Annotated in this window: 53 protein-coding genes and 1 pseudogene (1 of these 54 cut by a window edge); 25 read left to right on the top strand and 29 right to left on the bottom strand. The window is 61.4% G+C overall.

Annotated elements, in window-relative coordinates; all coding sequences use genetic code 11:
* Positions 1–721: the 3' portion of a nickel/cobalt transporter gene (locus FHT71_RS27690; RefSeq protein ID WP_245505428.1), read on the top strand. The gene continues 299 nt to the left of window position 1, outside the view; only the last 721 of its 1020 coding nucleotides appear in the window; the start codon falls outside the window, past its left edge; it ends in the stop codon at positions 719–721.
* Between the two features lie 16 nt (positions 722–737).
* Here the strand turns inward: FHT71_RS27690 and FHT71_RS27685 are convergent, their stop codons facing one another.
* From FHT71_RS27685 to FHT71_RS27670, 4 genes are all read right to left on the bottom strand, one after another.
* Positions 738–953 (bottom strand): hypothetical protein, encoded by a 216-nt coding sequence (locus FHT71_RS27685; protein WP_007802896.1) that lies wholly within the window; start codon positions 951–953, stop codon positions 738–740.
* Complete coding sequence (locus FHT71_RS27680; protein WP_007802898.1) at positions 950–1645, bottom strand: GNAT family protein; 696 nt, start codon at positions 1643–1645, stop codon at positions 950–952. Before FHT71_RS27680 ends, FHT71_RS27685 begins: the two co-directional genes overlap by 4 nt.
* A gap of 70 nt (positions 1646–1715) precedes the next feature.
* Positions 1716–2426 (bottom strand): tellurite resistance TerB family protein, encoded by a 711-nt coding sequence (locus FHT71_RS27675; RefSeq protein ID WP_132589112.1) that lies wholly within the window; start codon positions 2424–2426, stop codon positions 1716–1718.
* A gap of 108 nt (positions 2427–2534) precedes the next feature.
* Positions 2535–3173 (bottom strand): 2-dehydro-3-deoxy-phosphogluconate aldolase, encoded by a 639-nt coding sequence (locus FHT71_RS27670; protein ID WP_007802903.1) that lies wholly within the window; start codon positions 3171–3173, stop codon positions 2535–2537.
* 155 nt (positions 3174–3328) lie between these two features.
* Here FHT71_RS27670 and FHT71_RS27665 point away from each other — a divergent pair, with 155 nt between their 5' ends.
* Genes FHT71_RS27665 through FHT71_RS27655 form a run of 3 tightly spaced genes read left to right on the top strand, consistent with a single transcriptional unit; the run spans position 3329 to position 5691 of the window.
* Complete coding sequence (locus FHT71_RS27665) at positions 3329–3817, top strand: CYTH domain-containing protein (RefSeq protein WP_132589111.1); 489 nt, start codon at positions 3329–3331, stop codon at positions 3815–3817.
* Complete coding sequence (locus tag FHT71_RS27660) at positions 3795–4703, top strand: CHAD domain-containing protein (RefSeq protein ID WP_183722918.1); 909 nt, start codon at positions 3795–3797, stop codon at positions 4701–4703. The genes FHT71_RS27665 and FHT71_RS27660 overlap by 23 nt, the downstream gene beginning before the upstream one ends.
* Positions 4704–4749: 46 nt before the next feature.
* Positions 4750–5691 (top strand): rhodanese-related sulfurtransferase, encoded by a 942-nt coding sequence (locus FHT71_RS27655; protein ID WP_132589109.1) that lies wholly within the window; start codon positions 4750–4752, stop codon positions 5689–5691.
* On the opposite strand, the gene FHT71_RS27650 is transcribed toward FHT71_RS27655, so the two are convergent.
* From FHT71_RS27650 to FHT71_RS27640, 3 genes are all read right to left on the bottom strand, one after another.
* Positions 5692–7902, bottom strand: a complete 2211-nt coding sequence (locus tag FHT71_RS27650) for an EAL domain-containing protein (RefSeq protein ID WP_132589108.1) — start codon at positions 7900–7902, stop codon at positions 5692–5694.
* A gap of 156 nt (positions 7903–8058) precedes the next feature.
* Positions 8059–8607 (bottom strand): NADPH-dependent FMN reductase, encoded by a 549-nt coding sequence (locus FHT71_RS27645; RefSeq protein ID WP_183722916.1) that lies wholly within the window; start codon positions 8605–8607, stop codon positions 8059–8061.
* Positions 8608–8650: 43 nt separating this feature from the next.
* A complete protein-coding gene (locus FHT71_RS27640; protein ID WP_183722914.1) occupies positions 8651–10024 on the bottom strand; it encodes a GH1 family beta-glucosidase in 1374 nt (457 codons plus the stop codon).
* A gap of 167 nt (positions 10025–10191) precedes the next feature.
* Here FHT71_RS27640 and FHT71_RS27635 point away from each other — a divergent pair, with 167 nt between their 5' ends.
* Together FHT71_RS27635 and FHT71_RS27630 are read left to right on the top strand one after the other, a co-directional pair.
* On the top strand, positions 10192–11157 hold the full coding sequence (locus FHT71_RS27635; RefSeq protein WP_132589105.1) for an acetylxylan esterase: 966 nt from the start codon (positions 10192–10194) through the stop codon (positions 11155–11157).
* Complete coding sequence (locus tag FHT71_RS27630) at positions 11154–11882, top strand: alpha/beta hydrolase-fold protein (protein ID WP_132589104.1); 729 nt, start codon at positions 11154–11156, stop codon at positions 11880–11882. Before FHT71_RS27635 ends, FHT71_RS27630 begins: the two co-directional genes overlap by 4 nt.
* Before the next feature lie 15 nt (positions 11883–11897).
* Here FHT71_RS27630 and FHT71_RS27625 read toward each other — a convergent pair whose 3' ends face one another.
* Positions 11898–13496, bottom strand: a complete 1599-nt coding sequence (locus tag FHT71_RS27625) for an ABC-F family ATP-binding cassette domain-containing protein (protein ID WP_183722912.1) — start codon at positions 13494–13496, stop codon at positions 11898–11900.
* Here FHT71_RS27625 and FHT71_RS27620 point away from each other — a divergent pair.
* Positions 13483–13800 carry a hypothetical protein gene (locus FHT71_RS27620; protein WP_165933070.1) on the top strand — a complete coding sequence of 106 codons (318 nt, stop codon included), beginning with the start codon at positions 13483–13485 and terminating at the stop codon, positions 13798–13800. The two genes, FHT71_RS27625 and FHT71_RS27620, sit on opposite strands and share 14 nt — an antisense overlap.
* On the opposite strand, the pseudogene FHT71_RS27615 reads toward FHT71_RS27620, so the two are convergent.
* The 4 genes and pseudogenes from FHT71_RS27615 to FHT71_RS27595 all read right to left on the bottom strand — a co-directional run.
* Positions 13790–14007 (bottom strand): annotated as a pseudogene (locus FHT71_RS27615) (transposase); the annotation flags it as partial. The gene FHT71_RS27620 and the pseudogene FHT71_RS27615 sit on opposite strands and share 11 nt — an antisense overlap.
* Positions 14008–14141: 134 nt before the next feature.
* Positions 14142–14525 carry a hypothetical protein gene (locus FHT71_RS27605; protein WP_132589102.1) on the bottom strand — a complete coding sequence of 128 codons (384 nt, stop codon included), beginning with the start codon at positions 14523–14525 and terminating at the stop codon, positions 14142–14144.
* A gap of 125 nt (positions 14526–14650) precedes the next feature.
* Positions 14651–15838 carry a Gfo/Idh/MocA family oxidoreductase gene (locus FHT71_RS27600; protein ID WP_183722910.1) on the bottom strand — a complete coding sequence of 396 codons (1188 nt, stop codon included), beginning with the start codon at positions 15836–15838 and terminating at the stop codon, positions 14651–14653.
* 115 nt (positions 15839–15953) lie between these two features.
* Positions 15954–17006, bottom strand: a complete 1053-nt coding sequence (locus tag FHT71_RS27595) for a sugar phosphate isomerase/epimerase (protein WP_183722908.1) — start codon at positions 17004–17006, stop codon at positions 15954–15956.
* Positions 17007–17297: 291 nt separating this feature from the next.
* Between FHT71_RS27595 and FHT71_RS27590 the strand changes: the two genes are divergently transcribed.
* Positions 17298–19073 carry a tetratricopeptide repeat protein gene (locus FHT71_RS27590; protein ID WP_183722906.1) on the top strand — a complete coding sequence of 592 codons (1776 nt, stop codon included), beginning with the start codon at positions 17298–17300 and terminating at the stop codon, positions 19071–19073.
* 64 nt (positions 19074–19137) lie between these two features.
* Here the strand turns inward: FHT71_RS27590 and FHT71_RS27585 are convergent, their stop codons facing one another.
* The 3 genes from FHT71_RS27585 to FHT71_RS27575 form a co-directional block, all read right to left on the bottom strand.
* On the bottom strand, positions 19138–20085 hold the full coding sequence (locus FHT71_RS27585) for a substrate-binding domain-containing protein (RefSeq protein ID WP_132589098.1): 948 nt from the start codon (positions 20083–20085) through the stop codon (positions 19138–19140).
* Positions 20086–20174: 89 nt separating this feature from the next.
* A complete protein-coding gene (locus FHT71_RS27580; RefSeq protein ID WP_132589097.1) occupies positions 20175–21179 on the bottom strand; it encodes an ABC transporter permease in 1005 nt (334 codons plus the stop codon).
* Positions 21180–21257: 78 nt separating this feature from the next.
* Entirely contained in the window at positions 21258–22781 is a 1524-nt protein-coding gene (locus FHT71_RS27575; RefSeq protein WP_183722904.1) for a sugar ABC transporter ATP-binding protein, read from the bottom strand.
* Between the two features lie 170 nt (positions 22782–22951).
* Here FHT71_RS27575 and FHT71_RS27570 point away from each other — a divergent pair, with 170 nt between their 5' ends.
* On the top strand, positions 22952–23983 hold the full coding sequence (locus tag FHT71_RS27570) for a LacI family DNA-binding transcriptional regulator (RefSeq protein WP_007802715.1): 1032 nt from the start codon (positions 22952–22954) through the stop codon (positions 23981–23983).
* A 90-nt stretch (positions 23984–24073) separates the two neighbouring features.
* On the opposite strand, the gene FHT71_RS27565 is transcribed toward FHT71_RS27570, so the two are convergent.
* The 8 genes from FHT71_RS27565 to FHT71_RS27530 form a co-directional block, all read right to left on the bottom strand.
* Complete coding sequence (locus tag FHT71_RS27565; RefSeq protein WP_132589095.1) at positions 24074–24544, bottom strand: cupin domain-containing protein; 471 nt, start codon at positions 24542–24544, stop codon at positions 24074–24076.
* Between the two features lie 128 nt (positions 24545–24672).
* Positions 24673–24891, bottom strand: coding sequence for a hypothetical protein (locus tag FHT71_RS27560; RefSeq protein WP_132589094.1), 219 nt, complete (start codon positions 24889–24891; stop codon positions 24673–24675).
* A 206-nt stretch (positions 24892–25097) separates the two neighbouring features.
* A complete protein-coding gene (locus tag FHT71_RS27555) occupies positions 25098–25874 on the bottom strand; it encodes a phosphodiester glycosidase family protein (protein ID WP_007802723.1) in 777 nt (258 codons plus the stop codon).
* Positions 25875–26044: 170 nt separating this feature from the next.
* Positions 26045–27355 (bottom strand): xylose isomerase, encoded by a 1311-nt coding sequence (gene xylA / locus FHT71_RS27550; protein ID WP_132589093.1) that lies wholly within the window; start codon positions 27353–27355, stop codon positions 26045–26047.
* 37 nt (positions 27356–27392) lie between these two features.
* A complete protein-coding gene (gene xylB, locus FHT71_RS27545; protein ID WP_132589092.1) occupies positions 27393–28847 on the bottom strand; it encodes a xylulokinase in 1455 nt (484 codons plus the stop codon).
* Between the two features lie 18 nt (positions 28848–28865).
* Positions 28866–29891 carry a LacI family DNA-binding transcriptional regulator gene (locus FHT71_RS27540; protein ID WP_132589091.1) on the bottom strand — a complete coding sequence of 342 codons (1026 nt, stop codon included), beginning with the start codon at positions 29889–29891 and terminating at the stop codon, positions 28866–28868.
* Positions 29892–30037: 146 nt separating this feature from the next.
* Positions 30038–31630, bottom strand: a complete 1593-nt coding sequence (locus FHT71_RS27535) for a DHA2 family efflux MFS transporter permease subunit (RefSeq protein ID WP_007802731.1) — start codon at positions 31628–31630, stop codon at positions 30038–30040.
* Between the two features lie 19 nt (positions 31631–31649).
* Positions 31650–32846, bottom strand: a complete 1197-nt coding sequence (locus FHT71_RS27530) for an HlyD family secretion protein (RefSeq protein ID WP_007802733.1) — start codon at positions 32844–32846, stop codon at positions 31650–31652.
* A gap of 153 nt (positions 32847–32999) precedes the next feature.
* On the opposite strand from FHT71_RS27530, the gene FHT71_RS27525 reads away from it, so the two are divergent.
* Entirely contained in the window at positions 33000–33671 is a 672-nt protein-coding gene (locus FHT71_RS27525; protein WP_007802735.1) for a TetR/AcrR family transcriptional regulator, read from the top strand.
* A 180-nt stretch (positions 33672–33851) separates the two neighbouring features.
* Positions 33852–34601 carry a TerC family protein gene (locus FHT71_RS27520; protein WP_132589089.1) on the top strand — a complete coding sequence of 250 codons (750 nt, stop codon included), beginning with the start codon at positions 33852–33854 and terminating at the stop codon, positions 34599–34601.
* Positions 34602–34759: 158 nt separating this feature from the next.
* On the opposite strand, the gene FHT71_RS27515 is transcribed toward FHT71_RS27520, so the two are convergent.
* Entirely contained in the window at positions 34760–35308 is a 549-nt protein-coding gene (locus FHT71_RS27515) for a glutathione peroxidase (RefSeq protein WP_165933069.1), read from the bottom strand.
* 135 nt (positions 35309–35443) lie between these two features.
* Here FHT71_RS27515 and FHT71_RS27510 point away from each other — a divergent pair, with 135 nt between their 5' ends.
* Positions 35444–36205 (top strand): DUF4239 domain-containing protein, encoded by a 762-nt coding sequence (locus FHT71_RS27510; protein ID WP_132589088.1) that lies wholly within the window; start codon positions 35444–35446, stop codon positions 36203–36205.
* A gap of 59 nt (positions 36206–36264) precedes the next feature.
* Here FHT71_RS27510 and FHT71_RS27505 read toward each other — a convergent pair whose 3' ends face one another.
* A complete protein-coding gene (locus tag FHT71_RS27505) occupies positions 36265–37305 on the bottom strand; it encodes an aldo/keto reductase (RefSeq protein ID WP_132589087.1) in 1041 nt (346 codons plus the stop codon).
* 99 nt (positions 37306–37404) lie between these two features.
* Between FHT71_RS27505 and FHT71_RS27500 the strand changes: the two genes are divergently transcribed.
* The 4 genes from FHT71_RS27500 to lysS all read left to right on the top strand — a co-directional run bounded on the left by FHT71_RS27500 (position 37405) and on the right by lysS (position 42997).
* On the top strand, positions 37405–37959 hold the full coding sequence (locus tag FHT71_RS27500; protein ID WP_007802747.1) for a TetR/AcrR family transcriptional regulator: 555 nt from the start codon (positions 37405–37407) through the stop codon (positions 37957–37959).
* 109 nt (positions 37960–38068) lie between these two features.
* Complete coding sequence (locus FHT71_RS27495; protein ID WP_132589086.1) at positions 38069–39838, top strand: SLC13 family permease; 1770 nt, start codon at positions 38069–38071, stop codon at positions 39836–39838.
* Positions 39839–40026: 188 nt separating this feature from the next.
* Positions 40027–41484 carry a glutamate--tRNA ligase gene (gltX, locus tag FHT71_RS27490; protein WP_132589085.1) on the top strand — a complete coding sequence of 486 codons (1458 nt, stop codon included), beginning with the start codon at positions 40027–40029 and terminating at the stop codon, positions 41482–41484.
* A gap of 13 nt (positions 41485–41497) precedes the next feature.
* Positions 41498–42997: a lysine--tRNA ligase gene (gene lysS, locus FHT71_RS27485; protein WP_183722928.1), complete on the top strand. Its 1500-nt coding sequence runs from the start codon at positions 41498–41500 to the stop codon at positions 42995–42997.
* A 65-nt stretch (positions 42998–43062) separates the two neighbouring features.
* Here the strand turns inward: lysS and FHT71_RS27480 are convergent, their stop codons facing one another.
* Complete coding sequence (locus FHT71_RS27480) at positions 43063–43767, bottom strand: hypothetical protein (protein ID WP_132589083.1); 705 nt, start codon at positions 43765–43767, stop codon at positions 43063–43065.
* Between the two features lie 181 nt (positions 43768–43948).
* Between FHT71_RS27480 and FHT71_RS27475 the strand changes: the two genes are divergently transcribed.
* The 8 genes from FHT71_RS27475 to FHT71_RS27440 all read left to right on the top strand — a co-directional run bounded on the left by FHT71_RS27475 (position 43949) and on the right by FHT71_RS27440 (position 52330).
* Entirely contained in the window at positions 43949–44857 is a 909-nt protein-coding gene (locus FHT71_RS27475; protein ID WP_132589082.1) for a LysR family transcriptional regulator, read from the top strand.
* Positions 44858–44989: 132 nt separating this feature from the next.
* The gene (locus tag FHT71_RS27470) at positions 44990–46150 is read left to right on the top strand and encodes an ABC transporter substrate-binding protein (protein ID WP_183722902.1); all 1161 of its coding nucleotides are present in this window, start codon (positions 44990–44992) and stop codon (positions 46148–46150) included.
* Positions 46151–46351: 201 nt separating this feature from the next.
* Positions 46352–47338, top strand: coding sequence for an ABC transporter ATP-binding protein (locus tag FHT71_RS27465; RefSeq protein WP_132589081.1), 987 nt, complete (start codon positions 46352–46354; stop codon positions 47336–47338).
* Positions 47335–48309 carry an ABC transporter permease gene (locus FHT71_RS27460; protein ID WP_132589080.1) on the top strand — a complete coding sequence of 325 codons (975 nt, stop codon included), beginning with the start codon at positions 47335–47337 and terminating at the stop codon, positions 48307–48309. The genes FHT71_RS27465 and FHT71_RS27460 overlap by 4 nt, the downstream gene beginning before the upstream one ends.
* The gene (locus FHT71_RS27455) at positions 48299–49114 is read left to right on the top strand and encodes an ABC transporter permease (protein WP_132589079.1); all 816 of its coding nucleotides are present in this window, start codon (positions 48299–48301) and stop codon (positions 49112–49114) included. The genes FHT71_RS27460 and FHT71_RS27455 overlap by 11 nt, the downstream gene beginning before the upstream one ends.
* A gap of 141 nt (positions 49115–49255) precedes the next feature.
* Entirely contained in the window at positions 49256–50323 is a 1068-nt protein-coding gene (locus FHT71_RS27450) for an IS110 family transposase (RefSeq protein ID WP_183722900.1), read from the top strand.
* Positions 50324–50593: 270 nt separating this feature from the next.
* Positions 50594–52021 carry a gamma-aminobutyraldehyde dehydrogenase gene (locus tag FHT71_RS27445; protein ID WP_132595267.1) on the top strand — a complete coding sequence of 476 codons (1428 nt, stop codon included), beginning with the start codon at positions 50594–50596 and terminating at the stop codon, positions 52019–52021.
* 135 nt (positions 52022–52156) lie between these two features.
* A complete protein-coding gene (locus FHT71_RS27440; RefSeq protein ID WP_183722898.1) occupies positions 52157–52330 on the top strand; it encodes a DUF1328 domain-containing protein in 174 nt (57 codons plus the stop codon).
* Here the strand turns inward: FHT71_RS27440 and FHT71_RS27435 are convergent.
* The 3 genes from FHT71_RS27435 to FHT71_RS27425 all read right to left on the bottom strand — a co-directional run bounded on the left by FHT71_RS27435 (position 52327) and on the right by FHT71_RS27425 (position 55078).
* The gene (locus tag FHT71_RS27435) at positions 52327–53535 is read right to left on the bottom strand and encodes an adenylate/guanylate cyclase domain-containing protein (RefSeq protein WP_183722896.1); all 1209 of its coding nucleotides are present in this window, start codon (positions 53533–53535) and stop codon (positions 52327–52329) included. The two genes, FHT71_RS27440 and FHT71_RS27435, sit on opposite strands and share 4 nt — an antisense overlap.
* Positions 53536–53606: 71 nt before the next feature.
* Positions 53607–54281 carry a DUF1345 domain-containing protein gene (locus FHT71_RS27430; RefSeq protein WP_183722894.1) on the bottom strand — a complete coding sequence of 225 codons (675 nt, stop codon included), beginning with the start codon at positions 54279–54281 and terminating at the stop codon, positions 53607–53609.
* Between the two features lie 65 nt (positions 54282–54346).
* Positions 54347–55078: an SDR family oxidoreductase gene (locus FHT71_RS27425; RefSeq protein ID WP_007802780.1), complete on the bottom strand. Its 732-nt coding sequence runs from the start codon at positions 55076–55078 to the stop codon at positions 54347–54349.
* 212 nt (positions 55079–55290) lie between these two features.
* Here FHT71_RS27425 and FHT71_RS27420 point away from each other — a divergent pair, with 212 nt between their 5' ends.
* Positions 55291–56127: an amidohydrolase gene (locus tag FHT71_RS27420; protein WP_183722892.1), complete on the top strand. Its 837-nt coding sequence runs from the start codon at positions 55291–55293 to the stop codon at positions 56125–56127.
* Positions 56128–56227: the final 100 nt, after the last annotated feature.

Raw genomic sequence — 56227 nt, 5'->3', positions numbered from 1 at the left:
CTCCTTCGTGTCCGCCTTCCTCCAGGGAGTGGTCGCAATCGCGCTGGTCGGCGGAGCGTGGTTGGTGCTGCGCGGCACCGGCGTTACCCTAACGGCAGCGACGCAGGCGATGGAGATCGCCAGCTTCATCATGGTCACCCTCTTCGGGTGCTGGCTGCTGTTTCGCAAACTGCGCGGGATCATCGGCGGCATGCCACGCCGCGAGGTTATGACAACCTCCTCCGGCCCCGTCAGCATGATGCTGGACTGGAAGGAGAATGAGGAACAAAAGCAGGGCTCGAGCTACGCCTTCGGCGAGGCAGACGCGCTCAAGGCCGGACACAAATTCATTGCAGGCATGGCCTGCGAGACCTGTGGCCAATCACACATGCCAGACCCCTCCCTACTTGGCGCGGAAAAGTTCAATATCCGGGAAGCCTGGTCGGCCATCATCGCGGTCGGCCTGCGCCCATGCTCCGGCGCGCTGCTGGTAATGACCTTCTCGCTGCTGAACGGCCTCTATCTCGGCGGGGTCCTGTCGGTGATCGCGATGTCGTTCGGCACCGCTGTAACAGTCGCACTCCTGGCAACGCTCGCCGTTGCCGCCAAGGGCACGGCGATGCGGCTCGCAGGCCGAGGCTCTGCCGCCTCGACCTGGATCGGCAATACGATAGAAATTCTAGGCGCCCTGCTGGTGATTGCCATGGGCGCGCTGCTGCTCGGCGCCTCGCTGCAGAGCTAGTCAAACGCCTGCAGCGCTACTTGCCGCGCCGGCGCTGATAGCGTGCTCTCAGCCAGAAGACAACGAAGAAGGCAAGGATCAGGCAGGCGCCGACGCCAGCCGCCAGATAAGGTGAGTAGCTGCCGAGTGCGAGCACAATGGTCGGCATGAAATAGAGGACCAGGCCAGCCGCCACGAGGATGATGGCCGCCGCAATCGCCTGCGAACGGCCTTCCGATTTCGGAGCCGTCATGCGGCTGATTCCTTGCTGATCTCGGCGCGGATCTCCTCCAGCCGGCGCTTCTGCTTGCCGTCCGGATCGAAATTGTCAGGCGACAGCCAGGCCTCGAACGCTGCGTTCAGGACGGGCCATTCGGAATCGATCATCGAAAACCACGCCGTATCGCGATTTCGGCCCTTGGAGATCATATGCTGGCGAAACACGCCTTCGAAGGTGAAACCGTAGCGGGCCGCCGTCGTTTTGCTCGCCTCGTTCAGATTATCGCACTTCCACTCGTAGCGCCGGTAGCCGAGTGCCTCGAAGATATGCTTGGCCATGAGATAGTGAACTTCCGTGGAGAGCGGCGAGCGCTTCATGTCGGGACCGTGCGCGACGCCGCCGACCTCGATCACGCCATTGGCCGGATCGGCCCGCATGTAGTTCGCCATGCCGACGATCTTGCCGGAGCTGTTGTCACGGAAGATGTGCGTCAGCCAGCCCGATTTGGAGTAGACCGAATGAAGCCAGTTGGCGAAATCATCCATCCCGGTGAAATCGGGCTGCGCAAAATAACGCAGCAGCGGGTTGATGCCCATGCCGCCGAGGCCATCCCACAGCGCTTGCAGATGCTGCTCGCGGACATAGGGTTCGACGGTGACAAAACGCCCCTTGAGGGTCACCGGCCGGGGTTCCGGGCAACCCTTGAAATTCGATAGATCGCGCATGCGCTCCTCCAGATAAGGAGACATGGCTTAGGCCAGCCGTCCGGGAAAGGCAACTGGCCGTTTGATACGCTTACAAACCAACCTTGGCAGAGGAAACCGTCGCCTCGATGTGGTCGACCAGCGCATCCGGAAGACCGAGGCGACCGGCCAGCAGATCGAGGTAGCCGCGCTCGGCGCGCGAATCCGGCTCGATGGTCAGCCGCGAGGCGGTGTAGAGCTCCACCCGTTGCTCCTCGGTGACGGCGGCTGCGACCAGCGCATCGATATCCGTCGGCTGCGACAGCTCCCGTTCGACGAAGATGGCAGCTTCACCACTGACATCCGCGGCCTTGACCTTGTCGAGAATGAGGGCGCGTTCGCCGTCGTCGATATGGCCGTCGGCCTTTGCCGCCGCGATCATGGCGCGGATGAGAACGAGCACGAATTCGTTGCTTTGCGCAGGCGAGGCCGCACCGAACCCCGACTCGGCGGGCGGCGGCAGCACAGCCGTCTTTGGCGGCGGCGCATCGGATGGCGTCGCCGGTGCCTGCCCTGCCTGATAGTTCTTGTAGGCCTGGTAGCCGAGACCCGCGATCGCGGCGAGACCGCCGATAGCAAGCGCATTGCCGGCCATGCTGCGGCCGGTCTTGGTCCCCAGAAGCACGGTTGCCAGCGCGCCTGCCTTCCACGGATTGTCCTTGGCCATCTGGACCGCGTCACCCGCCCGGTCCCGGACGGAACCGCCGACACCCGGCACCTGCGAACCCAAGAACTGCTCAAGAAGCTTCTTCGCGTCGAACATTCCTCATCATCTCCCTGTCTAGAGGCCAGAGGGGAGATAGGTATCGGCAGCGAAAATACCAAATGCAGGTGGAGCATCCGCCTGCATTGAACGCAGTTTTCTCCGAAATCAGCCCTTCAACGCTGCCGCTTCCGACGCGAGCTTGGTGATGCCGGCCCAATCGCCAGCGGCGATCAGTTCCTTCGGCGCAACCCAGGAGCCGCCGACGCAGATGACGTTCGGCAGCGACAGGTAGTCCATCGCGTTCTTCAGCGAGATGCCGCCCGTCGGGCAGAAAACGGTGCCGGCGAGCGGCGAGGACAGTGCCTTGAGATAGGCGGCGCCACCGGCCTGCTCTGCCGGGAAGAACTTCAGGACCTGATAGCCTTCTTCGCGCAGCGCCATGACTTCGCTGGCGGTCGCAGCACCCGGCAGCAGGGGAACGGACGAAGCGCTTGCGGCATCGAGCAGTTCCTGCGTCGCGCCGGGGCTGACGATGAACTTCGAGCCGGCAGCGACCGCGGCGTCCCAATGAGCGGCATTGAGGATGGTGCCGGCTCCGACCTCGGCGCCTTCGACCTCGTCGGCAACGGCGCGGACGGCATCGAGTGCGGCCGACGTGCGCATGGTGATCTCGATTGCCTTCAGACCGCCTGCGACAAGGGCACGCGCCAGCAAAACGGCGGACTTGACGTCGTCGACGATCAGGACCGGGACAACAGGCTGGAGTTTCAGGATGGAAAGGAGCTTTTCTGTCTTCTCGCCCATGGCCGCGTGATCCTTTTGAACCGATTGAATTCGGGACCGAAATAACCCTAAGGGTAAGCTTTGTCGAGCCGAAACCCTTCTTTGGAATAGAATGGGTACCCATGGCGATAAAATTGGGCTAGCGTAATAAAATCGTCACACAAGGTTCACCGGGAATGGCGAAAGAAATCGAGCGGAAGTTTCTGGTGCACAGCGATGCCTGGCGCTCTGGAGCGGAGACGAAATCCCTTTTAAAACAAGGCTATATCGCCTCGATGGATGATCGGTCCGTGCGCGTGCGCGTGCTCGACAACGTGAAGGCACGGTTGACGGTCAAGATCGGCCGCAGCACGATGACCCGCGAGGAATTCGAATACGATATCCCCGTCGCCGACGCCGAACAGTTGCTTGACGACGCGATCGGCATCATCATCGAGAAAACCCGTTATCGCGTCCCCCACGGCGGTTTTGTCTGGGAGGTTGACGTGTTTGCCGGACAGCACCGTGGCTTGGTGATCGCCGAAGTGGAGATGCGCTCGGAGAGCGACAACCCCGCGCTGCCTTCATGGATCGGCCGCGAGGTGACAGGAGATTTCCGCTATTCAAACCAGGCGCTTGCCACTGAATACGAGCACGATCGGCATGCCCTTTCGCATACGGCCTGACCACAGTTTCACTGCAGAGTTCAGGAAGGCCGCTGCCGGCCAGCTTTCTCATGCGATCCGTACGCTTGAAGAAAGACCAGAGGGCAAGCACGAGGCGATCCACGCTTTTCGCAAAAACCTGAAGCGTGTGCGCTCCCTTTATCGCCTGGTGGCCAGCGAAGTCTCGGCGTTTCGCGAACACGAGAACGCTCGGCTTCGTGATGTAGCGATGTCTCTTTCGGCGATCCGAGATGCGACAGCGCTGATCGAGACCGCCGCCTACCTGAAGAAAAACGCCCGCAACACAGGAGAGGCGAAAGCACTTGGCCGCATTGTCGCAGCACTGGAAAGCCGGCGCGACCACATGGCCGACGCCGAGGTGGATATCGACAGGAAGCTCACTAAAGCGCCGGAGGTGCTGAGGGACGCCATTGCAGCGCTGGAAGAGGTCCACTTCAACGGCGGCCCGCGTCGGAATGCACAGCTTGTCGCCAGGGGCTGGGGCAAGACAACGCTGAAGGCGAGGAAAGCCATCGAGCATTGCCAGGCCGAGGCCTCAGCGGAAGCCTTTCACACACTGCGCAAGCGGGCACAGGACTACCGGGCATACCATCGGCTGCTTCGGCCGCTTTGGCCGGCAGCGATGAAGGCGAAATACGAGGTGACGAGCAGCCTGATCGATCTGCTCGGTCATATCCATGACCTCGACGTGCTCTGCGCATTGGTGGAGGCCGAGCCGCAACATTTTCCCAATGCCGACGATCTCGCGCGCCTGCTCGATGCGGTCATCTTCCGCCAGCAGGAGGACCGACATGCGGCACTGGAACGGGCAGAGGACGCCTTCGCCGATGATCCGCAGGAGGAAGCGGACCGGATCGAATTGCTCTGGCGAGCTCAGGTGAGCTGAAACGCCCCAATTGCGCAGACGGCCCGAAAGCTGTATTTGCAGCCGCATGACAGACACGCTGACCCAATCGACGGCAGCGGCGAGCCCCTTCCTCGTCGCGGCACTTTATCATTTCGTTTCCGTGCCGCGCTTTGAAAGCTTGCGCGAGCCGCTGCAGGCGCTTTGCGAAGAAAACGGCGTGAAGGGGACGCTGCTTCTGGCGCATGAAGGGATCAACGGCACGATCGCCGGACCGGACGCGGGTATCAAGACAGTGCTCGCCTATCTGCGTGCGCAGCCGGAATTTGCCGCTCTCGAGCACAAGGAGAGCCGCGCATCGAAGATGCCCTTCCTGCGCATGAAGGTGAAGCTCAAGAAAGAGATCGTCACCATGGGCGTCGAGAACATCGACCCCAACAAGGTGGTCGGTACCTACGTGGCACCGCAGGACTGGAATGCGCTGATCTCCGATCCGGATACCATCGTCATCGACACGCGCAACGATTACGAGACGGCGATCGGCATTTTTCGCGGCGCGCTTGATCCGCAGACCAAGACCTTCCGCGAGTTTCCAGACTGGGTGCGCAACAATACAGGCCTCCGCAACAAGCCGAGGATTGCCATGTATTGCACCGGCGGCATCCGCTGCGAGAAGGCCACCGCCTTCATGAAGGAACGGGGCTTCGACGAGGTCTACCACCTCAAGGGCGGTATCCTGAAATATCTCGAGGAAATCCCGCAGGAAGAAAGCCTCTGGGACGGCGCCTGCTTCGTCTTCGACGAGCGCGTGTCGGTCGAGCACGGGCTGAAGGAGGGCGAGCACAAGCTTTGCCACGCCTGCCGCAATCCGATCACTGCTGAAGAGACTACTTCACCCCACTACGAGGAAGGCGTCTCCTGCAGCAACTGTTACAGCACGCGCAGTGAGGACGACCGCCTGCGCTACCGCCAAAGACAGCATCAGATCGCACTTGCCAAGAAGCGCGGTCAGAAGCACATCGGAACCTGATCAGGCTGCATTGGTGCGGCGCGTTGTGACCTTCGCCGCGCGCGCCTGCATCAGCCGCTCGGTGATCTGATCGGCCGGCATCGGCCGGCCAAAGAAGTAGCCTTGCAACGTGTCGCAGCCGAAGAGCCGCACCGCAATGCCCTGCTCCTCGGTCTCAATACCCTCGGCCGTGACCGGTATATCGAGCGAGCGGGCCAGCGCCACTGTTGCCTGCAGCATTTCGCGCTGGCTGTCGCTTTCCAGGATATCCATGACCAGCGAGCGGTCGATCTTGATCCGGTCAAAACCGAACTGGCGCAGATAACCGATGGACGAGAAGCCCGAACCGAAGTCATCAAGCGCAATTTTGACACCCAGCGCCTTTAGCCGCTCGATCGCTTGGCGTGTGCGCTGCGGGTTCTGGATCATATAGCCTTCGGTGACTTCCAGCGTCACCCGCTTGGCCTCGATCTCTGTCTGCTTCAAGACGTAGCGGACATAGTCGGCAAAGGCGGGGTTGCGGAATTGCCCCGGAGAAACGTTGACCGAGATACGCAGTTCCGGCCACTGCTTGGCGGTTTCGCAGGCCTTGCGCAGCACGAAAAGCCCTAGCGCCTCGATAAGCCCGCTGGTTTCCGCGACAGGAATGAAGACTTCAGGCGAGACCGGTCCGTGACCCGGTCGGTTCCACCGCACCAATGCCTCGACGCCGGTCATTTCATGGGTCGCCGCATCGATCAGCGGCTGATAGGCGATCTGCAAGTCGCCGCCTTCGATCGCCATGCGCAAATCGAGTTCCAGCGCATTGCGCTCTTCGCGATCGGCGTCCATGGCGGGGTCGTAAAGTGTCATGCGTGCACGGCCAGCTTCCTTGGCCTTATACATGGCAAGGTCGGCCCGGCGCACCAGCTCTTCACGGTCGATCGTGCCACCTTCCGACATCGCGATACCGATGCTCGCGCCGATGACGACGACGCGTCGACCGATCTCCAGCGGCTCGGCCAGGAAATCCAGTATCTGCTCGGAAAGCTGCAGGGCAACCGCCTGTTCGCTCTCGGAAACAAAAGCAATGGCAAACTCGTCGCCGCCGATACGGGCGAGAACGGCGTTCTCCGGAATGAGCACGTTAAGGCCAGCGGCGACCGCGCGGATCAGCTGGTCGCCGGTGCCATGGCCATAAGCGTCGTTGACTTCCTTGAAGCCATCGAGATCGAGATAGAGGATAAGCACGTTGCGACGTGTCTGTGCCGCCTCGTCAACGAAGGCGTCGATTGCCGTTCCAAGCCCGTCGCGGTTCAGCAGGCCACTCAACCGATCACGATTGGCTTCCTCGCGGGCATTGATTTCTTCCGCCTTGAGGCGCCGCAGCGCCAGCCAGCCGATGATGAGCAGAACGACGAAGAACAGGCCGACAAGCCCGAGCGCCTCGACGACCATTGGACGAACTTCGCCATAGCCGATATCGCCGGGAGCCCGCGACATCCAGATAAGCTTTCCAAGGGCAACCGATTGCGCGTCCGAGATTGTCACCGAATAGGGGGCTTCGAAGTTCGGAGCGACCAGTTTCAACCCACCGATAACATAAGTCGCACCAAGCTCGGCGACCTTGTCGGCACTAAGGTGCCGCACGAATATGAGGTAGCGATGTTTTCCGGCCGGCACGTCAAGCGCACCGGATTTCTCGCGAACGAGCGCCACACCGACTGCCGCGATACCGGCCTTGGTGCCAATGAAGCCCGTCGCTTCCGGATTGTTCTGTGGCCCCGCAGCCTTTGCCTTGTTGAAAAGCATCCAGAGCGATGGGGAGAAGAATTCGTCCAGCGAGCCGTCCATCGGCTTGCCTTCCCGGTACGCCATGATCGGTTTCTTCTCATCATCGATGACGATCGCCATGTCGAAGAGGGAGCTGTTGACCGACATTTCGCCGTAGTTGCTGATCGTCCAGGCCATACCATCGGCCGTATAGACGTTCACCGCGGCATCGTCCCAGGCCGCGTAGTCGTTGAGCGTCGCGCCCAACTGCATCTCGAAGGTCTTCAGTGCGCCGGATATGGTTTCCCACGAGCGCTCGTCGTCCAGCACATTCGATCGCTCCGCAACGCGTTCAAGCGCGCTGAGCACCATGACCGTGACAATCGCGACGACAATGGCAAAAGAAAAAAGCACGCCGGCAACGGTCGCATGACGACCGATGCCCGAAATTTTTCTGCCGCCCTCGAAAAATGCCCGCATTCACTGCTCCCCGATCAAGGAAGTCTGCCAGCGAATGGCTCAAAAAACGGTTAAAGGGCGATATAACGATTAATCGTCCACGATTTGGCAAAAGCGTGCGAATAACGCAGACATGCGCATATTTTCTCAATAGTTTCAAAAGCTTGAGAAAACAAGCTAGATCCCGGCGCGATTGATTGCAGCGCAGAATTTTACAAGCGCTGATACAAGAAGACCGTTTTGGACGCTCTCGGCGAGGACGGCGGCCTGTACGTCCTCCGATTTGCCGAGCAACGAGATCGGTAGAAAGGCCTCGTCGACAAGCCGAAACGACATTGTCTTCACGACCTCGGTCAGTTGGTCCAGCGCGAAATCGCCGCGATGCGAGGCATGCGCGATCATCGCGGGCTTGAACGGCACCTCGTCGCGGGAGACCAGCCAATCCAGTGCGTTCTTCAGTCCGCCCGGCAGGCCATGGGCATATTCCGGGCAGGCGATGACGATGCCATCGCACGCACGGACCTTGGCCGCGAATTCTTCAACAACGACAGGCGTGTTCTCGCCCTCGCGATCAGGGTTGAAGATCGGCAGCTCGCCGATGAGCTCGCTGATCTCAATCGAAACGCCTGCCGGCGCATTGTCGCGCAGCGCTTCGAGCAGCCGGCGATTGGTCGAAGCCTTTCGCTGGCTGCCGCAGAGCGCATAGAGGAAGAGCGGCTTTTCCATGCGCCCGGTTTAAGCCACGGCGCCGATTCGCGCCATGCGCTCGTCAGCTGCTCTTGTGGTTGCCCTTCGGGAACTGTGCGGCAAGTTCGCTGTACCACTTGCCACTCTTCTTCACGGTGCGGACCTGGGTGTCATAGTCGACATGCACGAGACCGAAGCGCATGCGATAGCCCTCTGCCCACTCGAAATTGTCCATCAGACTCCAGGCGAAGTAGCCGCGCATCGGATAGCCGTCCTTGATCAGGTCGGCGACGACATCGAGGTGCTCGCTATAGTAGTCGAGGCGCGGCTGGTCATCGACCTCACCGTTTACGACGCCCATGTCGTAGCAGGCGCCGTTCTCCGTGATGTAGCACTCCGGCAGCTCGTAGCGGCGATAGAGATCCTCGACGACGTTCCTCAGGCCGGGCGCGTAGACTTCCCAGCCGATATCGGTCTTCACGTCGCTGGCGCGCGGCGCCTCGACCGTCCAGGGGAAGTCGCCGTTCTTATCAGGATCGTCGGCAACGCGTAGCGGCGTGTAGTAGTTGAGACCCCACCAGTCGAGCTTCTGATTGATGATCCTGAGGTCGCTCTCTTGCACGACCGGCATGCGGTCGCCGAGCGCTTCCAGGAACTCTTTCGGATATTCGCCCATGAAGACCGGATCGAAGAAGGCGCCGTTATGGAACTGGTGCGCGCGTTCGCCCGCCGCCTTGTCGGCTGCGCAGTCAGAGCCCGGCATGACGGACATCGCATTGAGTACGAGCCCGACCGGCACGTTCGGCGCCTCGGCCCGGATCGCCTCGACGCCGAGGCCATGCGCGAGGTTCATATGGTGCATGGCGTGGAGCGCGGCTTGCATGTTGCGCTCGCCCGGCGCATGAATGCCGTAGAGGTGGCCGAGCCAGACGATGCACCACGGCTCGTTGAAGGTCGCGACGCTGTCGAGGCGGTCGCCAAGGCGGGCCATCACGGTCTTGGCGTAGCGCTGGAACGCGTAGGCCGTCGAGCGCGCCGTCCAGCCGCCGTCGCCGGCGAGAAGCAGCGGCAGATCCCAATGGTAGAGCGTTGCGAAGGTCTTGATGCCGCGCGCCTTGCAGCCATCGACGAGACGATCGTAGAAATCGAGCCCCGCCTCGTTCACCGGACCGGTGCCGTCAGGGATGATGCGTGGCCAGGCGATCGAGAAGCGATAGGCTTCGACGCCCATGGACTTGATGAGATCGAGATCCTGATCGAGCCGATTGTAATGATCGCAGGCGACATCGCCGTTGTCGCGGTTGAAGACGCGGCCCGGCATGTTGCAGAAGGCGTCCCAGATGGAAGGCTTGCGGCCGTCTGCCTTGGAAGCGCCCTCGATCTGGAACGCTGCCGTCGCAACGCCAAAGGTGAAATCGCCCGGGAAGCAGGCAGCAAGGGTCTTCGGATCGATCATGGAAATCCCATTCTTTTGGTTTCGAGGGCGGTTTAGCCAAGCGAGCGGGCGTTGTACAGGGTGGAAATGACAGCGCTGTAACGTTTCAGTCGCGCCCTTGCCGCCGTTCCGCGTGCTGCCGATGCCACTGCCTTGCATTACGCGTCTTTTCGCGAAACAACCCTCTCATGAGCATTCCCGCGACACATCCTTTCGCCTTCGACCCCACCTACGGCATGACGCCTGCCGACTTAAAGGCAATCGTCCCGCCGGAGGCGCCGGCGGGCTTCGACGGGTTCTGGCAGGCCCGATACGAAAAGGCGATCGCTACCGACCCGCAGCCGGTGCTCAGAAAGAGCAAGCTGACGCATCCTGACTGGCAGGTTGTCGACATCGCCTACACCTCCACCGGTGGCTTCGAGATCGGCGGCTGGTTGCTTTTGCCGCGCGAACGGCCGGTGCGCCGCGGGCTGGTGGTGGGCCACGGCTACGGCGGTCGCGACGCGCCGGATTTCGACCTGCCGGTCGAGGAGGCGGCCATTCTCTTCCCCTGCTCCCGCGGCCTGTCGCTTAGCGCCCGCCCGCCAATCCCGCTTGATGCGTCTGGCCACGTCCTGCAGGGCATAGACCGTCCGGACACCTACATCATCGGTGGCTGTGTCGATGATCTCTGGCTTGCCGTTTCAACGCTCCTGACGCTCTATCCGTGGCTTGCCGGTCACATCGGTTACAGCGGCATCAGCTTCGGCGGCGGCATCGGTGCACTGGCGATCCCATTCGATCCGCGCATCAGCCGCGGCCACCTCGTCGTCCCAACCTTCGGCGACCGGGAGCAATGGCTGACCCTGCCGACCGTCGGCAGCGCCTTTTCCGTGCAGACCTATCAGAAGACTCATGGAAGCGTGCTTAAGACCCTGCGCATGTTCGACGCGGCAACTGCCGCAAGCCGGATCAAGGTGCCGATGCTGGCAGCCGTCGCCCTCTTCGACCCCGCCGTCGCACCGCCCTGCCAGTACGCGGTGGCCAACGCCCTGCCGACATCAAAGTATAATGAAACCTTCATATTGGACGCTGGACACTTCGATTATCCTGGAAGCACCGAGCAGAACGCGATTCTGCGTGAGAAAGTCCGAGATTTTTTCAAGGTGTTATGAACCGGGAATATTTGCGCTGGCATAGTCCGCGCCTGCATCGCGAAATGGAGCTACTGGTGTTCGGCCATGCCGGCGCCAAGGTGCTGATGTTTCCGACGCGCGAGGGACGTTTCTGGGAATATGAGAGGCTCGGTCTTGTTGAAAGCCTTGCCGACAAGCTGCAAGCCGGCCAACTGCAACTCTATTGCATCGAGGGGCTGGCCGCAGAGACCTTCTACGGCTACGACCGGCATCCGGCCGAACGCATCCGTCGCCACACGGCCTTCGAAGAGTATATCCTGAATGAAGTCCTGCCGCTCATGGCGTCGAAAAACGGACATGAGTGCACCATCGTGCATGGCTGCAGCCTCGGCGCTTTCCAGGCCGCGAGCCTCGTCTTTCGGCATCCGCACCTGTTCCGCAAGCTCGTCGCCTTTTCCGGCCGCTACGACCTGACGATAGGGGTCGAATCCTTCGGCGATCTGTTTGACGGCTATTACGATGATGCGGTCTATTTCCACACGCCGACGCACTTCCTGCCGGGGCTCCATGGCGGCCGGCAGCTGGCGAAGCTGCGCGAGGTCGAGATTGTCCTGACCATCGGTGACGCCGACCCTTTCCTGGACAACAACTATCACCTCAGCCGTCTGCTTGCGGAAAAGCAGGTCGGCCATCAGCTCCATGTCTGGGAAGGCCGTGCTCACCGGGCAGGTGCCTGGCGCAAGATGGCGGGCCTCTATATTTGACACCGCACTCAGCGCCTAGAGGAGAACCTCTTCGCCAAGCGGAAGCTGAAGCCGCCGAGATATCTCGATATTCTCCAGAAACACCTCGTCGTGACTGACGACAAGCAGCGCACCGTCATAGGCTTGCAGACCCGCCTCCACGGCGGCGAGGGAATCGATGTCGAGATGGTTCGTCGGCTCGTCGAGGATCAGCAGCGGCGGCTTTGCACCGCCAAGCACACAGGCAAGGCCAGCGCGCAGCAACTGCCCGCCAGAGAGCGTCGAAACTTGCTGCAGGGCGGCATCCGCCCGAAACATGAAACGCGCCAGCGCTGCGTGGCAGGCATTCTCATTGGCATCGGGATTGAGATTGCGGAAGTTCTCGCGGATCGACAGTGATCGATCGAGCAGGCTGACACTCTGATCGAACAGCGAAAAGCCGGTCATGACGGCGACCGTGCCTGACCAGGGCTGTAGCGTGCCCGTGATCAGCGCCAGCAGCGTCGTCTTGCCAGAGCCGTTCGGACCGGCGATCGCGACGCGATCGGGGCCGGTCATGGCGAAGGAAAGGTTTCGGATGATCGGCTCGCCCGGCCCATAGCCGGCGGTGACGCCATCCAGCCGCAGAACATCCCTGCCCGGCGGCAGCCCCGTTGGCGCAAGCTGCGCCGAGAAGGGCTGAAGGATCTCGATCCGCTGCCGCGCAGCGGACGCCTCTTCCATCGCCTCCTCACGGCGTCGTTCGCCAAGGCGAACCTTGTTGCCGCTGGTGTTTTCCGCCGCCCGCTTGAGACCACCGGCGACGATACGGGGCATATCGCCCCTTGCCGCCTTCTTGCGGCCGTTGCGATCGCTGCGGGCCTGCCGCTCCGCCGTGACCTGAGCGCTGCGGACCACATCGGCCACGCGCCGCTCCGCATCCGCGAGATCGTGTTCGGCGGCGGCCAGCTCTAAGGCCTTGCGCTCCCGAAAGGCGCTCCAGTTTCCACCGTATCGCCGGGCGCCGAGCGTCGTGATCTCGACGATGGCATCCATGGTCTCGAGCAGTTCCCGATCATGGCTGACGACGATGGTGCCGGCACGCCAGCCGGCAAGCAGTGCGATAACCGCCTCGCGCCCATCCCGGTCGAGATTGTTCGTCGGCTCGTCGAGGATAAGGAAATCAGGGTTGGAGAAGACGAGCGCTGCGAGAGCGGCGCGCGTCCGCTGCCCGCCGGAAAGCGAGGCAAGCAGGGTCTCCGGCTGGGCATCGAGCCCGGCACGCTCGAGTGCTGCAGCGATGCGCGCTTCGACGGTCCAATCTGCCACGGCAATCTCGTCGGCAGTGGCCTCACCGGCCTCGGCTCGACGTAAGATGGCCAAAGCATTGCTGGCGCCGAAGAAGTCGACGACCGCTGCGCCCTCCTCCACCTGCACCGCCTGGCGCAGGATGCCGAGCCGCCCGCCGAAGGCAATGCTGCCGGATTGCGGCTGCAATTCGCCCGCCACAAGCTTGAGCAGCGTCGTCTTGCCAACGCCGTTGCGACCGACGAGACCGGTTCGCTCGGCGCCGAAGCTCAGATCGAGATTGGAAAGAAGGGTCCGCCCGTCAGGCGTGGACCACGAAAGATTGGACAGGGTAATGGATGCAGGCATGGATAAAGGGCTCCCGAATGGCAAGGCGAACTGGCGTTGCGATCGGGGTGAAATCCATTGCTGCACACATCCTGTTGGTATTGGCGATGGCCGCAATCTAGGTGGGCACCACGCCGAAATCAAGGCGGCGGACGACCGAACCGACATCATTGGAGCTGCGCCGGCCAGCAATCAGCGACGATTCGGCCGGATACGGATGAAGACCGGCCGCAACATTTCTATCATATTGAAAACGCTGATAGCGCCGACATCAGAAGTCGTGAATTTGCGATGCTGGCAAGGGGGCAAGCATTTCAGGTTTTGACGGAAGCGTATCCGGCATTGGCGAAGTAATTGCTGCATTCGCGGGGCTCTATGGTTGTGACGAGGTGTCCGACGTGGCGTCAGGTGTCATCGATGGTTCGCTTCTGAGCCAGGCGCATCCAGTGCTTGATTTTGGCGAAAGCCTGTTCAATCGGGTTGAGGTCGGGGAGTATGGCGGCAGGTACCAGAGCCGAGCACCAGCGTTCTTTCTCTATCTGGTTGCAGCCGGCGGCGGCCCCTTCAGCGTTGACGCGCTGACCAAGCGCAAGCAGGCCGCGGCCTAACAAATGCCTGGCTCGAGGCGGCAGATTTGCCGCTTCGAGCCACGATGCCGATAAACGGCTAGGGCTTCTGCGCGCTGTCCTTGAGCTTCACGGCCATCGAGACGGTGCCACGCACGATAATGTCGTTTCGCGAACCACGATTGAGATCCGCGCTGCTCGTGAGGTTAGTGATCTGGCAGCTCTCTGCCAGCGTCTGCAGGATGAGATCGCACTGCCCTCCCGCCATCAGGTAGAACCCTTTCTGGGCGGCCTTGATCTGTTCACCGGTTTCCTGCCCGGCCTCGACAGGCACCGACAGGGATACAGTCGTCTGCACGTTCACCATGCCGGGAACACGCTGGCCGGCATAGAAGTTCGGCACGCGATTGGGGACCTCCTGCGACAGCGCCGGAAAAGCCGCGAGCGCAAAGGCGCATGTCAAAACTCTCGAAGAAGCTTTCATCGAACGTCTCTCCATCTGGTTGCACTCATTTCTGCCACAGCATTGTTAAACGACAATGAGCGCACTCCCTAATATTGCAGGAAGCGCGCTCATTAGTTGTATCAGTCAGTCTGGTGGAGTAAAGGTCAGACCTTGACCCAGGCACCGTTCTTCTTCGAGGAAGCAACGCAGGCTTCGACGAAGGCAACGCCCTTCACACCGTCATCTACGGTAGGATAGACAACCGCCTCGTCGACGGCCTTGCCCTTCTTGTGGGCGTTGATGGCATGTGCCGCCTCGGTATAGATCGTCGCGAAGGCTTCGAGGTAGCCTTCCGGATGACCGGACGGGATGCGCGAAACGCGGGCTGCGGCCGGGCCGGAACCGGCGCCGCTACGCGTGATCAGGCGCTTCGGCTCGCCGAACGGCGTGAACCAGAGGTAGTTCGGATCGGCCTGAACCCATTCGAGACCGCCCTTGGTCCCGTAGACGCGGACCTTCAGGCCGTTCTCGTGGCCCGGCGCCACTTGGCTGCACCAGAGCATGCCCTTGGCCGGCTTTTCGCTCCCCTTTGCCTTGAAGCGCAGCATCACGTGGGCGTTGTCGTCCAACCGGCGGCCGGGCACAAAGCTGTCGAGATCGGCGGCAAGGCTGTCGAGTTCGAGGCCGGACACGAAGGAGGCGAGGTTATAGGCATGCGTGCCGATATCGCCGGTCGAACCGCCGGCACCCGACTGCGCCGGGTCGGTGCGCCAGACAGCCTGCTTGGCACCCGTCTGCTCGACGGCTTCCGTCAGCCAGTCCTGCGGATATTCCGCCTGGACGATGCGGATATCGCCCAGCTCGCCAGTGGCGATCATCTCGCGTGCCTGACGAACCATCGGATAGCCGGTGTAGTTGTGAGTCAGGATGAAAAGAGCGCCGCTTTCGTCGGCCACCTTCTTCAGCTTCTTGGCGTCGGCAAGGTTCGAGGTCAGCGGCTTGTCGCAGATGACGTGAATGCCGCGACGCAGGAATTCCTTGGCGGCGTCATAGTGTACATGGTTCGGCGTGACGATCGAAACGGCCTCGATGCCGTTTTTCAGCTTCGCTTCGCGGATCGCCATTTCGCGGTAGCTCGAATAGGTGCGCGACGGATCGAGGCCGAGGTCGCGGCCCGATGCGATCGCCTTCTCGGGCGTCGACGACAGCGCGCCGGCGATCAGGTCGTACTGGTCGTCGATGCGGGCAGCGATGCGATGGACGGCGCCGATGAACGCGCCTGCACCGCCGCCGACCATGCCGAGACGGATGCGCGGTTCTCGCGCCTGTTCTGTGAATGCTTCAATTGTCATTGGTTCCTCCAAAAATGCGTAGGGCAAAAACAGCCCGTTCCTCGGTGGCTGGGGAAGGGAGAACCCCTTCCCGCTGCGTTCCAAGCGGCCCTTCCTGTAGAGAAGGGCCGCGGCCTTAGAGACCGAGCATACGTCGGTTGGCCGCTTGGTCCGTGCCGCCGGCGGCGAAGTCGTCGAATGCCTTTTCCGTGACGCGGATGATGTGCGCCTTGACGAACTCGGCGCCTTCGCGTGCGCCGTCTTCCGGATGCTTCAGCGCGCATTCCCACTCGACCACGGCCCAGCCGTCGAAGTTGTTGGCCGTCATCTTCGAGAAGACCGCGCCGAAATCGACCTGACCGTCGCCGAGCGAGCGGAAGCGGCCGGCGCGTTCCACCCAGCCCTGGTAACCGCCATAGACGCCCTGGCGGCCGGTCGGGTTAAACTCGGCATCCTTGACGTGGAACATCTTGATCCGGTCCTTGTAGATGTCGATGTTCTCGAGATAGTCGAGGCACTGCAGGATGTAGTGCGACGGATCGTAGAGCATGTTGGCGCGCGGATGGTTGCCGACGCGCTCCAGGAACATCTCGTAGGTGATGCCATCGTGCAGGTCTTCGCCGGGATGGATTTCGTAGCAGACGTCGACGCCGTTCTCGTCGGCGTGATCGAGGATCGGCTTCCAGCGGCGGGCAAGCTCGTCGAAGGCGGTTTCGACGAGACCGGCGGGGCGCTGGGGCCACGGATAGACGAACGGCCAAGCGAGCGCGCCGGAGAAGGTCGCATGTGCCTTGATGCCGAGGTGCTTCGAGGCCGTCAGCGCCATCTTGACCTGTTCGACAGCCCATTCCTGACGCGCCTTCGGATTACCGCGCACCTCGGGTGCCGCGAAGCCGTCGAACGCTTCGTCGTAGGCCGGATGCACCGCGACAAGCTGGCCCTGAAGATGGGTGGAAAGCTCGGTGACTTCGACGCCGTTCTGCCGTGCCACGCCGGCGAATTCGTCGCAATAATCCTTCGAGGAAGCCGCCTTCTTAAGGTCGATCAGCTGGCCGGCCCAGGTCGGAACCTGCACGCCCTTGTAACCGATGTCGGCCGCCCATTTGGTGATCGAATCCCACGAGTTGAAAGGCGCGGCATCGCCCGCGAACTGTCCAAGGAACAGGCCTGGGCCCTTGATCGTTTTCATGTCAATTCCTCCCTAAAAGATGACCGTAAACGTTTCTGGTAGAGTTCTAGCACGCGATTTGAAGTCTGCAAGCCGATTTCGGCGAAACTGCAAATTTGCCGGCCGGGCGAAAATCGAAGGCGGCCGACTTAACCACGGCCTGCCTCGAGCCGCAAGATGTACGTACCGCATTTGCCCTTTCCACCACGTCATGCCTATACCATCTGCTTTCGATCCGAGCCCCCATCGGGCCTTGCGGCGGTAGACATCACGCCGTGCCGTGCTACTGTCTTTGGACCAGGAGGTTGGCGCATGACGCGGCGTCTGGCAGCGATCTTGGATGCGGATGTTGTCGGCTTCTCCCGGCTGATGGGCTTTGACGAAACCGGCACTTTCGCGACGCTGAAAGCGCACAACGGCGAAGTCATCGTCCCCAGCATTGGCAGGCATCATGGACGCGTCGTCAAATTTGTCGGCGACGGCACGCTGGCGGAATTTGCGAGCGTGGTCGATGCCGTCGGCTGCGCTATGGAAATTCAGAGAGCATTGCTTCAACGCAACGAGGCCATCGAGCCGGATCAACGCATGTTGTGGCGAATTGGCATCCACGTTGATGACGTACTGGTCGAGGACGAGGAGATCTTCGGCGATGGCGTGAACGTCGCCGCAAGCCTGCAGGCGCTGGCGCCGCCGGGCGGAATCTGCGTCTCTCAACAGGTCAACGACCAGATCCGGTCGAAGCTCGACTTCCGGGCAATCGATTTCGGCAACCGCAAGCTCAAGAACATCGAGCGGCCGATCCGCGTCTGGCGGTGGACGACGGAAAGCGAACAGCTTCCATCGCTTGCCGCGCCGAAGGAAGAGGCCGCCCGACCCGTGCGCAATCGCCCCTCGATCGCCGTGCTGCCCTTCAGCAACATGTCGAGCATCGAGGAACAGGAACATTTCTCGGACGGTTTCACGGACGAGCTGATCGCCACGCTGGCCCGCTGTCGCTGGTTGCTGGTCGCCGCCCGCAACTCCTCCTTCAGCTACAAGGGCCGGCAGCCCAATGCGCAGCAGGTGGCGGAGGACCTTGGCGTCAAATACGTGCTCGAAGGCAGCGTGCGCCGCGCGGCCGATCGCGTTCGTATCACCGCGCAATTGCTGAACGGTACGGATGGCACGCTGCTCTGGGCGGAACGCTACGACCGAACGTTGGCCGACATCTTCGAGGTTCAGGACCAGCTCGCTTCTGAGATCACCGGAACGATCGAACCGGAGTTGGGCTCCATCGAGTTCGCCGCCCTTCGTGGCCGCACGGTGTTCGACATGGATGCCTGGGAAATCTACCTGAAGGGACTCTGGCATCTGTACCGGTTCACGCTTGACGAACTGAAGACCGCCAAGGCGCTTTTCGAGCAGGCAATCGGCATTGATCCGACCTTCGCGCAGGCGCAGGCCCGCTTGGCCTACGTTCACATTCAGCTCGGCTGGTATGGCCCTCTCGACGAGCGAGCCGAGCGCATCTGCGAGGCGATCGACCTTGCCGAACGGGCGATCGGACTGGATCAGAAGGAACCCGCCGCGCACCTCGCCTTGGGCAGAGCGCTTGCGCTTGATGGGGCGACGGAGGCGGGAATAGCGCATCTGCGCAACGCCTTGCAGCTGGATCAGAGTTTTGCGCAGGCTCACTTCGCGCTCGGCCAGGTCCTCTGCTACGTCGAGCGCCCCGCGGAAGGCATCGCCGAGATCAAGGAAGCGTTCCGTCTCAGTCCTCGCGATCCGCATCTTTGGACCTTCCATAACATTCTCGCGATCGCGAACTATCAATTGGGCGACATGGCGGAAGCGGCCAAAGCAGCCCGCGCATCGCTCCGCTCACCGAATGCCACCTTCTGGCCGGCGATCGTTCTGGTTGCGACCCTCGGAAGGCAAGGCGAAATAAACGAGGCCCGAGAAGCAATTTCCAGGCTTCATCGTTTCCGGCCGGGAATGAGCTGTGCCGACGCCCGGCGGGAATTCTATTTCGGTGACAATCCCGTGATGACCGAAGCCTTCATCGACCGCTTCATCGCCGATCTCGCCAACGCCGGCCTGCCTGACTAGCAAGTGGCACGATCAAGGAAAGGCGCCCGTCCTGTCGAACGGGCGCCGCACTGAATTTTCCAGATCAGAACGGAGAGTCCGGGAAGTAGAAATCCTTGGCGTTATCCTTCGTCACCAGCGTCGCGTCGAGGACGAAGGTACCGCGCACCGGAACCTGGCCATAGAGGCCGGCAGCCGTCAGCTCCATTGCCGTGCCGACCATTGCCGGCGGATAGAGAACGTCGACCGGGATCATCTTATCGCCGTCCATGACCTTCTTGACCATGTCCTTGGAGCCAGCGCCGGCAACGACATACTTGATATCGGTACGCTTGGCCTGCTCGATCGCCTGCAGCACGCCGACAGCCATGTCGTCATCCTGGCACCAGACCACGTCGATCTTCGGATACTTCGTCAAGTAGTCCTGCATGACCTTGAAGGCATCGTCGCGGTTCCAGTTGCCGTACTGACGGTCAAGAACCTTGACCTTGGAGCCGGCAATGCCCTTGTCGAAGCCGTCCTGGCGCTGCTGATCGATCGGGATCGGCAGACCGCGGATGACGACGACTTCGGCGTCCGGCGTCTGGGCAGCGATGTACTTGCCGGCGACTTCGCCGAGCGCCGGGTTGTTGCCAGCAACGTAAAGGTCGCGGACGGTGTCATCGTTGGTCGATGGCGCACGGTCGACAAGAGCAACGTACTTGCCCTTGCCCTTGACTTCCTTGATGGCGTTGACGAGCGGATCCGGATCCGACGGCAGGATAACGAGTGCATCGATGCCCTGCGTGTCAAGATCTTGCACGGCGTTGGCCTGGCTGGCGGCATCCGGCGAGGTCTTGACGATGACATTCAGGCCCGGATGCTGTTCCATCAGCTTCTTGGCGATGCGTTCGGCATGAAACACGACGCCCGAGGTCCAACCATGGTCGGCGGCCGGAATGGAGACGCCGATGGTGAACTTCTTGTCCTGTGCGTATGCGGTACCCGCCAGCGTGACGGCCGCAACCGCAAGACCCAACATGAGTTTGCGCATTCTATTTCCTCCCAATAAACGTCAGGGACTTTTTCCTACCCGTCAACCGGACGCCCTGTGATCCCGGCCAATTCCTGGAGCCAGTCCGCCTACGATTTGCGGACCAGCGAGCGCTGCACCAGCATGGCGATAATGATGATCGCACCCTGGATCGCACCGATGAGATATTCGCTGATAAAGTTCGACAGCAGCATGATGTTGCCGACGAGCTCGAGAATGAAGGCGCCGCAGATCGTGCCCCAGACACGGCCGGCACCACCCTTCAGCGCCGTACCACCGACGACGACGGCGGTGATTGCCTGCAGCTCCCACAAGATACCGGTCGTTGCCGAGGTCGATCCAAGGCGCGGCACATAAAGCAGCACGGCGATGGCAACACAGAGCCCCTGGATGACGAAGGCGATCGTGCGCACGCGATTGACCGCAATACCGGAGTAGCGCGCCACATCGCTGTTGGAACCGACGGCGACGACATGGCGGCCGTAGCGTGTGCGGTAGAGGATGAAGGCTGCCACTGCAGTCACGACCAGGATCACGACAATCGGCACCGGCACGCCGAGAATGCTGCCAAAATAGGCCGGGCGATAGAGCGTCTGGATGTCGGGCGAACGCAGCGTGATCGCCCCGCCTTGGCTGAGCCACGTCGTCAGGCCGCGATAGATACCCATGGTGCCGAGCGTGGCGATGAACGGCTCGATCCTGCCGACCGTGGTGATCAGACCATTTGCAAGCCCGCAGAGCGCGCCAGCAACCAGCGTGAACAAGACCGCAGCGGCCAGCATCAACGTCGGATCGGCAATCACGCCGGAATTCATCAACAGGATCATCAGGCTGGCGACGAAGGCCACCATCGACCCGACAGAAAGATCAAGATCGCCCGCGGAGATCACGAAGGTGGCACCGACGGCAATGATGGCGATGAAGGCGCAGCGCGTCGCGACGTTCAAAAGGTTGGTGATGCCAATGAAGTTCGGATTGACCAGCGCGCCGACGATCAACAGCAGTATCAGGGCTGCAAAGGGCGCAACCGCCCGCAGATCGATATCCCGCCAGGGGCGACGCCTGATTTCCCTGGTCTCCTCGTGCACACTCATCTCCAAACTAACCTCCCGCCCCAATTTTGATGGGCATCATACCTGTGCGGCGCTGAGCGCAGCCGCCTCCCGCCAGCGTCAGGCGGCTTTCTTCTTCAATCCGGCTGCGTAGCGCATGATCTCCTGCTCGGAGATCTCGTCGCCCTCGAGCACGCCGACGATCCGCCCCTCACGCATCACGGCGACGCGTGTGCAGAGCCCGATCACCTCAGGCATCTCTGAGGAGACGACAATGATGGATCGACCGTCGCGCGCCAGCGCCGAGATGAAATGATAGATCTGCTGCTTGGTGCCGACATCGATGCCGCGCGTCGGCTCGTCGATGATGATGATCTCGGGCTCGGTCTCCATGACCTTGGCAAGCAGCAGCTTTTGCTGATTGCCACCGGACATACGGCCGGCAACGATATTGGTGTCGCGAACGCGAATATCGAAGCGCCGCCGCGCCTTGGCGAGCGCCGCCGCCTCGCTGCTCGGGCTGAGATAGCCGTGCCGCGAATGCTGGCCGAGCGACTGAAGCGTCAGATTGGTCATCATGCCCGAACGCAGGAGCAGGCCCTTCGACTTGCGATCCTTCGTCATGTAGGCAAGCCCGGCGCCGTTGACGGCATGCACATCGCCCGAAAGCACGGTTTCGCCGCGAATGACGACCTCGCCGGACGCGCGGGCGCGAAGCCCGGCGATCGCCTCCATCAGCTCCGTGCGGCCGGAGCCGATCATCCCGGAAAATCCGATGATCTCACCCTTCCGGACCTCGAAGCTGGCATTCTGCACGTAGCCCGTCGAAACGCCCTCGACCCGAAGGACGACTTCCTCGTCGACATTGGGCTCCACCTTGGTCGGATAGAGGCTTGAAAGCTCGCGCCCGACCATCAGCTGGGCGATGGATTCGCCGTCGAGCATCGAGGTGGGGGCCGTCTTGACCCATTGCCCGTCGCGCAGCACTGTCACCCGGTCGGTGAGCTCCATCACTTCATCGAGCTTGTGCGACACGAAGATGAAGCTCGTTCCCTTGTCGCGCAGCTTGCGCACCTGCCGAAACAGGAAATTCGTCTCTTCCCGCGAGAGCACGGCTGTCGGCTCGTCCATGATGACGACGCGGGCATCACGGCTGATTGCCTTGGCGATTTCCACCATTTGCTTGTCAGCGATCGACAGCGTGCCGACGATGGCATTCTCATCGACATGCGAACCGAGGAGATCGAGCGCCTTGCGGGTCTCGGCACGCATATACTTGCGATCGAGCACGCCGAAACGCGTGACTTCACGACCGAGGTAGAGGCTCTCGGTGACAGTGAGATGCTCGGCGAGATTGAATTCCTGATGGATGAGCACGATGCCGAGCGCTTCGGCCGCACCATTGGCCGGCAGTACGATCGGCTTGCCGTCGAGCAAGATGTCGCCCGAACTCGGCTGCTCGAACCCCGACATGACCTTGACCAGCGTCGATTTGCCGGCGCCGTTTTCGCCCATGAGAGCATGGATCTCACCGGCACGCAGATCGAAATTGACACTGAAGAGGACTTGCACGCCGCTGAACGACTTGCAGATGCGCCGCGCGGACAACACCACAGGCGCGGCGTCGACAGAATCCACACTCATTGACTGGCTTCCTCCCTGCGGCTCCCATCCGCTTGAAGCCATATGTAAACCTTTACACGATGCATGTAAAGGTTTACATCGTTGTTACGCACAGATCTGCCGGTCCCGGCGTTTGACCTCTCGGCAAGTCTGTGTAGTGTCGCGGCGAAGGCATCCCAAGGCAGGACGCAGTGTCGAATTCCACGCCCGCAACCATAGAAGACGTCGCTCGGATCGCCGAGGTTTCGATCGCGACGGTATCGCGGGCGATCCACACGCCGGAGAAAGTCGCCAACTCCACGCGCCTGAAAGTCAACCAGGCGATCGCCATCACCGGTTACACCACCAACTTCATGGCACGCAGCCTGCGGCTCGGCCGGTCGAACATGATTCTAGTGGTCGCCCCAGATATCGGCGACCCGAACTTCTCCAACATTCTCGTCGGCCTGGAGAACGAGGCCCGCGCTCATGGCTACGGCATTCTGATCGGCCATACGCAGAATGACGCGCAACGCGGCCTTGAATATCTGAAGTTCCTGAATTCGAACCAGGCCGCCGGGCTGATCCTCTTTACCGGCATCCTGCCCTTCGGCCACCAAACGATGACCGCCCGCCTGCCGCCGAGCGTCGGCGTCTTCGAGCCCGTTTTCAACGGCGGCATCCCCTATGTCGGCGTCGACGACGTGGAGGGCGCCAGAAAGGCGGTCGACCTGCTGCTGGCCGAGGGCCACCGCAAGATCGCCTTCATCGGCGATTCGCGCACGCGCCTTGCCTATAGCCGGCGGCGTCAGGGCTATGATGCGGGACTCGATGCGGCGGGCGTTGCACCCGATATGCGCATCGTGCTGGAAGGCGACGGGACACTGGAAAGCGGCCGCCATGCCGTCGAACAGCTGTTCATGCGCGACACGCTGCCGACTGCCTTCATGTGCGTGAACGACCAGACGGCGATCGGCGTGATGATCGGCCTTGGCGCTCGCGGCTACGATATCCCGAACGACTTCTCGGTGACCGGCTTTGACGATGTGCCACAGGCCGTCTTCATGTCGCCGCCGCTGACCACCATCCGCCAGCCGCGGACATTGATCGGCAAACAAGCCATGGCGCTCCTTTTGGAATTTCTCTCCGACGGCCAGCCGGCGGAGACCGAAATCCTGCTGCGGCCGGACCTTGTGGTGCGCAATTCCGTTGGAGCGCCTTCGCGTCGGTGGACGAAACGCTGACGCCAGCAGCTAAGCCTCCGGACGCTGGCACGGACGTCCCGCCGCACTGGCGGCGGGAACAGTGGCCTTCGTGCCGCAACTGGCTATCGGCTATTGCGACTTTTGAGGATCGTCCGCCGGGTTGACGTACTTAATGCTCCATGGGCCGTTGGTGTTGATTTGGACGACAGTCTCATCGTCGAAGTAAACGAAATGCGCCGTGCCCGGCGGCAAGGCAAAGAAACTGCCCGCAGGCAGTGCCTTCGTGGCGCTCCGATCGGCAGTTTTGCCCATGCCCAATTTGGCAGCCCCGGATATGACCGTGACCACTTCATAGCCTGGATGCGTGTGCGGTGGGATCGCATACCCCGACGGCACTTTGAGCCGAAGGGCAAACAAGCCTTTCTTGGTGGGATTGCCGAACAAGACCGCCGCTTGCGCTCCGGCAGGAAGCGTTTTGGGCGCCTCGATCCATTTGACATCAGCGGGAGCGAACATTGTGTGCGCATCCTCTGCCAAGGCAAAGGCAGCGGTCCCACAGAAGCCAATCCAACCGAGTGCGAATATCGATGCGATTTTCATGATATCCTCCCTCTTCCCGGGCCCTTCACCTCGGCCGCATGCTGGGGCAGGCTCGCGAAAGCTAAGGATACGTCCGCGGACCATCCCTAAGCAAGCATTCCTCGGTCATCCGATCGAATGTCGGCAAGTCATTTCACCCGCTTGAACACCCATTTCACGACGTATTCGCCGCTTCGCTTCATCTTCGTTTTCGTCTTGACCTGGACCGGCCCTCCCAGAGCCGCCTCGCCGGCTTCAAACGCCTGCCGCGCCTCGGCCATTGCCGTGTGATAGACGCTGTTGTCGCGCTTGGGGCTGTCTGCGACCGCCTGCACGAGGGCGGTCCAATCACGTTCACTGTCGCCCATGTATCAGCCCTCCCGTTTGCAGCAAGGTGGTCTACGCTCACCGCCGCTTGCCGCGCAAGCCACAATGATGGTTGGTGTTACCTCGCTGTGCCGAGGTGGGGTACTGGTCGATATCCTAACCAGACTGGTAGTCGTTGCGGTTCATGTCGATCGAGCCGAAGATACGCGGGACGCGCCATCCGGCAGCTTGCATCGCCGTCGTCGTGCTACTCGACAAGCCCGAACATAGGGCCGAACCCGCCATGCCAGGATTTGTCATTGCGCCCCATCTCCGGACTATAGAAGCCGACACCTCGACCACCATCGAGAAACAGCGCATCGCGGCACGCCAAATGGTCGCGAAACAACCGCGCGAAATCATGGAAATTCACCTCGTCTTCGCTGACCGCGAAGCGCACCGCGCCATCGCCGCAGACGCCGACTCCGCCGCGACGAGTCCGGTCCGTCGATCCGACGATAAAGATCGGGTTTAGTTTATTGTCGATGACAAGCATCGGACCGGACTGGGTGGCGAAACGGACCGCGGGACGGCGCTTCAGGAATTCCTGCGTAGGAAGTACTCCGGCGCCGGCGCCATCGAGAAAGAACACGCCATTCGGCCTTTTATAGAAATTCGGCACCGAACCAGCGGCGGATCCATCGCTACGCGCCCTGTTGGCAGGTCGCAATTCTCGGCCATCCTCGACATAAAGACCGATCGGCGAAAAGTCGGGCAGATACATGCCGGCATTGACCGCAAACGCCAAAGTCCGCCCCTTGCCGCGAACGGCCTCGGCAACGCTGGCGAAATAGCGGTACGGCTCCCCATCCGCGCTCTTCCAGAACAAGCGGAGATCGCCCTTTCCTTTCTCGATGGTGCAGACGATATACGCCTCCCCCTCGAAGGTGTCCTGCCCGCAGGGCTGGGCGGAAGCCACGTTCGTAGATGTCGCTACAGCAAGCATCGTGGCCGCGGCAAGCATGCCTTGTCTGAGATAGGCCATCGCTGCCATGTCCTTTCTGTCGGATCCCTTCGGCCGCCCGCAAATGCGCCCGAGCGCCAGCAGCGTATCTCGCCGCACGCTTCAAGGCCATCGCCGCGGGCCACCGCGATCAACGAAAAAGGCCAGAAAGCTTTCGCTCCCCGGCCTTCTCCCCCACAGTCAACCGCCGATCAGACGTAACGGTTGACGATGTTTTCGAGCAGTTCCTGTTTGCCGGACTTCGGCTGTGGGTTGATGTCCTTGGCTTCGACCCACTCGGCGATCTGCTCGAGCGAGTATTCGCCGCGGGCAAGCTTCTGGCCTTCGGCCGAATCCCAACCGGCATAGCGGGCGTCGAGCGGGCCGGAGAGTGCCTTGTCCTCGATCATCTTGGCGGCAGCCTTGAGACCGCGGGCGCAGGCATCCATGCCGCCGATATGGCCGATCAGCAGATCTTCCGGATCGAGCGACTGGCGGCGCAGCTTGGCGTCGAAGTTGGTGCCGCCGGTGGTGAAGCCGCCGCCCTGCAGGACGTAGTAGTAGGCGAGCGCCATCTCCGGAACGTTGTTCGGGAACTGGTCGGTATCCCAGCCCGACTGGTAGTCGTTGCGGTTCATGTCGATCGAGCCGAAAATACCGAGGGCGTTGGCGAGCGCCAGCTCATGCTCGAAGGAGTGGCCGGCGAGGATCGCATGGCCCTGCTCGATGTTGACCTTCACTTCGTTTTCGAGGCCGTGCTTCTTGAGGAAGCCGTAGACCGTCGCGACGTCGTAGTCGTACTGGTGCTTGGTCGGCTCCTGCGGCTTGGGCTCGATCAGGATCGTGCCCTTGTAGCCGATCTTGTGCTTGTACTCGACGACGAGGTTGAGGAAGCGGCCGAGATGGTCCAGTTCCTTCTTGAGGTCGGTGTTGAGCAGGGTCTCATAGCCTTCGCGGCCGCCCCAGAGAACGTAGTTGGCGCCGCCGAGCCTGGCCGTGGCGTCCATGCAGGTCTTCACCGTCGCGGCGGAGTAAGCGAAAACATCCGGATCGGGATTGGTCGCGGCACCCGACATGAAGCGGCGGTTCGAGAAGAGGTTCGCCGTGCCCCAGAGCAGCTTGACGCCGGTGGCGGCCTGTTTCTCGGCGAAGTAGTCGACGATCTCGTTCAGGTTTTTGGTGTTTTCTGCGAAGTTCTTGCCTTCCGGACGCACGTCCGCGTCATGGAAGCAGTAGAACGGCGCGTCGAGCAGCTGGAAGAGTTCGAACGCAACGTCGGCCTTCAGCTTGGCAGCCTTCATCGTGTCCTCGAACCACGGGCGCAGGAAGGTCTGGCCGCCGAAGGGGTCGCCGCCCTGCCAGGCGAAGGTGTGCCAATAGGCGACGGCGAAGCGCAGGTGGTCTTCCAGGCGCTTGCCGAGAACGACTTCGTCCTTGTTGTAGTGGCGGAAGGCGAGCGGATTGGTACTGTCCGGGCCCTCATACTTGATCTTCTGGATGTCGCCGAAAAATCCGGTGCTCATCTCGTGTCTCCTCAGGTTTCGATTTGTTGTTCTGGGTTCAATGCTGCAGCGATTTGATCGCCGGATAGAGCGCGCGATAGCGATTGTAGGCATCTTCATAAGCGCCGGAGAGCGCCGCGACGGGCTCGATCGTGCCCGCCGTCTTCGGCGGTGTGCAGACGGCAACCGGATTAGCGCCGGTCGCCGCGATCAGGCCGAGACGCGCCGCGCCGAATGCCGCGCCAAAATCGCCATCGGCAGGCAGATCGACCGGCACGCCGAGCGCCGTGGCGATCGAGGCCAGCCAGTAGCGCGAGCGCGAGCCGCCGCCGATGGCGGTAACGCGGGAAATATCCGTGCCCGCCGAGCGTAGCGCTTCCAGATTGTCGCGGATGGCGAAGGAAACGCCCTCAAGAACGGCCTGGGTCAGCACCACGCGGCTGCTCTCATGCTCGAGACCGATGAACGCGCCGCGGATGACGGCATCGTTGTGCGGCGTGCGCTCGCCGGAGAGATAGGGAAGGAAGGTGACGCCCGAAGGCGCCTTCAGCGTTTCACCGAGTTCAGTGGTCAGATCCGCCGCCGACTTGCCGGTGACGCTGGAGTGCCAGTTCAGCGCGTCCGTCGCAGAGAGAATGACCCCCATCTGATGCCAGGTGCCAGGCAGCGCATGGCAGAACGCATGCACGGCGCTTTCCGGCTTCGGCAGATAGGCGGCGTTGGCCGCAAAGAGAACGCCCGAGGTGCCAAGCGACACGAAGGCCGCGCCATCGCTGACCGTGCCCATACCGCAGGCCGAAGCCGCGTTGTCGCCCGCGCCGCCCGCAACGACGACGCCTCCCGAAATACCCCACTTGCCGGCCAGCTCGCCGCGAAGCTTGCCACCCTGCTCCGTGCCCTCGATCAGAAGAGGCATCTGCTTTTCATCAAGGCCGGTGGCCGCAAGAAGCTCCGATGACCATTTGCGTTTTCCGGTATCGAGCCAGGAGGTGCCGGCCGAATCGGACATCTCGGAGATGTGCTCGCCAGTCAACCAAAGACGCAGGTAGTCCTTCGGCAGTAGCACCTTGGCGACCTTCGCGAAAATGTCAGGCTCATGCTTGGCAACCCAGGCAAGCTTGGGCGCGGTGAAGCCGGGGAAAACAATATTGCCGGTCAGCTTGCGGAAACGCGGATCGGAATCCAGAGCAGCCGCTTCGACATAGGAACGCGTATCGTTCCAGAGAATGCAGGGGCGCAGCACCTTGTCGTCGGCGTCGAGCAGCGTCGCCCCGTGCATCTGGCCGGAGAGGCCGATGCCCATCACGGCGGCGAGCTCCTGCGGATGCTTTGCCTTCAGCGCGGCAACGGCCTCTTCCGTCGCGCGGATCCAGTACGATGGCTCCTGCTCCGACCAGCCGGAATGCGGGCGCGAGACGTCGAGCGAACCATTGGCCGAGCCGATGATCTTCTGATCGGCGTCGATCAGCATGGCTTTGACGCCGGAGGTTCCGAGATCGAGACCCAGATACATGTGTTTCTCCCTTTGCCGTTACGGCAGATTGTCTTTTAGAAATATGTCGAGACGAATGCGCTCCTGCGCCGCGATGACGGGGAGCCCGTCCGCCTTCGCCTTGAGGACGCGGATGGCGCTGCGCACCTCATGGCCCGCATCCTGGTTCAGAATTGCGTCGATCGTTCCGTCGAGGAGTGCGGCGCGGGTATGCGCCGTTAATTCATGGGCGATAACCGTCAGCGACCGATCGACCACCTTCTCCTTCAGTGCCCTAATCAGCCCGCGGTTGCCGGCGCCGAGGCTGTAGACGCCGATGATGCCGCTTTTCTTCGACAACGCATCTGCCACCAGCATATGGGCCATCTCCGGATCGTCGCGGCCTTCGATGACGGGCAGGATGGAGAGCGAAGGAAATTCCTCGGCCGTGACGGCGACGAAACCCTCGAGGCGTTCGCGATGGTCGCGCACCAGCATCGAGCCGGCAAGCACAGCGATCTCACCCTTGGCGCCGCCGAGGAACCGCCCGAGAAGCCGTGCGGCCGTGCGGCCCGCGGCAATATTGTCGACGCCGGCATAGTGATGGCGCTGCGAACCAGTGAGATCCGAGACCAGCGTCACGACGGGAATACCGTCCTTCACCAGTCGGTCGACGGCGTCGCGGACCTCAGGCGCATCGGTGGCGACAAGCGCGATCCCCGAGGGTCGCTGTTCGCTCAGCTCATCCAAAACCTTCACGAGTGCAGCGGGATCGAACGCCGGCACCTCGAGGGTGCGAATATCCGTTCGCTCCACGGACGAACGCGCGGCGGCCGCACGTACCTCGTTGTTCAGCCCGTGCATGAAGGAATTGTCGCTGGCCGGCAGGATGAAGACGAGCGGATAAGTGCGGCCTTTGGCGAGGTTGGCAGCAGCGACATCCCTGATGTAACCGATCTCGCGAATGGCGTTCTCGACCTTCTCGCGCGTCACGTGGCGCACGCCCGGACGTTGGTTCAAAACCCGGTCGACGGTCGCCAGGCTGACGCCTGCCGCAGCAGCGATATCGTGGACTGTTGGTCTCATCTTTCCTCCTGACGAGACCTTTAGCTCCAAATCTGATGTACGTAAATCAAAATTTGCAAACGTTTCCGTTCACGTCAAATCTTTGTACAAAAACAAAGGCCGGTCTGGTATGCCGGGCCGGCCTTGACGTTGATCTAAAAAGGGAATCAGTGGCCTCCGCCACCACCGCCGCCACCTTGGGGCGCAGGTTTGTCGAGCATCGCAACGCCGAGGATCATTGCCAGGAATAGCACTGTCAACAACAGGAAGATGTCGCTGAACGACAGTACCATCGCCTGCTTGGTCACGAGCCCGACCATCTGCTTGATCGCAACCACAGCGCCATCCATGCCATAGGTGTCGAATTTCGCCGTCATGTTTTTCAGCTGGTCGAGCGCCGCCGGGCTGCTCCAATCGAAATTCTCGCGCAGCCGCTCGTAGTGAACGTCCTGCCGGTTCGTCAGCACCGTGTTGATGACCGCCAGACCGACGGCGCCACCGAGGTTGCGCGTCAGGTTGAAGAGCCCGGATGCACCGCGCATACGGGCTGGCGGCATCGTGCCAAGCGCGATGTTGTTGATCGGCACCATGCACATCATCAGCCCGAAACCACGGAAGAGCTGGGGAATGAAGAGCTCGTAGAAGTCCCAGTCCTGGGTCAGATGCGTCATGATGTAGGTGCCGGCTGCGAAGCTCGCGAGGCCGATCACCATCATTAGCCGCAGGTCCATCTTCGTCGACAGCTTTCCGGCGATTGGCGCCGTGAAGAACATCGCAAGGCCGGACACGAACATGGTCTCGCCGATCATCAGCGAGTCGTAGCCGCGGATGCGCCCGAGATAGACGGGATAGATATAGGTCAAGCCGTAGAGACCGATGCCCATGACGAACGAGAACACGGAGCCGAAGGCGAAGTTCCGGTTCGAGAAGGCCCTAAGGTCGACCACCGGGAATTCCACGGTGAAGGCCCGATAGAAGAAGACGACGGCTGCAATTGCAGAGGCGATCGCGCCCATAAAGATGTAATTATCGTTGAACCAGTCGTTGGAGTTGCCTTCCTCCAGGACGTATTCAAGGGCGCCGAGGAAGACCCCCATCGACAGCAGCCCCCACCAATCGAACTTCTTGATCAGCGCGAATTCCGGCTTGTCGAAATCGATGAAATTCCAGGTAACGATCGTCACGATGATGCCGGGAACGATGTTGACCAGGAACAGCCAGTGCCAGGAGAAGGCGTGGCTGAGATAGCCGCCGACAGTCGGGCCGATCGTCGGGGCAAGCGTGGCGATCAGGCCGATGATCGGCGACACGATGCTGCGCTTGGAAGGCGGGAAGATCGTGAATGCGGCTGCAAAGACCGACGGAATCATACCGCCACCGATGAAGCCCTGGATGGCGCGATAGACGATCATCTGGTCAATATTCGTCGCCGTCGCGCAGAGCGCACTCGAAAGCGTGAAGCCGGCCGCCGAAATCGCGAAGAGGTATCGTGTCGAGATGATGCGCGCGAGCGTGCCGGAGAGCGGAATCATAATGACTTCGGCGATCAGATACGAGGTCTGCACCCAGCCTATCTCGTCCGAGCCGGCGCTGAGGCCCGCCTGAATCTCGGCCAGAGACGCCGATACGATCTGAATGTCGAGGATCGACATGAACATGCCGACCACCATCGCGAAGAAGGCGATGAGCTTGCGCGGGTCCATCTGCTCCGCGGCCGCCGGAGCGGCCGGGATTGTTCCAACTGTTGCACTCGCGGCCATGGGCCTACCTCGTCGGGATTTACTTGGCCGCATCCGGCGCTGTGCGCGTATCGACGTCGACGACAACGCTGAGGCCGGCGCGCAGACGGCCGCTATCGAGAGCGTCCTGCGGCAGCGAGATGCGAACCGGCACGCGCTGAATGATCTTCGTGAAGTTGCCCGTCGCGTTTTCCGGGGGCAGCAGCGAGAAGACGGAGCCGGATGCCGGCGAGATCGATTCGACCGTGCCGACGATCGGGTGATCGTCATAGGCATCCACGTGGACGTTGACCTTCGAGCCCGGAACCAGATGCTGGATCTGCGTTTCCTTGAAGTTCGCGTCGATAAAGAGTTCGCGGACAGGGACGAGCGCCATCAGGCGCTGGCCGGGCGACACAAGATCGCCTTCCTGGACCGAACGGTTGCCGACGACGCCGTCATATGGCGCCTTCAGCACCGTGAAGGAGAGGTCGCGGGCAGCTTTGTCGCGTGAAAGCTCGAGCTGGCGGATCGTGCCTTCCGCTTCGCGGCGCTGCGCCTGCAGCAGGGTGATATTTGCCTGCGCGGATGCGATCGCTGCATCGCCGCCGATGAGGTTCGCCTTGGCCTGGTCGAGCGCGATGTTGGCGGCATCGAGGTTAGCGGTGGTGCCGACCGACTTGGATTGCAGTTCGGCGGCACGGGTCTGAGTGATCTGCGCACCGCGAACAGTGGCTTCCAAAGCCGTCTTCTGGGCTTTGGCCTGATCGAGGCTTGCCTCTCCACCGGCGATCTGCGCATCGATGCGCTGCAGCGAGAGCTTTTCGGTATCGAGGGAAGCGACCGCCTGGTCGAGGGCGAGCTTGTAGTCGCCATCGTCGAGCGACGCCAGAACATCGCCCGCCTTGACCTTCTGGTTGGCAACGACATTCACCTTGGCGACATAGCCCGTAACCTTCGGCGAAATGGTCGCGATGTCGCCTTCGATGTAGGCATCGTCCGTCGAGACGAGGAAACGGCCCGTCGTCCACCAATCGTAGCCGTACCAGGCAGCGCCCGCCAGAAGCGCGAGGCCTATGATCGGCAATGCGAAGCCGCGCTTTTTCTTCTGCTCGGCCGGAGCCGCCTGCGTATCGGCGGGAGCTTGCGGCGCACGCGGTGCTTCGGCGGTGGGAACAACTGCTTCCTGAGCCCGGCCTTCGGCTTCAGCGGGTTCGCTGACGATGCGGGCAACAGTGGCTTTTGGGCTGGACGACATAGGGGCTACCGGTAATGGAGTGAAATTTAATCGAACTGAACGGTTCGGTTCAGTTGACATAGAACCTTTTTGCATTCATATCAAGATGTATCGAACCGCCCGGTTCGATTTTGTTAACGAAACGTTCGCGGATGCGAATATGGTTAAGGAGCGATGACAGAGCTTTCCGATACGCGCGCAGACGAGTCTCCCTCGACAGGCGGCCGATGGGCCGCGGGCGAAGACCCTGCCAAGCGCAAGCAAATTCTCGACGGCGCCCGCCGCGTTTTCATGAAGCTCGGCTTCGATGCCGCGAGCATGAACGATGTAACGCGCGAAGCCGGAGTTTCAAAGGGAACGCTTTATGTCTACTTCGCCAACAAGGAAGAGCTCTTCACGGCAATGATGGAGAGCGAGCGAGCGGCTTTCGTCGCCAGCGTGCGCAATACTCTCAAGCAATCCAGCGATCCAGACGTCGCCCTGCATGACTTTGGGATGACCTTTGTCAGCCACCTGACCGAGGACAAGGTCATCAACGCGATGCGCACCGTCATCGGCGTGCGCGACCGCATGCCGCACCTCTGTCAGCGCTTTTTCACCGGCCCGGAGAACATCCGGACGGTGTTGAAGGACTTCCTGACAAGCCAGGTCGAGGCTGGCCGTTTCGAGATCGACGACATCGAGCTTGCCGCCCGCCAGTTCCTGGAACTCTGCGGTGGAAGCTTCTTCAAGCTGCGCCTGTTCGGCGACATGGACGCCCCGCCTCCGCGCGAGGAGATGGATCGCGTGGTCAATGGCGCCATCCGCGTTTTCACTGCGGCCTACGGCGTCAAGAAGCAGTCCTGAACCCGAGCGCTGCGACGATCGTTCGGCCCTCATGCGCGGATGGGCATGTCGAAAATCTGCATCCCCATCAAGGAATAAAATTCGTCTGGCTTTCGTATATCCCCTTGCGCGCTTGCCAAGGTAGGCGGCGTCCGTACATTGCGAGCGTCAAATCTATGTGGCGCAAGGGGATATACGCCAATGCAAGACATCATGATGCTCGTTCAGGACCCGGCCGCCTGGGTGGCCCTCGTCACCCTCGTGGTGATGGAAGTGGTCCTCGGGATCGACAACCTCATCTTCATCTCTATTCTCACCAACAAGCTGCCGCCTGAGCATCGCGAGAAAGCACGAAAGGTCGGCATTGGCCTCGCCCTTGTGATGCGACTTGCCCTCCTTGGCACCATTGCCTGGATCGTGAAGCTGACGACGCCAATCTTCGAACTGTTCGGCCACGGCTTCTCCTGGAAGGACATCATCCTGATCGCCGGCGGTCTCTTCCTGCTCTGGAAGGCGACGAAAGAAATCCACCACAACGTCGATCCGGCCGATCACGACGAGGATTTCATTGCCACGGCAGCGACGGCCGGCTTTACGGCCGCGATCGGCCAGATCCTGTTGCTCGACCTCGTCTTCTCGGTGGATAGCATCATCACCGCCGTCGGCATGACGCCGCATCTGCCGATCATGGTCGTCGCTGTGATTGCAGCCGTGACCGTCATGCTGGTCGCGGCAACGCCGCTCGCGAACTTCATCGAGAGGAACCCGACTATCGTCATGCTGGCCCTCGCCTTCTTAATGATGATCGGCACGACCCTGATCGCCGAGGGCATGGGCTTCCACGTGCCGAAGGGCTACGTCTACGCTGCAATGGCCTTCTCAGCATTGGTGGAGGTGCTCAACATGCTCGCCCGCAACGCCCGTCAGCGAAAGAAGGCCGGCGGACACTAACCGCCGACTGGCCTGCAGAATCAAGGCGCGCGGCCAAACCCAGCCGCGCGCCTAAGCATATCCCCAAGCGCCAGTGATTGCTCCAACGGCGTCGATTTCATCATCGACATTCTGACGGCGCGGCAGTCGTTCCGGCGCAATAGCCGCGCAGACCGGCCTCAGGCGGTCTTTGCAAGCTCCTTGTCGATCGCCGAGACCAGCCGCTGGTCCTCGGCAGTCACATCCGGCGCAAATCGCGCAGCAACCTTGCCATCGCGACCGATCAGGAACTTTTCGAAGTTCCAGAGGATTTCGTTGTTGTCGCCGGTCGCAAGGCCGTTGTTGCGCAGCCGCTCCCGCATCGGGCCTTCGCCAACGGCGGTCTCGACAGCGGCCGTCAGCTGCTGGTAAAGCGGATGCTGGTCCTCGCCCTTCACCGAAATCTTCGAGAAGATCGGAAACTTGACGTCATACGTCAGGGTGCAGAATTCAATGATCTCGGCATCCGTGCCCGGCTCCTGCCCCTTGAAATTGTTCGCCGGAAAGGCGGCAATCACGAAACCACGCTCGCGCTTGTCCTCATAGAGCTTCTCGAGCCCTTCATATTGGACTGTCAGGCCGCATTTGGAGGCCACATTGACGACCAGGATCACCTTGCCGCGGTGATCATTCAGCGTCGTCTCGCGACCATCAGCCAGCTTCACGGGTATATTCAAAAGATCAGTCATCACCATCTCCAGCGTGAATTTCGCCGCGGAAGCTATACCCCCCCATGCGTTTGTCCAGCGGGCAGATGCAGTCCACTGGCAAAATCAATCAAAACAGCTAGTTTGGCCCGAGAGCACGGGAGGGCGCGACGGAAGATGGTGCCGGAATTGCTGGTGGCGGTCGTTGTCTTCGCTTTGCTTATGACAGCCTCGATCGGAACGATGCTGACCTACTCGAAGCTGCCGGTGCATCACCGTCAGGACGAAACCAATACCGTCGTCCGGCTGGTCGCCAACATTTTCGTCGTCATGACCTCTCTGGTCTTTGGCTTGATGATTAATTCCTCAAAGAACACCTTTGCCGAGATCGACAAGAATGTGCACGCCTTCGCAACGCAGATCATCCTTCTCGATCGAACCCTGCGCACCTATGGCCTCGAAGCCAACGAAACCCGTAAGCGTCTGGAAAAATACGTCGAAAAGGCCCTGACCAATCCGGCCCGCGCCGCCCCCGACCCATTGGTTAAAAGTGACCGCACGACCGAATTTGCACTCAATGCCGTCGGAGACAGTCTTTCGCTGATCAGGCCGTCCGACCCAGGGCATGTTGCACTCTGGAACGACGCCCGCCAGCAGTACCAAAGGATCGTCGAGCAGCGCTGGGTTATCGTCGAACAGTCGGAAGGTGTCATTCCAAGGCCGCTCATCAGCATGCTGACAGCGTGGCTGACCTTGATCTTTGCCAGCTTCGGCTATCGCGCGCCGAGAAATATCATCGTCGTCGTGATGTTCACCATCTCCGCGCTTCTCATATCGCTATCAATCTTCGTCGTGCTGGATATGGACATCCCGTTCGCGGGCTGGATCCAGATCTCCGACACGCCTCTTCACAGGGCGCTGGCCGAGCTCCGGCAATAGCAATTCCGAAATGCCGCGCCGCCTTGAACAAGACAGCACGCCTGACTCTGCAATCAAACTCAGCGGACAGCAACCGTCGGCCAATCGATGAGATCGGCCTTGGCTCCGGCAAGCGTCTCGCGGCTGCGGGACACGACGTCGTGGGGGAAGCCGAGCGGCATGGCGCTCGCGTCGTCGAGGCGCCGGACCTGATCTTGAGTAAGCTTCACGTCGAGCGCTGCGAGGTTGTCGGAAAGCTGCGCTGCCGTGCGCGGTCCGATGATCGGGAGCGTGCCCTTGTGCAGTACCCAGGCAATAGCCACCTGGCCGGCCGGCACGCCGGTTTCCTCGGCGATGGCAAGCACGGCGTCGACCGTTGCCGTCTTGCGCGCATCGCTCTCGGAGTGGATGACGACGCCGAGCCCCTGCTTGCGGCCGGTTTCGCCCTTGCGGTACTTACCGGTCAGCAACCCACCGCCGAGCGGCGACCAGCCGACGGTGCCAAGACCAAAGGCCGCCGCCATCGGCAGAAGTTCGCGCTCGGCCGTGCGCTCGACAAGGCTGTATTCCAACTGCAGGGCCGACAGCGGCGCCCAGCCGCGCAGTTCCGCAAGCGTGGCACCCGTCGCCACCCGCCAGGCCGGAAAGTCTGAAAGGCCAGCATAGAGAATCTTGCCCGAGCGGACGAGATCGTCGAAACCGCGCATGATCTCGTCGATCGGTGTCACGGCATCCGGCATGTGTGCCCAGAGGAGATCGATCCGATCGGTGCCGAGCCGTTTCAGGCTTGCCTCCACCGACTGCACCATGGCCTTGCGGCTGTTGCCGGTACCCTGCAGCCCCGCCCCATGACGATCGCCAAGCGAGAACTTCGTCGCCACGACGATGTCGTCGCGGTCACTGGCGATGAATTCGCCAAGCATCGTTTCCGACTGGCCGAATTGGTACTGGTCGGCCGTGTCGACAAAGTTGCCGCCGGCATTGCGGTAACCATCGAACACGACCTTGGCTTCTTCTCGGCCCGATCCGTAGCCCCAGCCCGTTCCAAAGTTGCCAGTGCCGAGTGCCATGCTGGAGACGCGAAGGCCGGTCCGGCCGAAGATCCTGTAGCGCATTGTCATTGCCTTCCCTCATCTATTTTTAAATGACGGTCGTCATTCATTTGCATTTAAATGACGGACGTCATATAATTTGTCAAGAGCAGATGATGAGAACCTAGAATGCGCCCGACCAAGGAACAGGCAAACCAAAACCGCCAGCGGATCGTCGACACGGCCGGCCGGCTGTTTCGCGAGAAGGGAATTCACGCTGTCGGCGTCGATGAAGTCATGAAGGGCGCCGGGCTGACGCATGGCGGCTTCTACGGCCACTTCAAGTCGAAGGGCGACCTCGCCGCGGAGGCGGTCAGCCACGCCTTGCAGGAGAGCCTGCGCACCGAGCCTGCCTATGCCACACTCGGTGCCTTGGCGAAGAATTATCTGTCGAAGGCTCATCGCGATGCGGCCGAGAACGGCTGCACCGTCGCGGCTCTTGGCCCCGAAATCGCCCGTCTCCCGAAGGGACAGCGTGGCGGCATCGCCGACTACGTTCGTGCACGCATCGAGCAGGTTGAACAAATCCAGACGCAGCAAGGCGAAACGGTCGATCGCGGCAAGGCCATAGCCGATCTCTCAAGCCTCGTCGGGGCTCTCGTCATGGCGCGTGCCGTCGACGATCCTGCCCTCTCCGACGAAATCCTCGCGCAAACCATCTGCGTCCTTTCCGAGCAGGACTAGGAACTTTTGCACTCGGCGCAGCATTGATTAGTCCGGGAAGGCTTACAGATACCAATGCGGCGGGCAGCCGCCCGTTGTCCGTCGCCCAGCCTCAAGTCGCCGGAGTCGCATGACAACGCATCAGATCCTCGCCTTCGGCGTCATCGGCCTGATGATGGCAGTCTTCATCTGGGACCGATTCCGCTATGATCTGGTTGCCTGCTGCTCGCTTGTCCTGGCGGTGGCGGTCGGCATCGTTCCATTCGATAGGGCATTTTCGGGTTTCAGCGATGACATCGTCATCATCGTCGGCAGTGCGCTTATCGTCAGCGCCGGCGTCGCGCGCTCGGGAATCGTCGATACGACGATCAAGCGCTTCTTCCCCAACCTGAACAAGCTGCATGCGCAGCTCGCCCTGCTGCTCATTGTCGTCGCGGTTCTTTCCGCCTTCATCAAGAACATCGGCGCGCTTGCGATCATGATCCCGGTCGCTTTCCAGTTTGCCCGCAGAACCGGGAGATCGCCATCGCTCTACCTGATGCCCATGAGCTTTGCCGCCCTTCTCGGCGGGCTGATGACCCAGATCGGCACCTCGCCGAACATCGTGGTCTCTCGGCTTCGCGGCGAGATTACCGGCGCGCCCTTCACCATGTTCGACTTCACGCCCGTCGGCGCGACGCTCACGCTGGTCGGTATTGTCTTTCTGATCTTTTTCCGCCGGCTCGTTCCCGAGCGGCAGAACGAGAACCCGTCGCTGGAGGAAGCGCTGGACTTTAAGAACTACTTCTCCGAAGCGACGGTGGTGGAGGGCTCGGGCTTTGAGGGCATGGAACTCAACGGCATCCTGCAGCTCGGCGATGGAGAAGTGGTCGCAACGGCAATCCTGCGCGGGCATTCGCGTCTCTCACCATTCCCTGACATCCTCCTGAAAGCAGGAGACACGATCCTACTGGAGGGGCGCCCGGAGGCGCTCGACCGCGTCGTTTCCAACGCCAAACTCAAGCTCGCCGGCAAGCCGATACCCGAGGCGAAAGACGAGGGAGACGTCACCTCCATCGAAGCCGTCGTCTCGTCGGAGTCTGTGCTGATCGGCTGGTCCGCGCGGCAGCTCTCACTGTGGAACCGTCGTCGGATCAACCTGCTTGCCGTCAGCCGCCACGGCCACCGGCTGACGGAGCGGCTGAGCGAAGTGACGCTGCGCGCCGGCGATGTGCTTGTGCTGCAGGGCAGCCGCCGAAACCTGCCTGCCTTCCTGCAGGAATTCTCGTGCCTTCCCTTGGCCCAACGCGACATCATGCTCGGCACGCCGCGCAGGGCCTATATGCCGCTGCTGATCCTCGCGGCCGCGATGGGTGTAACGGCGGCCGGAATGGTCCCGGTTTCGGTTGCCTTCTTCTGTGCGGCGCTGGCGATGGTCGTCTTCCGGGTGATCCCGCTCGCCGAAGTCTACAAAGCGGTGGACGGGCCAATCCTGATTATGCTTGCGGCCTTGATCCCCGTCTCCGACACATTGCGAACGTCCGGTGGCAGCGATCTGATTGCCAGATGGCTTGGCCACTTTGCGGCCCAGATGCCGCCCTACGGGGCATTGGCGCTGATCCTGATTACAGCCATGGCGGTGACACCGTTCCTCAACAATGCGGCGACGGTCCTGGTCATGGCGCCGATTGCGGCGAGCTTTGCCCAAACGCTCGGCTATAGGCCTGAGGCTTTCCTGATGGCGGTCGCCATCGGCGCCGGCTGCGATTTCCTGACCCCGATCGGCCACCAGTGCAACACGCTGGTCTTCGGTCCCGGCGGCTATCGCTTCAGCGATTACCCCCGTCTCGGCCTGCCGCTGTCCTTCATCATCGTCCTCTTCAGCGTACCCGCGCTGCTTTATGTCTGGCCCGTCCACTGACACGATTGCCCATTTTCCTTGACGCGCGCGGTCGAATATGGCCTTAAGGCCAGCCAAATGGGCAATCGGCGATGAACGGGGGCAACGCCCTTTTCCGGCCGGTTTCCTGATCCAGTTATCTGCATTCCTTCCGGCCGAGCGTCGCTTTCTCTGGAAAGCCGCCCGGCATCATTTGACGGGCACATAAAATGACAGTTTCCGGCGTCCGCGTCCGCATTGCTCCCTCGCCGACCGGCGAGCCGCATGTCGGCACTGCTTATATCGCACTCTTCAATTATCTTTTCGCTAAGAAGAACGGCGGCGAGTTCATCCTGCGCATCGAAGACACCGATGCCACGCGCTCGACCCCGGAATTCGAGACGAAGGTGTTGGACGCGCTGAAATGGTGCGGCCTCGAATGGAAGGAAGGCCCGGATATCGGCGGCCCCTATGGCCCCTACCGCCAGTCCGACCGCAAGGACATCTACACCCCCTACGGCCAGGAATTGCTGGACAAGGGCCATGCCTTCCGCTGTTTCTGCACGCCCGAGCGTCTGGAAAAGATGCGCGAAGAGCAGCGCGCCGCCGGCAAGGCACCGAAGTATGACGGTCTCTGCCTGAAATACTCGGCCGAAGAAGTCAGCGCCAAGATGGCAGCTGGCGAAGGCTCGGTCATCCGCATGAAGATCCCGACCGAGGGCTCCTGCGACTTCACCGACGGCGTCTATGGCGATGTCAGCATTCCGTGGGATTCGGTCGACATGCAGGTCCTGATTAAGGGCGACGGCATGCCGACCTATCACATGGCAAACGTCATCGACGACCATCTGATGAAGATCACCCACGTCGCGCGCGGCGAAGAGTGGCTGGCATCGGTGCCAAAGCACATCCTGCTTTACCGCTATTTCGGCTGGGAACAGCCGGTGTTCATGCACCTGTCGCTGATGCGCAACGCCGACAAGTCGAAGCTGTCGAAGCGCAAGAACCCGACCTCGATCTCCTATTACTCCGCTCTCGGCTATATCCCGGAAGCGCTGATGAACTTCCTCGGCCTGTTCTTCGTGCAGATCGCTGAAGGCGAAGAGCTGTTGACGATGGACGAGCTCTCCGAGAAGTTCGACCCCGAGAACCTCTCCAAGGCCGGCGCGATCTTCGACATCCAGAAGCTCGACTGGCTGAACGGCCGCTGGATCCGCGAGAAGCTGTCAGAAGAGGAATTCCAGGCCCGCGTGCTCGACTGGGCAATGGAGAACGACCGCCTGAAGGCCGGTCTTCGCCTGTCGCAGTCGCGTATCTCCAAGCTCGGCGAATTGCCCGATCTCGCCGGCTTCCTGCTGAAATCCGATCTCGGCGTCGATCCTTCGGCCTTCGCCAAGATCAAGTCGCCGCCGGAAGAGATCCTCGAGATTCTCAACACCGTTCAGCCGGACCTCGAAAAGATCCTCGAATGGAACGTCGAAACGATCGAGGCTGAACTGCGCGCGATTGCCGAGCGCATCGGCAAGAAGCTAAAGGTCGTTGTAGCACCGCTCTTCGTTGCCGTTTCCGGCTCGTCGCGCTCGCTGCCGCTCTTCGACTCTATGGCTATCCTTGGTCGCTCCGTCGTGCGCCAGCGGCTGAAACTAGCCGCCCAGGCAGTCGCTTCCCTCGTCGGCCCGAAGAACTGAACCGGACGTTTGCATCATGACCGAAAAGACCGAAACAGCGACCCTTTCCTCAGACGCAACCGAAGTCCGTGCCCAGAAGCTGAAGCTGCTGCGCGAGCAGATCGGCGACGTCTATCCGGCGCATTTCCACCGGACCATGACCAATGCCGAACTGGCGGAGAAGTACAAGGACCTCGAATCAGACGTGGAGACGCAGGATATCGTGACCGTCGCCGGCCGCGTCTATTCCTCCCGGAACTCCGGCATGTTCATGGATATTCATGACGCCTCCGGCAAGATACAGATCTTCAGCCACAAGGATGTGACGCCCGAGGAAGCGCGCAACATGCTTGCGATGATCGATATCGGCGACATCATCGGCGTGACGGGCACCGTGCGCCGCACCAAGCGCGGCGAGTTGTCGATCAACGCCCGCGAAATCATCATGCTGACGAAGTCGCTGCTACCGATGCCGGAGAAGTGGCACGGCGTTTCCGACGTCGAAATCCGCTATCGCAAGCGTCATCTCGACATCATGACCAACGAGGAATCGAAACTGCGCTTCCAGCAGCGTTCGAAGATCGTCTCCGGCATCCGTCGCTTCATGGAAAACGACGGCTTCATGGAAGTCGAGACGCCGATGCTGCATTCGGTCTATGGCGGCGCCACCGCCGAGCCGTTCAAGACGCATCACAACACGCTGAAGCTCGACATGTACCTGCGCATCGCGCCGGAACTGTTCCTGAAGCGTACGCTGGTTTCCGGCCTCACCGACAAGGTGTTCGAGATCAACCGCAACTTCCGCAACGAAGGCGTCTCGACCCGGCACAATCCTGAATTCACGATGATGGAGTGCTACTGGGCCTATGCCGACTACGAGGACATCATGGACCTCGTCGAGCGGCTGTTCGAAAGCCTGGCGCTGTCGATCCACGGCACGACGGAATTCCCCTTCGGCGACAAGACGATCTCCTTCAAGGGGCCATTCAAGCGCGTCCCGATGCCCGATGCCGTCAAGGAAGTCACCGGCATCGACTTCCTCGCCATCAAGACCGACGAGGAAGCCCGCGCCGCCGCCAAGGCTGCCGGCTTCGCGGTCGAGAAGGATTGGACCTGGGGCGAATGCCTTGCCTTCATCTTCGAGGAGAAGGTCGAGGCAACGCTCATCCAGCCATCGCACGTCACGCATTTCCCGAAGGACATCTCGCCCTTCGCCAAGGAAGTGCCGGGGGAGCCGCGCCTCGTCGAACGCTTCGAGACTTATTGCAACGCCTGGGAACTCGGCAACGCCTTCTCGGAACTCAACGATCCGGAAGAACAGCGCCGCCGCATGGTCGAGCAGCTGGAGCAGGCTCATGCCCGCGGTGAAAAGGAAAAGCAGCTGGACGACGAATTCCTCGATGCGATCGACCAGGGCATGCCGCCGGCCGGTGGCCTCGGCATCGGCGTCGACCGTCTGATCATGCTCCTGACCGACGCCCCGTCGATCCGCGACGTCATTCTTTTCCCGGCTCGCCGCAGCAAGGCTGACTGACCCGGCTCATATGGAATAGAAAAGGCGGCGGCCCGCTGGGCTCGCCGCCTTTTTTTTTCGAAACGTTAGTGACCGGCAGCCGGTGCCGCTTTCTCCGCCGCAGGCGCCGAGCCGTGCCCGCCGCCCTCGGCCGGCTTTTCTTCCTTCGCCGCTTCTATCGTCTCATCCTTGCTCTCGCCACCCTTCGTGGCAGCGACAGCGATCAGATCGATACAGTCGGAGTATTCCTTGAAGGATGCGTTCAGGGCGGTGATTTCTTCTTCAGGCAAATCGACGCGTTCGCCGAAGAACAGCCCATTGGCGGCAGCCGACCCGTCGTAATAGCGGGCGGTGTACGTCTTGGCCTCCGCGCTTTCGAGGACGGGATCGGGATGTGGAATGTAGACGACGTCGGCGCCTATCGCCCGGCCGCGAATGTCGGATCGCAGCGTCGGCCCATTGGTATCGAGGACGACGACCTGCACCAGATCCGGCTTCTGCGCGTCGTAGACCGCCTTGGCCACGCGAAGCGCAGTCTTGACCCGCGTCATGCCGTCGGTCGGCTCGGTCTTGATATATTTGCGGATCCAGACGCGGTTCTGCTTCTTGATGGTGACGAGATTGACATCGGTGCAGGAGAGACCGTTCGTCGTTTCTGCGGACAGGCCGAGGATCTTGTCTTTGCCGATATAAAGCGCGGCACCGCCGGAGACGCCCCCAAGGAGAGCGACTCCAGCGATGATAAACACCAATTTCCGGGAGGGCCGGAAGATGCGCAGTAGGGCCTTCACGCCAACTGCTCCGCCATTAACAAGCTCCAACGCAATACGAGTGGTTTCGACGCTAGAGAAATGACGTTTCCGAATACTTAAATGCGGCCTCCAAGTTTGCGTCAGTATGGGCTTAGTACCAAAAAAGGTCCAAGCTTTCCCTGTGCTTGCCAATATCCTCGCGGCCATGCTCTAACGACGCATGGCCTTCACGCTTCGCCAGATCCAGTATTTCGTCGCCGTCGCCGAGCAGGGCTCCGTAACGCGCGCTGCGCAGAACCTTTCGATCTCGCAATCCTCGGTTACGGAAGCCCTCAAGGAGCTGGAAACCGACCTCGGCGTCGAGCTCTTCGAGCGCCATCCGCGTGGCCTCACGATCACTCACAATGGCCATCAGTTCCTCCGTCATGCGACGAAAATCCTGGCGAGCGTATCGGATGCGCGCACCAGTTTCTCGGGCAAGGAGAACGAGCTCTCCGGCACGCTCAACATCGGTGTGACCTCGCTCGTCGCGGGCTACGTGCTCTCCGACCTCTTGGCCCGCTATCGCCGCGCCTGCCCCGGCGTCGAAGTCAGTGCCATCGAGGACAATGGCGGCTATCTCGAGCACCTGCTGGTCGGCGGCGAGCTGGATGTTGCGGTCATGGTCATCTCCAACCTGCGCGATCGCATGGCCTTGCAGGCGGAAATCCTGGAGACCTCGCCCTATCGTCTTTGGCTGCCCATGGGCCATCCACTCGTCTCCGCCGACATCATTTCCGTCGCCGATATCGCTCGCGAGCCGCTGATCATGCTGACGGTTGACGAAATCGAGGAGAACACCGGGAAGCTGCTGTCGGCGCTGGGCGCGCGCCCGCATGTCGCCTTCCGCACCCGCTCCGTCGAAGCAGTGCGCAGCCTGGTCGCCACCGGCGCCGGCGTGGCGCTTCTGCCCGATCTCGTCTACCGCCCCTGGTCGCTGGAAGGCGATCGCATCGAGAGCCGCGACGTGTCCGGCTCGCTGCCGGTCGTCCAGGTCGGCATGGTCTGGCGCAAGGGCTCCAGCCTGCCGCAGGCGGCGCGCGACTTCGTGGGCATCGCGGAAGCACTGCGATCCGGCCGACCTCGCTAGCCATTCAGTCGCGATATCGGAAATTCCGATATCGCCTTTCTGATAAATGAATTTGCGAAACCGGAAAATTCGGCGCATTTTTTCAACCGGGAACATAACGCTACGAAAAGTGGCACAACCGGGAGACAGATGATGAAATATCTTCTGAAATCGTGCACCACTGCCCTAGCGAGCCTAAGCTTGCTGACGCAGGTTGCCGCCGCCGAACCGCTGAAGGCATTGGGCAAGGGTGAGGGTGCGGTCAGCATTGTGGCCTGGGCGGGCTATATCGAACGCGGCGAAACCGACAAGAGCTACGACTGGGTCACCGCCTTCGAAAAAGAAACCGGCTGCAAGGTCTCCGTCAAGACCGCGGCAACCTCCGACGAAATGGTCTCGCTGATGAATGAAGGAGGCTTCGATCTCGTCACCGCCTCCGGCGATGCATCGCTTCGCCTGATCGCTGGCAAGCGCGTGCAGCCCATCAACACCGACCTAATCCCGAGCTTCAAGAACGTCGATCCGCGCTTGCAGAAGGGCGCTTGGTACACGGTCAACGGCGTTCACTACGGCGTTCCCTACCTCTGGGGCCCGAACGTGCTGATGTACAACACCGATGCCTTCAAGGGTAAGGCACCGACCAGCTGGAAGGTCGTTTTCGAGGAGGAGACCCTTCCGGACGGCAAGTCCAACAAGGGTCGCGTTCAGGCCTATGATGGACCGATCTATGTCGCTGATGCCGCGCTCTACCTGATGGCTCACAAGCCGGACCTTGGAATCAAGGATCCCTATGAGCTAAACGAAGACCAGTACAAGGCCGCCCTCGACCTGCTGCGCGGCCAGCGCAAGCTCGTTTCGCGCTACTGGCACGACGCGATGATCCAGATCGACGACTTCAAGAACGAAGGCGTCGTGGCCGCCGGGTCCTGGCCGTTCCAGGTCAACCTGATGCAGGCCGACAAGCAGAAGATCGCCTCCACCTTCCCGGAAGAAGGCGTGACCGGCTGGGCTGACACGACCATGCTGCACGCCGACAGTCAACATCCGAACTGCGCCTACATGTGGATGGAACACTCGCTGCAGGCCAAGGTGCAGGGCGACGCCGCTGCTTGGTTCGGCGCCGTACCGTCCGTTCCCGCTGCCTGCAAGGGCAACGAGCTGCTGACCGACGGTGGTTGCGCCACCAACGGCTACGAAAACTTCGCGAAGATAAGGTTCTGGAGGACACCGACCGCGAAGTGCACGACGCAGAACGAATGCGTGCCCTATCATCGCTGGGTCTCGGACTATATCGGCGTGATCGGCGGACGATAATCCCGTCCGCAACCTCTTCTTCTCCTCGCTCGGGGAGAAACGCCCTGCGAGGGCAGACGAGGGGGCAACCGTGCAAAAGAGCGGACGTCAGCGCGGGGGCGCGATGACGGAACGCCGAGTTGTCCCCTCGTTGGAGCCTTCTGGGCCACCTTCTTCCCGCTGCGAAGAAGACAAAACAGACACCACATTCCGGAGCTTGTCATGACACCCGCCGTCCGTTTCCAAAAGGTCTCGCGCTATTTCGGGCAGGTCCGCGCCGTTGACGGCGTCGATCTCGAAATCGCGCCCGGCGAATTCTTCGCCATGCTTGGCCCTTCCGGATCCGGCAAGACCACCTGCCTGCGCCTGATCGCAGGCTTCGAGCAGCCGACGGGCGGTCACATCGAAATCTTCGGCGAGACGGCCGAGGGCATTCCGCCCTATCGCCGCAACGTCAATACCGTCTTCCAGGACTACGCGCTCTTCCCGCATCTCAATATCCTCGACAACGTCGCTTACGGGTTGATGGTCAAGGGCGTCGGCAAGGCCGAACGCACCAAAGCCGCTGAACAGGCGCTGGAACTGGTGAAGCTTCCCGGCTATGGCGCGCGCAGGCCCGGACAGCTTTCCGGCGGCCAGCGGCAGCGCGTGGCGCTCGCCCGCGCCCTCGTCAACAAGCCGAAGGTCCTCCTCCTCGACGAACCGCTCGGCGCGCTCGACCTGAAGCTGCGCGAGCAGATGCAGGAAGAGCTGAAGAGCCTGCAGCGCGCACTTGGCATCACCTTCATCTTCGTCACCCATGACCAGGGCGAGGCCCTGTCGATGGCCGACCACGTCGCCGTCTTCAACAATGGCGGCATCGTCCAGGAAGGCACCCCGCACGACATCTATCGCCGCCCGAAGACCCGCTTCGTGGCCGATTTCGTCGGGTCCTCCAATGTGATCGCACCCGATCTGATGACCTCGCTCGGCGGCGAGAAGCGTTGGGCGAGCCTACGCCCGGAAGCAATCCACCTCGCCGGCGAAGGCGTCGAGGCGCGCGTCGAGCATGCAAGCTTCCTCGGCTCGTCGACCCGCCTCTCGGTCGATATTCGCGGCAGCCGGCTGCACGTCATGCTGCCGGCCGGCGCCAACGTGCCGGATGTCGGCACAAGCGTCCGCCTCGCCTGGCAGCCCGTCGACGTGCATTACATGGATGACGCAGCATGACAGCGCTTGCCCTCGCCAAGCCGGCCCAATTGCGCGAAACCTCGATCCTTCCCGGTCGCGGCGGTTTCTTCGGCAGGCTCTCCGATGCCTTCTGGCGGCGTCCAAAGCTGCTGCTCTTCCTGATGCTGACACCGCCGCTGCTGTGGCTCGGCATCATCTACATCGGCTCGCTGATTGCGTTGCTCCTGCAGAGTTTCTTCTCGATCGATGATTTCTCCGGTCTGGTGAACTACGAGTTCACGCTCGCGACCTACGCGCAGCTGTTCAGTCCGACGAACTTCGACATCATCATCCGAACCATCGCCATGGCGGCGATCGTGACGCTGGCGTCTGCCATCATCGCCTTTCCCATCGCCTACTACGCCGCCCGCTATGCGCAGGGTAAATGGAAGGCGCTGTTCTATCTCGGTATCATGCTGCCGCTCTGGTCGAGCTATCTCGTGAAGATCTACGCGTGGAAACTCATTCTTGCCAAGGAAGGCATCCTGACCTGGATCTTCGCCAAGCTGCACCTCTCCTGGCTGCTCGACGGTGTCCTCAACCTGCCCGTTATCGGTGGCAATTCGCTGTCGGTCAGCTATCTCGGCACCTTTCTCGTCTTCGTCTATGTCTGGCTGCCCTACATGATCCTGCCAACGCAGGCAGCTCTCGAACGCGTCCCGGGCAACCTCATCGAGGCCTCGTCTGACCTCGGCGCGACGCCGAGCCAGACCTTCCGCACCGTGCTCTTCCCGCTGGCGCTGCCCGGTATCGTCGCAGGCTCGATCTTCACATTCTCGCTGACGTTGGGCGACTACATCATTCCGCAGATCATCGGTTCATCGCGCCTCTTCATTGGCCAGGCAGTCTATGCTCAGCAGGGAACGGCGGGCAACGTCCCGCTGGCTGCCGCCTTCTCCGTCGTGCCGATCGTCATCATGGCCATCTATCTCTGGCTAGCCAAGAAACAGGGGGCCTTCGATGCGCTCTGATCGTAACCAGTCCTCTCCGCTCCCTCTGAAGATCGCTGCCGCCGGCGGGCTGCTCTTCCTGCACCTGCCGATCCTCCTGATCTTCGTCTACGCCTTCACCACCGAGGAGAAGAGCTATCAGTGGCCGCCGCCGGGCCTGACGACGCAGTGGTTCGCCGTCGCGTGGAACCGCCCCGACCTCTGGGCAGCACTCGCTCTCTCCGTACAGGTCGCCGTAATCGCCACGGCCATCGCCCTGGTGCTCGGCACGCTTTGCGCCGCCGCTGTCAGCCAGACGAAGTTCTTCGGTCGTGAAGCGATCTCGCTTCTGGTCATCCTGCCGATCGCGTTGCCCGGCATTATCACCGGCATTTCGCTGCGCTCGGCCTTCAGCCTGTTCGACATCCCCTTCTCGGTCTGGACGATCGTGCTCGGCCACGCGACCTTCTGTGTCGTGGTCGTTTACAACAACGCCGTCGCCCGCTTCCGTCGCACCTCCGGATCGCTGATCGAGGCGTCGATGGATCTTGGCGCCGACGGCTTCCAGACCTTCCGCCACGTGATCCTGCCGAATATCGGCACGGCGCTCCTAGCCGGCGGCATGCTCGCCTTTGCGCTGTCGTTCGACGAAGTCATCGTCACCACCTTCACCGGCGGTCAGCAATCCACACTGCCAATCTGGATGCTCGAAGAACTCATCCGCCCGCGCCAGCGCCCGGTCACCAACGTGGTCGCAATGGTCGTCGTGCTCGTCACTTTCCTGCCGATCCTGGCAGCCTACTACCTCACCCGCGACGGCGATCAGGTCGCCGGAGCCGGCAAATAATGAGGGAGGTGACATGAAAGAGGTCGCCTCCGGAGAGAACGGATCACTGAGATGCAGGTGATGATTGAGGGACAGTCACGCTTCCGGCCTTTCGGCTTATCCTGTTGGGGTTTTGCAGATCTCAACAAGGGAGTTGGAAGCATGACTGCCTCATATGATTACCATATCGGCGTCGACTACCACAAATCCTACAGCCACCTGGTGGTGCAGGATTCGGGCGGCAAGACGCTCAGATCCGGCCGGGTGAAGAACGACCGCCAGTCGCTCGGCGGCTTTCTCGAGCGCTACCGGGAGAACAGCCACGCGGTGGTCGAGGCGACGCGCAACTGGATGGTGATGTATGACTGGCTCGACGACATTTGTGATGATGTCGTTCTCGCCCATCCATGGAAGGTCAAGGCAATTGCCGACGCCAAGATCAAGACCGACAAGATCGACGCGACGGTGCTGGCGCATCTGCTCAGAGCCGACCTGGTGCCGCAGGCCTGGGCACCGAGCGACAAGGCCCGCGAGCTGCGTGTCGCGCTGCGCGAGCGGATGTTTTACGTGCGGCTGCGCACGATGACAAAGAACCGGATCGTCACGGTGTTCGACCGCTATCCGGAGCAGACGGCGCAGTTGAAAAAGCTCGGTGACCTGTTCGGCAAGGCCGGCCGCGTGCAACTGGCGCAGGTCAAGGTCTCGGAGATCGACCGCATCCAGATCGACCGCGGTCTCGCCTTCATCGGCGACATCGATGGGCGGATCAAGCAGTCGGAGGCGACGATCCGGGCAATGACCAAGGCCAACGCCAATGTGAAGCTATTGAGGACGATCCCCGGCATTGGCGAGTTCTTTGCAAGGTTGATCGATGCGGAGATCGACGACATCTCGCGGTTCCGCAACCCGAAGAAGCTTGCCGCCTATGCCGGGCTGGTGCCGTCGACCTATTCCTCCGGCGGCAAGACCTTCCATGGCAAGATCATCCGGCAGGGCAACAAGTGGCTGCGCTGGGCCTTCGTCGAGGCCGTCACACCTGCCATCGTCAGCAATGCGCAGCTTCGCGCCCAATACGAACACCTGAAGATCAGGGCAGTTAACAAGGCGCGTGTGGCCCTCGCGCGCAAGCTTTTGACGATCGCCTTCCAGATCCTGCGTGATCAGCGCGCTGACGAGCCGCGCGGCACCAGCCCCATGGAAGGCGCGTCGACGATATCCCGGTTGTCCTGATGGCAAACTAGCGAGCCCGGCAGGACTGGGCTGCGCTCCTCAAGGAGAATGGGAAACCGGGAGCCGAACGCCATTCTGTGACCGAAGCCAACGCATCAGGTCACGCATTGGAGATTGGTTCGAAAACCGCAGGACAGCAAAAGCTATTTGTCCGGCGGAAAGAAGGACTTTGCCGATCGGCACGAATGCCGGTCGAAACGTAACCGAACCCAAGGAAAAGCCGCCAGTTCGAGGCGTCTTGCCCCTTGTGTTCTTTCATTGGAGAACATCATGGACACCGCGATGCTGATTGGATCCCGCTTCGAAGCGGGCACGGAAACGGAAGAGCACATCCTGAACCCGAAGACGGGCGAGACGGTGCTTGACCTGCCGGAAGCCTCGCTTGGCCAGATCGACGCCGCCGTCGATGCCGCGGAAAGCGCCTTCAGGAGCTGGTCGCAGACGACGCCCGCTGAACGCTCGGGCTACCTCTTGAGGATCGCAGATGCGATCGAGAAGGACGCGCAAGGGTTTGCCGCACTCGAAGCGCTGAACTGCGGCAAACCGATCAACGCCGTGCTGAACGATGAAATACCTGCGATCGTCGATTGTTACCGCTTCTTTGCCGGTGCCGTCCGCAACCTGCACGGTCCGGTCGCCGGCGAGTATCTGCCGGGCCATACCTCGATGATCCGCCGCGATCCGGTCGGCATCGTTGGTTCGATTGCACCGTGGAACTACCCGCTGATGATGATGGCCTGGAAGCTGGCGCCCGCGATCGCCGGCGGCAACACTGTCGTCTTCAAGCCCTCCGAGCAGACGCCGCTGACCGCGCTGAAGATGGCCAAGCTGCTTGCCGATATCCTGCCCGAAGGCGTGGTCAACGTCGTCCTCGGCCGCGGCGAGAGCGTCGGCAATGCCCTGATCAACCATCCAAAGATCGGCATGGTGTCGATCACCGGCGATGTTGCCACCGGCAAGAAGGTGCTGCAGGCAGCCGCCAAGACCGTCAAGCGCACGCATCTGGAGCTCGGCGGCAAGGCACCGGTCATCGTCTTCGACGACGCCGATATCGACGCCGTCGTCTCAGGCATTCGCACCTTTGGCTACTACAATGCCGGCCAGGATTGCACCGCCGCCTGCCGCATCTATGCCGACGCCAAGGTCTACGACAGGTTCGTCGCCGACCTCTCCTCAGCCGTCTCCTCGATCAGGTTCAACCAGGCCGACGATACCGAAAACGAGATCGGCCCGCTGATTTCCAAGCGCCAGCGCGACCGCGTCGAGAGCTTCGTCACACGCGCTGCCGAACACAAGCACATGGAAATCACTACCGGCGGCAAGACTTCGGGCGAGAAAGGCTTCTTCTACACACCAACGGTCATCGCCGGCGCCACGCAGGACGACGAAATCGTTCGCCGCGAGGTGTTTGGCCCCGTCGTCTCGGTCACCCGCTTTACTGATGTCGAGGATGCCGTCACCTGGGCAAACGACAGCGATTATGGGCTCGCCTCCTCGGTCTGGACCAAGGACGTCAGCCGCGGCATGAAAACGGCCGCCCGACTGCAATATGGCTGCACCTGGATCAACACCCACTTCATGCTGGTCAACGAGATGCCGCATGGCGGCTTGAAGCAGTCCGGCTACGGCAAGGACATGTCGGTCTACGCGCTGGAGGACTACACTGCCGTCCGCCACGTGATGATCAATCACGGCTGAGCCGGAGCTGCCTCGCGCCGCCGCTGCAACACGCGGCGGCGTCCTTTCGGTTTCGGCCACACCTCGCCTTAAGCGATGTGGAACAATTTTCCTCGTACTTCGTCATCTACGCGATGAGCAGAAAGGAAAATTCCAATGCTTAAATGGGCCCTTATATTCTTCGTTGTTTCGCTAATCGCCGGTTTCTTCGGCTTCTCCGGCACATCGGCCGCAACGGCGACGATTGCTCGCGTTCTCTTCGGCATTGCGCTGGTGATCTTCCTAATCTTCCTCGTCCTGGCGCTGATCGCCGGCAATGCGGTGCTTTAGCCCGCGCGTTGTGCGGAAAAGAGAGGCACCGAATCCCTGAAGCCTTTCAGGGACACCGCGCCAAGGCCCTGGAAGGCAAGCCCGCGCGCCGATGCTTCAGCCGCAGCACGCGTATTGAAGCAAACAAGCGTCTGCGAAGGTCCCGCAAGGGCCGAAACGCGCGCTGCAAGGTTGACTGTCCGCCCGAAGATATCGCCGTCGCGCGGCACCACCTGTCCCGTCGCGACACCAACCGGCACCGGAGGTAACTCATCCGACCGACTTTGCTCCACCAACGAGAGCGATGCTTCCACGGCCGAGGCCGCATCCGGAAACAGCATCATCACGCCATCCCCCAGTGGCTTGATGATGCGCCCGTCGAAGCTGCGTGAAAGGCGTTGTGCGATCGCCTCGAACCGTGCGGCCTTTTCGGCGGCCGGCACATCGCCGATCTCCTGCGTTAGCCCCGCGAAGCCGGAGAGATGGGCGAAGGCGACAGCAGGCAAGCTCGCCTCGTCACCGGATTCCAAGCCGTGCTCGCGCAGAGCGTCGTGCAGCCTCCCGACAATATTGTCGAAAACCGCTTCTTCCAGCATCCGTCGCTGCAGCGGGAAGAGTATCCGCAAACCGATCCGCTGCAGCGCCAGCCGCTTGGCGGCAGAGATCTCCAGAAGCTTGTGGTAGCTCAGGCCGGCATTCAGCATGGGCTCCTCGACCTCACCGCGGAAGAGGTCGCGCATCGTGTCGACGCAGCGGCGAACCGAATGACCGAAGACGCGCAGCACCCGTTCCATCCCGGCGGCCGAGGCGCCGAGCTGCGTGCACTGCGCCACACGCTGGATGAACTCCACGTCGTCTTCGCGAAGCAGCTGATCCGCCTGCAGAAGCGGCAGGCTGGCATTCGCCCTCAGAGCGTTCAGCATGTCGAGGTTGAGTTGTCCCGCCGTCACCTCGACCGAGACCGCCGCCTCGCTCATCGTCACCGGCTCGAATATCAACTGGCTTGCGAACTCAACCGAGAATATCTGCCGCTTCAATCCCTCGGCAAGAACATCGACGCCGATGCCAGCGTCCCGCAGCGCGAGGATCAGCCGAAGCCGGCTGACGTCGCTCGGCGCATAGCCGGTGACTCCAGGCGTGATGACCTGCAGGCGCTCGAGATCGCTGAGGCTGGCATCGTCGCAGCCGGCAAGCACCAACAATCTCTCGCGCGGCAACGCTTCCATGACAGCAACCTCTGGCGGCAGAGATTGCTTCATACATCAGATTGACGCGCCCCTCCACGCAGCCAAATGGGCTAGAGGAGGCTCGCCCCGACATTGATGGCAAGCGCCAGGATCGTCGTGTTAAAAAGGAACGACAGGATGGAATGCAGCAGCGTCAGCTTGCGCATGGTCACCGATGTTGTCACGACGTCGGCCGTCTGCGAGGCGACGCCGATAGTGAAGGAGTAGTAGAGGAAGTCCCAATAGACCGGCTCGTCATTGCCTTCCGGAAACTTCAGCCCTTCCCCCTTGTCCTCCCCGCCATAGAAGCGATGCGCGTAGTGTACAGTGAACAAGGTATGCAGGAATGCCCAGGAGATCAGAATCGTGGCGATTGCACCAAGCGCTCGTACGAGTGCTTCGCCGGCCTCAGCCTCCTTGGCTGTATGAAGCTCCAGGGCGATGCCGGCGATGCTGGCGAGCGCCGCCAGGATCGAGAGTGCCAGCAGGAAGACGTCTGAAAAGTCGAGATCCTCCGCCCGCTTGCGGATGCTGGCAACGCTCGCACGCAACATCCGGCGCCAGGTGAGCGCCGTAAACACGATGGCGCTCACGTTCCAGCCGAAAATCAGGTTCTGCGGGTTGACCTGGCGACTGGTGAGCAGCAGGAACGTCACCAGCCCGGCGGCCACGGCAACGACGAACACCATGTGCTTGCGCACTTGCCCCATGAGCCGACTTTCCCGGTCCCCCGCACCTTCCGCCATCACTGTCCTACCGCTGCAAGATCGCCCCTTGATATCAGCTTGATGGCAGCGGGAGCAATATGATCTCAGCCGGTCCAGCCACCGTCGACGACATGGATCTGACCTGTCGTGAAGCCGGATTCGTCACCAGCGAGATAGGTCACGAGAGCAGCAATTTCCTCTGGGGTTGCGATGCGTCCCATCGGTTGGCGGGCGATGAAATCCTTCAGCGCCTTTTCGTAGTCGCCAGTGGCGCGCAGGCGATCGTGCAGAGAGGGGCTGTCCACCGTGCCGGGGCAGATCGCGTTGGCGCGGATGCCCTTGGCGACAAAGTCAGAGGCAATCGACTTGGTGAGACCGATCACGGCTGCCTTCGATGCACTATAGGCGAAACGATTGGGAACGCCCTTCACGCTGGAAGCAACCGAGGCCATGTTGACGATGGACCCCTTGCCCTTCTCCAGCATCCCGGGAAGGAAAGTACGGCAGGTCGTATACATCGCCTTGGCGTTCAGGTTGAAGGAGAAGTCCCAGTCCTTCTCGTCACATTCGAGGATCGAGCCGGCATGAACGAAGCCGGCGCAATTGAAGAGAACGTCGATCGGGCCGATCTCGGCTGCGAGGGCGCGGACGGCATCACCATCGAGCACGTTGAGAACGTGCTTCTCAGCGCCTTCCAGCGTGGAAAGCGTCTTTTCGTTGATATCGGTCGCATAGACATGCGCGCCAAGCGAAAGGAAGCGCTCAGCGCTCGCTCGACCGATACCCTGTCCTGCCGCCGTGATGACGACCTTCTTGCCTTCCAGACCGTGGCTCATACATCCTCCCAAAATTCCAGCGCTTGCGGCGCATTCATTCATATGCAAACAATATATTCAAATTGGCGTCAACCTGTATAAGCACGCTTCGCTCGCCGGAGAAACCCTAGTCGATCTCGTGCCGACGGGCATGGGAAATCTGACCATCAAGGTATCACCGCGCGGATACCGCAATTCGGCGCAGACAACATGGCATGAATGGGAGGAACCGCATGCTTTTCGATACACACCTGCACGTCGTCGATCGGCAGGCGCTCGACTATCCCTGGCTCTCCGGCGCGGGCGACCTCAACCGGGACAGTCTCTACGAGGACTACGCGCGTGATGCGATGCGCTGCGGCATCACCAATGTCTTGCATATGGAAGTCGACGTAGCACCCGCGCGCATCGATGACGAAACCAATTATGTCAGGGAGGTCAGTCGCCGCCCGGGCAGCCTGGTGCGCGGCGTCATCGCCGCCTGCCGGCCGGAGGAGCATGGATTTGCGGCTTGTCTCGAACGGTCACTTGCCGATCCCTTCGTGAAGGGGTTCCGCCGCGTTCTGCATGTGGCGCCCGACGATACAGCCGTACGGCCACTGTTCCGCGAAAACATCAAGCGGCTATCCACAACGCGCATGACGTTCGACCTCTGTGTCTTCCCGCATCAATTCGAAACCATCCTCGCGCTTGTCGATCATTGCCCGGATGTTCGCTTCATTCTCGACCATTGCGCCAACCCGCCGATCAAGGACGGCATGAGCGAAGTGTGGCGCAAGAGTGTCACGGAATTCTCGCGCCGCTCGAATGTGACCGCAAAGATCTCTGGCGTTATCGCGTATGGCGATCTCGAAAACTGGTCGGTCGACAGCCTGCGTCCCTATGTCGAGCATACGATCGAGAGCTTCGGCTGGGATCGCGTCGTCTGGGGCAGCGACTGGCCGGTTTGCACGCTGGGCGGCGGGTTGACACCCTGGGTCGCTGCCACCCATGCGCTGACAGCAGGCTGCAGCCCTGAGGAGCGCGACAAGCTCTATCAGGCCAACGCCAAGCGCATCTGGTCGATGTGAATCGAGTAGGAGGGAGCCTTGCGGCGTCCCTCCTCCCACACGACCGTGCGAACGGTTCCGTACAGGGCGGTTCATGAAGCGTTGTTTAGACGTCTGAGTT

Source organism: Rhizobium sp. BK060 (genome assembly GCF_014193145.1).
Classification (GTDB): Bacteria; Pseudomonadota; Alphaproteobacteria; order Rhizobiales; family Rhizobiaceae; genus Rhizobium.
The sequence above is the reverse complement of the archived record's forward strand: the minus strand, read 5'-3'. Positions and strand labels throughout refer to the sequence as shown.

Bases quoted from the DNA above. Each gene is read 5' to 3' on its own strand.
- FHT71_RS27685 (WP_007802896.1), bottom strand. From the start codon at position 953: ATGACGGCTCCGAAATCGGAAGGCCGTTCGCAGGCGATTGCGGCGGCC.
- FHT71_RS27680 (WP_007802898.1), bottom strand. From the start codon at position 1,645: ATGCGCGATCTATCGAATTTCAAGGGTTGCCCGGAACCCCGGCCGGTG.
- FHT71_RS27675 (WP_132589112.1), bottom strand. From the start codon at position 2,426: ATGTTCGACGCGAAGAAGCTTCTTGAGCAGTTCTTGGGTTCGCAGGTG.
- FHT71_RS27670 (WP_007802903.1), bottom strand. From the start codon at position 3,173: ATGGGCGAGAAGACAGAAAAGCTCCTTTCCATCCTGAAACTCCAGCCT.
- FHT71_RS27665 (WP_132589111.1), top strand. From the start codon at position 3,329: ATGGCGAAAGAAATCGAGCGGAAGTTTCTGGTGCACAGCGATGCCTGG.
- FHT71_RS27660 (WP_183722918.1), top strand. From the start codon at position 3,795: ATGCCCTTTCGCATACGGCCTGACCACAGTTTCACTGCAGAGTTCAGG.
- FHT71_RS27655 (WP_132589109.1), top strand. From the start codon at position 4,750: ATGACAGACACGCTGACCCAATCGACGGCAGCGGCGAGCCCCTTCCTC.
- FHT71_RS27650 (WP_132589108.1), bottom strand. From the start codon at position 7,902: ATGCGGGCATTTTTCGAGGGCGGCAGAAAAATTTCGGGCATCGGTCGT.
- FHT71_RS27645 (WP_183722916.1), bottom strand. From the start codon at position 8,607: ATGGAAAAGCCGCTCTTCCTCTATGCGCTCTGCGGCAGCCAGCGAAAG.
- FHT71_RS27640 (WP_183722914.1), bottom strand. From the start codon at position 10,024: ATGATCGATCCGAAGACCCTTGCTGCCTGCTTCCCGGGCGATTTCACC.
- FHT71_RS27635 (WP_132589105.1), top strand. From the start codon at position 10,192: ATGAGCATTCCCGCGACACATCCTTTCGCCTTCGACCCCACCTACGGC.
- FHT71_RS27630 (WP_132589104.1), top strand. From the start codon at position 11,154: ATGAACCGGGAATATTTGCGCTGGCATAGTCCGCGCCTGCATCGCGAA.
- FHT71_RS27620 (WP_165933070.1), top strand. From the start codon at position 13,483: ATGGATGCAGGCATGGATAAAGGGCTCCCGAATGGCAAGGCGAACTGG.
- FHT71_RS27625 (WP_183722912.1), bottom strand. From the start codon at position 13,496: ATGCCTGCATCCATTACCCTGTCCAATCTTTCGTGGTCCACGCCTGAC.
- FHT71_RS27605 (WP_132589102.1), bottom strand. From the start codon at position 14,525: ATGAAAGCTTCTTCGAGAGTTTTGACATGCGCCTTTGCGCTCGCGGCT.
- FHT71_RS27600 (WP_183722910.1), bottom strand. From the start codon at position 15,838: ATGACAATTGAAGCATTCACAGAACAGGCGCGAGAACCGCGCATCCGT.
- FHT71_RS27595 (WP_183722908.1), bottom strand. From the start codon at position 17,006: ATGAAAACGATCAAGGGCCCAGGCCTGTTCCTTGGACAGTTCGCGGGC.
- FHT71_RS27590 (WP_183722906.1), top strand. From the start codon at position 17,298: ATGACGCGGCGTCTGGCAGCGATCTTGGATGCGGATGTTGTCGGCTTC.
- FHT71_RS27585 (WP_132589098.1), bottom strand. From the start codon at position 20,085: ATGCGCAAACTCATGTTGGGTCTTGCGGTTGCGGCCGTCACGCTGGCG.
- FHT71_RS27580 (WP_132589097.1), bottom strand. From the start codon at position 21,179: ATGAGTGTGCACGAGGAGACCAGGGAAATCAGGCGTCGCCCCTGGCGG.
- FHT71_RS27575 (WP_183722904.1), bottom strand. From the start codon at position 22,781: ATGAGTGTGGATTCTGTCGACGCCGCGCCTGTGGTGTTGTCCGCGCGG.
- FHT71_RS27565 (WP_132589095.1), bottom strand. From the start codon at position 24,544: ATGAAAATCGCATCGATATTCGCACTCGGTTGGATTGGCTTCTGTGGG.
- FHT71_RS27560 (WP_132589094.1), bottom strand. From the start codon at position 24,891: ATGGGCGACAGTGAACGTGATTGGACCGCCCTCGTGCAGGCGGTCGCA.
- FHT71_RS27555 (WP_007802723.1), bottom strand. From the start codon at position 25,874: ATGGCCTATCTCAGACAAGGCATGCTTGCCGCGGCCACGATGCTTGCT.
- xylA (WP_132589093.1), bottom strand. From the start codon at position 27,355: ATGAGCACCGGATTTTTCGGCGACATCCAGAAGATCAAGTATGAGGGC.
- xylB (WP_132589092.1), bottom strand. From the start codon at position 28,847: ATGTATCTGGGTCTCGATCTCGGAACCTCCGGCGTCAAAGCCATGCTG.
- FHT71_RS27540 (WP_132589091.1), bottom strand. From the start codon at position 29,891: ATGAGACCAACAGTCCACGATATCGCTGCTGCGGCAGGCGTCAGCCTG.
- FHT71_RS27535 (WP_007802731.1), bottom strand. From the start codon at position 31,630: ATGGCCGCGAGTGCAACAGTTGGAACAATCCCGGCCGCTCCGGCGGCC.
- FHT71_RS27530 (WP_007802733.1), bottom strand. From the start codon at position 32,846: ATGTCGTCCAGCCCAAAAGCCACTGTTGCCCGCATCGTCAGCGAACCC.
- FHT71_RS27525 (WP_007802735.1), top strand. From the start codon at position 33,000: ATGACAGAGCTTTCCGATACGCGCGCAGACGAGTCTCCCTCGACAGGC.
- FHT71_RS27520 (WP_132589089.1), top strand. From the start codon at position 33,852: ATGCAAGACATCATGATGCTCGTTCAGGACCCGGCCGCCTGGGTGGCC.
- FHT71_RS27515 (WP_165933069.1), bottom strand. From the start codon at position 35,308: ATGACTGATCTTTTGAATATACCCGTGAAGCTGGCTGATGGTCGCGAG.
- FHT71_RS27510 (WP_132589088.1), top strand. From the start codon at position 35,444: ATGGTGCCGGAATTGCTGGTGGCGGTCGTTGTCTTCGCTTTGCTTATG.
- FHT71_RS27505 (WP_132589087.1), bottom strand. From the start codon at position 37,305: ATGACAATGCGCTACAGGATCTTCGGCCGGACCGGCCTTCGCGTCTCC.
- FHT71_RS27500 (WP_007802747.1), top strand. From the start codon at position 37,405: ATGCGCCCGACCAAGGAACAGGCAAACCAAAACCGCCAGCGGATCGTC.
- FHT71_RS27495 (WP_132589086.1), top strand. From the start codon at position 38,069: ATGACAACGCATCAGATCCTCGCCTTCGGCGTCATCGGCCTGATGATG.
- gltX (WP_132589085.1), top strand. From the start codon at position 40,027: ATGACAGTTTCCGGCGTCCGCGTCCGCATTGCTCCCTCGCCGACCGGC.
- FHT71_RS27475 (WP_132589082.1), top strand. From the start codon at position 43,949: ATGGCCTTCACGCTTCGCCAGATCCAGTATTTCGTCGCCGTCGCCGAG.
- FHT71_RS27470 (WP_183722902.1), top strand. From the start codon at position 44,990: ATGAAATATCTTCTGAAATCGTGCACCACTGCCCTAGCGAGCCTAAGC.
- FHT71_RS27465 (WP_132589081.1), top strand. From the start codon at position 46,352: ATGACACCCGCCGTCCGTTTCCAAAAGGTCTCGCGCTATTTCGGGCAG.
- FHT71_RS27460 (WP_132589080.1), top strand. From the start codon at position 47,335: ATGACAGCGCTTGCCCTCGCCAAGCCGGCCCAATTGCGCGAAACCTCG.
- FHT71_RS27455 (WP_132589079.1), top strand. From the start codon at position 48,299: ATGCGCTCTGATCGTAACCAGTCCTCTCCGCTCCCTCTGAAGATCGCT.
- FHT71_RS27450 (WP_183722900.1), top strand. From the start codon at position 49,256: ATGACTGCCTCATATGATTACCATATCGGCGTCGACTACCACAAATCC.
- FHT71_RS27445 (WP_132595267.1), top strand. From the start codon at position 50,594: ATGGACACCGCGATGCTGATTGGATCCCGCTTCGAAGCGGGCACGGAA.
- FHT71_RS27440 (WP_183722898.1), top strand. From the start codon at position 52,157: ATGCTTAAATGGGCCCTTATATTCTTCGTTGTTTCGCTAATCGCCGGT.
- FHT71_RS27435 (WP_183722896.1), bottom strand. From the start codon at position 53,535: ATGGAAGCGTTGCCGCGCGAGAGATTGTTGGTGCTTGCCGGCTGCGAC.
- FHT71_RS27430 (WP_183722894.1), bottom strand. From the start codon at position 54,281: ATGGCGGAAGGTGCGGGGGACCGGGAAAGTCGGCTCATGGGGCAAGTG.
- FHT71_RS27425 (WP_007802780.1), bottom strand. From the start codon at position 55,078: ATGAGCCACGGTCTGGAAGGCAAGAAGGTCGTCATCACGGCGGCAGGA.
- FHT71_RS27420 (WP_183722892.1), top strand. From the start codon at position 55,291: ATGCTTTTCGATACACACCTGCACGTCGTCGATCGGCAGGCGCTCGAC.